General features: G+C 40.5%; 60 protein-coding genes and 1 pseudogene (2 of these 61 cut by a window edge). 19 read left to right on the plus strand and 42 right to left on the minus strand.

The features are described from left to right. The 8 genes from spoVAD to mgtE form a co-directional block, all read right to left on the minus strand. Window positions 1-827, minus strand: partial view of a stage V sporulation protein AD gene (spoVAD, locus tag Q8G36_RS08995; RefSeq protein WP_305159792.1) — the 5' portion only. Its footprint begins 199 nt before the window's first position; the window shows 827 of its 1026 coding nt (coding positions 1-827); the start codon lies at window positions 825-827; the stop codon falls past the left edge of the window. A 3-nt stretch (window positions 828-830) separates the two neighbouring features. After that, the gene (gene spoVAC / locus Q8G36_RS09000) at window positions 831-1301 is read right to left on the minus strand and encodes a stage V sporulation protein AC (protein WP_305159791.1); all 471 of its coding nucleotides are present in this window, start codon (window positions 1299-1301) and stop codon (window positions 831-833) included. Window positions 1302-1318: 17 nt separating this feature from the next. Further along, the gene (locus Q8G36_RS09005) at window positions 1319-1816 is read right to left on the minus strand and encodes a YhcN/YlaJ family sporulation lipoprotein (protein WP_305159790.1); all 498 of its coding nucleotides are present in this window, start codon (window positions 1814-1816) and stop codon (window positions 1319-1321) included. A 289-nt stretch (window positions 1817-2105) separates the two neighbouring features. Further along, a complete protein-coding gene (locus tag Q8G36_RS09010; protein WP_305159789.1) occupies window positions 2106-2471 on the minus strand; it encodes a DUF1360 domain-containing protein in 366 nt (121 codons plus the stop codon). A 14-nt stretch (window positions 2472-2485) separates the two neighbouring features. Next, the gene (locus Q8G36_RS09015) at window positions 2486-3064 is read right to left on the minus strand and encodes a hypothetical protein (RefSeq protein WP_305159788.1); all 579 of its coding nucleotides are present in this window, start codon (window positions 3062-3064) and stop codon (window positions 2486-2488) included. An 11-nt stretch (window positions 3065-3075) separates the two neighbouring features. After that, the gene (locus tag Q8G36_RS09020; protein WP_305159787.1) at window positions 3076-3390 is read right to left on the minus strand and encodes a hypothetical protein; all 315 of its coding nucleotides are present in this window, start codon (window positions 3388-3390) and stop codon (window positions 3076-3078) included. 299 nt (window positions 3391-3689) lie between these two features. Further along, window positions 3690-4463 (minus strand): enoyl-ACP reductase FabI, encoded by a 774-nt coding sequence (gene fabI, locus Q8G36_RS09025; protein WP_305159786.1) that lies wholly within the window; start codon window positions 4461-4463, stop codon window positions 3690-3692. Between the two features lie 132 nt (window positions 4464-4595). Next, window positions 4596-5969: a magnesium transporter gene (gene mgtE / locus Q8G36_RS09030; protein WP_305159785.1), complete on the minus strand. Its 1374-nt coding sequence runs from the start codon at window positions 5967-5969 to the stop codon at window positions 4596-4598. Between the two features lie 113 nt (window positions 5970-6082). On the opposite strand from mgtE, the gene prpE reads away from it, so the two are divergent. Further along, window positions 6083-6826 (plus strand): bis(5'-nucleosyl)-tetraphosphatase PrpE, encoded by a 744-nt coding sequence (gene prpE / locus Q8G36_RS09035; protein ID WP_305159784.1) that lies wholly within the window; start codon window positions 6083-6085, stop codon window positions 6824-6826. 90 nt (window positions 6827-6916) lie between these two features. On the opposite strand, the gene Q8G36_RS09040 is transcribed toward prpE, so the two are convergent. The 3 genes from Q8G36_RS09040 to Q8G36_RS09050 are packed head-to-tail and all read right to left on the minus strand — an operon-like array spanning window position 6917 to window position 9313. Then, window positions 6917-7831 (minus strand): RluA family pseudouridine synthase, encoded by a 915-nt coding sequence (locus tag Q8G36_RS09040; protein WP_305159783.1) that lies wholly within the window; start codon window positions 7829-7831, stop codon window positions 6917-6919. A gap of 17 nt (window positions 7832-7848) precedes the next feature. After that, window positions 7849-8643 (minus strand): NAD kinase, encoded by a 795-nt coding sequence (locus Q8G36_RS09045; protein ID WP_053534153.1) that lies wholly within the window; start codon window positions 8641-8643, stop codon window positions 7849-7851. A 49-nt stretch (window positions 8644-8692) separates the two neighbouring features. Further along, on the minus strand, window positions 8693-9313 hold the full coding sequence (locus tag Q8G36_RS09050) for a GTP pyrophosphokinase (protein ID WP_034314484.1): 621 nt from the start codon (window positions 9311-9313) through the stop codon (window positions 8693-8695). A 319-nt stretch (window positions 9314-9632) separates the two neighbouring features. Between Q8G36_RS09050 and Q8G36_RS09055 the strand changes: the two genes are divergently transcribed. From Q8G36_RS09055 to Q8G36_RS09070, 4 genes are all read left to right on the plus strand, one after another. Then, window positions 9633-10211, plus strand: a complete 579-nt coding sequence (locus Q8G36_RS09055; protein WP_305159782.1) for a CYTH domain-containing protein — start codon at window positions 9633-9635, stop codon at window positions 10209-10211. Between the two features lie 31 nt (window positions 10212-10242). After that, a complete protein-coding gene (locus tag Q8G36_RS09060) occupies window positions 10243-10884 on the plus strand; it encodes a lytic transglycosylase domain-containing protein (protein ID WP_305159781.1) in 642 nt (213 codons plus the stop codon). Window positions 10885-11117: 233 nt separating this feature from the next. After that, window positions 11118-11522 (plus strand): globin, encoded by a 405-nt coding sequence (locus Q8G36_RS09065; RefSeq protein WP_260284005.1) that lies wholly within the window; start codon window positions 11118-11120, stop codon window positions 11520-11522. Continuing rightward, entirely contained in the window at window positions 11519-12412 is an 894-nt protein-coding gene (locus Q8G36_RS09070; RefSeq protein ID WP_370694030.1) for a ClpXP adapter SpxH family protein, read from the plus strand. The genes Q8G36_RS09065 and Q8G36_RS09070 overlap by 4 nt, the downstream gene beginning before the upstream one ends. A 922-nt stretch (window positions 12413-13334) precedes the next feature. Here the strand turns inward: Q8G36_RS09070 and pepF are convergent. From pepF to spxA, 5 genes are all read right to left on the minus strand, one after another. Beyond that, window positions 13335-15152 (minus strand): oligoendopeptidase F, encoded by a 1818-nt coding sequence (gene pepF / locus Q8G36_RS09075; RefSeq protein WP_305159780.1) that lies wholly within the window; start codon window positions 15150-15152, stop codon window positions 13335-13337. A 189-nt stretch (window positions 15153-15341) separates the two neighbouring features. Further along, on the minus strand, window positions 15342-16550 hold the full coding sequence (locus tag Q8G36_RS09080) for a competence protein CoiA (protein ID WP_305159779.1): 1209 nt from the start codon (window positions 16548-16550) through the stop codon (window positions 15342-15344). A gap of 97 nt (window positions 16551-16647) precedes the next feature. Continuing rightward, a complete protein-coding gene (gene cls, locus Q8G36_RS09085; RefSeq protein ID WP_305159778.1) occupies window positions 16648-18156 on the minus strand; it encodes a cardiolipin synthase in 1509 nt (502 codons plus the stop codon). A 114-nt stretch (window positions 18157-18270) separates the two neighbouring features. Then, window positions 18271-18939 carry an adaptor protein MecA gene (gene mecA, locus Q8G36_RS09090; RefSeq protein ID WP_034314498.1) on the minus strand — a complete coding sequence of 223 codons (669 nt, stop codon included), beginning with the start codon at window positions 18937-18939 and terminating at the stop codon, window positions 18271-18273. 494 nt (window positions 18940-19433) lie between these two features. Beyond that, window positions 19434-19829 (minus strand): transcriptional regulator SpxA, encoded by a 396-nt coding sequence (gene spxA, locus Q8G36_RS09095; RefSeq protein ID WP_034314502.1) that lies wholly within the window; start codon window positions 19827-19829, stop codon window positions 19434-19436. Between the two features lie 1044 nt (window positions 19830-20873). On the opposite strand from spxA, the pseudogene Q8G36_RS09100 reads away from it, so the two are divergent. After that, window positions 20874-21215, plus strand: a pseudogene (locus tag Q8G36_RS09100) (transposase); the annotation flags it as partial. Between the two features lie 54 nt (window positions 21216-21269). Here Q8G36_RS09100 and Q8G36_RS09105 read toward each other — a convergent pair. After that, entirely contained in the window at window positions 21270-21851 is a 582-nt protein-coding gene (locus tag Q8G36_RS09105; RefSeq protein ID WP_305159777.1) for a GNAT family N-acetyltransferase, read from the minus strand. Between the two features lie 96 nt (window positions 21852-21947). Between Q8G36_RS09105 and Q8G36_RS09110 the strand changes: the two genes are divergently transcribed. Further along, window positions 21948-22136, plus strand: coding sequence for a hypothetical protein (locus tag Q8G36_RS09110; RefSeq protein WP_207441052.1), 189 nt, complete (start codon window positions 21948-21950; stop codon window positions 22134-22136). A 51-nt stretch (window positions 22137-22187) separates the two neighbouring features. Here Q8G36_RS09110 and Q8G36_RS09115 read toward each other — a convergent pair whose 3' ends face one another. Further along, a complete protein-coding gene (locus Q8G36_RS09115) occupies window positions 22188-23333 on the minus strand; it encodes a putative glycoside hydrolase (protein ID WP_305159836.1) in 1146 nt (381 codons plus the stop codon). A gap of 576 nt (window positions 23334-23909) precedes the next feature. Between Q8G36_RS09115 and trpS the strand changes: the two genes are divergently transcribed. After that, window positions 23910-24896, plus strand: coding sequence for a tryptophan--tRNA ligase (trpS, locus tag Q8G36_RS09120; protein ID WP_214743689.1), 987 nt, complete (start codon window positions 23910-23912; stop codon window positions 24894-24896). 34 nt (window positions 24897-24930) lie between these two features. On the opposite strand, the gene Q8G36_RS09125 is transcribed toward trpS, so the two are convergent. The 4 genes from Q8G36_RS09125 to Q8G36_RS09140 all read right to left on the minus strand — a co-directional run bounded on the left by Q8G36_RS09125 (window position 24931) and on the right by Q8G36_RS09140 (window position 28929). Next, on the minus strand, window positions 24931-25686 hold the full coding sequence (locus tag Q8G36_RS09125; RefSeq protein ID WP_034314514.1) for a YjbA family protein: 756 nt from the start codon (window positions 25684-25686) through the stop codon (window positions 24931-24933). Between the two features lie 108 nt (window positions 25687-25794). Further along, window positions 25795-26625, minus strand: a complete 831-nt coding sequence (locus Q8G36_RS09130) for a DUF2268 domain-containing protein (protein WP_305159776.1) — start codon at window positions 26623-26625, stop codon at window positions 25795-25797. A gap of 79 nt (window positions 26626-26704) precedes the next feature. Continuing rightward, the gene (gene fabF / locus Q8G36_RS09135; RefSeq protein ID WP_305159775.1) at window positions 26705-27943 is read right to left on the minus strand and encodes a beta-ketoacyl-ACP synthase II; all 1239 of its coding nucleotides are present in this window, start codon (window positions 27941-27943) and stop codon (window positions 26705-26707) included. 50 nt (window positions 27944-27993) lie between these two features. Further along, window positions 27994-28929, minus strand: coding sequence for a beta-ketoacyl-ACP synthase III (locus Q8G36_RS09140; RefSeq protein WP_305159774.1), 936 nt, complete (start codon window positions 28927-28929; stop codon window positions 27994-27996). Between the two features lie 202 nt (window positions 28930-29131). On the opposite strand from Q8G36_RS09140, the gene Q8G36_RS09145 reads away from it, so the two are divergent. Next, entirely contained in the window at window positions 29132-29356 is a 225-nt protein-coding gene (locus tag Q8G36_RS09145; protein ID WP_305159773.1) for a hypothetical protein, read from the plus strand. A 42-nt stretch (window positions 29357-29398) separates the two neighbouring features. On the opposite strand, the gene Q8G36_RS09150 is transcribed toward Q8G36_RS09145, so the two are convergent. The 3 genes from Q8G36_RS09150 to Q8G36_RS09160 form a co-directional block, all read right to left on the minus strand. After that, the gene (locus Q8G36_RS09150) at window positions 29399-29581 is read right to left on the minus strand and encodes a ComZ family protein (RefSeq protein ID WP_034314525.1); all 183 of its coding nucleotides are present in this window, start codon (window positions 29579-29581) and stop codon (window positions 29399-29401) included. Window positions 29582-29862: 281 nt separating this feature from the next. Further along, entirely contained in the window at window positions 29863-30693 is an 831-nt protein-coding gene (locus tag Q8G36_RS09155) for a hypothetical protein (protein ID WP_305159772.1), read from the minus strand. A 102-nt stretch (window positions 30694-30795) separates the two neighbouring features. Continuing rightward, complete coding sequence (locus Q8G36_RS09160) at window positions 30796-31518, minus strand: hydrolase (protein ID WP_305159771.1); 723 nt, start codon at window positions 31516-31518, stop codon at window positions 30796-30798. Window positions 31519-31816: 298 nt separating this feature from the next. On the opposite strand from Q8G36_RS09160, the gene Q8G36_RS09165 reads away from it, so the two are divergent. Next, window positions 31817-32008, plus strand: a complete 192-nt coding sequence (locus tag Q8G36_RS09165; RefSeq protein WP_048686917.1) for a YjzD family protein — start codon at window positions 31817-31819, stop codon at window positions 32006-32008. Window positions 32009-32090: 82 nt separating this feature from the next. Here Q8G36_RS09165 and clpB read toward each other — a convergent pair whose 3' ends face one another. From clpB to Q8G36_RS09190, 5 genes are all read right to left on the minus strand, one after another. Beyond that, the gene (gene clpB / locus Q8G36_RS09170; protein ID WP_305159770.1) at window positions 32091-34685 is read right to left on the minus strand and encodes an ATP-dependent chaperone ClpB; all 2595 of its coding nucleotides are present in this window, start codon (window positions 34683-34685) and stop codon (window positions 32091-32093) included. 224 nt (window positions 34686-34909) lie between these two features. Further along, entirely contained in the window at window positions 34910-36109 is a 1200-nt protein-coding gene (locus Q8G36_RS09175) for an FAD-dependent monooxygenase (protein WP_305159769.1), read from the minus strand. A 125-nt stretch (window positions 36110-36234) separates the two neighbouring features. After that, window positions 36235-37347: a cupin domain-containing protein gene (locus tag Q8G36_RS09180; RefSeq protein WP_305159768.1), complete on the minus strand. Its 1113-nt coding sequence runs from the start codon at window positions 37345-37347 to the stop codon at window positions 36235-36237. A gap of 30 nt (window positions 37348-37377) precedes the next feature. Beyond that, on the minus strand, window positions 37378-37869 hold the full coding sequence (locus Q8G36_RS09185; protein ID WP_305159767.1) for a DinB family protein: 492 nt from the start codon (window positions 37867-37869) through the stop codon (window positions 37378-37380). 1 nt (window position 37870) lies between these two features. After that, the gene (locus tag Q8G36_RS09190; protein ID WP_305159766.1) at window positions 37871-38818 is read right to left on the minus strand and encodes a fumarylacetoacetate hydrolase family protein; all 948 of its coding nucleotides are present in this window, start codon (window positions 38816-38818) and stop codon (window positions 37871-37873) included. A gap of 393 nt (window positions 38819-39211) precedes the next feature. Between Q8G36_RS09190 and Q8G36_RS09195 the strand changes: the two genes are divergently transcribed. Then, window positions 39212-39970, plus strand: coding sequence for an IclR family transcriptional regulator (locus tag Q8G36_RS09195; protein WP_305159765.1), 759 nt, complete (start codon window positions 39212-39214; stop codon window positions 39968-39970). A 51-nt stretch (window positions 39971-40021) separates the two neighbouring features. On the opposite strand, the gene Q8G36_RS09200 is transcribed toward Q8G36_RS09195, so the two are convergent. Then, complete coding sequence (locus tag Q8G36_RS09200) at window positions 40022-40201, minus strand: YjzC family protein (protein ID WP_061143036.1); 180 nt, start codon at window positions 40199-40201, stop codon at window positions 40022-40024. Window positions 40202-40429: 228 nt separating this feature from the next. On the opposite strand from Q8G36_RS09200, the gene Q8G36_RS09205 reads away from it, so the two are divergent. After that, the gene (locus tag Q8G36_RS09205; RefSeq protein ID WP_305159764.1) at window positions 40430-40570 is read left to right on the plus strand and encodes a hypothetical protein; all 141 of its coding nucleotides are present in this window, start codon (window positions 40430-40432) and stop codon (window positions 40568-40570) included. 122 nt (window positions 40571-40692) lie between these two features. On the opposite strand, the gene argF is transcribed toward Q8G36_RS09205, so the two are convergent. The 7 genes from argF to argC form a co-directional block, all read right to left on the minus strand. Further along, the gene (argF, locus tag Q8G36_RS09210) at window positions 40693-41652 is read right to left on the minus strand and encodes an ornithine carbamoyltransferase (protein ID WP_305159763.1); all 960 of its coding nucleotides are present in this window, start codon (window positions 41650-41652) and stop codon (window positions 40693-40695) included. Beyond that, window positions 41649-44768 carry a carbamoyl phosphate synthase large subunit gene (locus Q8G36_RS09215; protein ID WP_305159762.1) on the minus strand — a complete coding sequence of 1040 codons (3120 nt, stop codon included), beginning with the start codon at window positions 44766-44768 and terminating at the stop codon, window positions 41649-41651. Before Q8G36_RS09215 ends, argF begins: the two co-directional genes overlap by 4 nt. Beyond that, window positions 44761-45843 carry a carbamoyl phosphate synthase small subunit gene (locus tag Q8G36_RS09220; protein ID WP_305159761.1) on the minus strand — a complete coding sequence of 361 codons (1083 nt, stop codon included), beginning with the start codon at window positions 45841-45843 and terminating at the stop codon, window positions 44761-44763. Before Q8G36_RS09220 ends, Q8G36_RS09215 begins: the two co-directional genes overlap by 8 nt. An 81-nt stretch (window positions 45844-45924) precedes the next feature. After that, window positions 45925-47076, minus strand: coding sequence for an acetylornithine transaminase (locus tag Q8G36_RS09225; RefSeq protein WP_305159760.1), 1152 nt, complete (start codon window positions 47074-47076; stop codon window positions 45925-45927). Beyond that, on the minus strand, window positions 47073-47846 hold the full coding sequence (gene argB, locus Q8G36_RS09230) for an acetylglutamate kinase (protein WP_305159759.1): 774 nt from the start codon (window positions 47844-47846) through the stop codon (window positions 47073-47075). The genes Q8G36_RS09225 and argB overlap by 4 nt, the downstream gene beginning before the upstream one ends. A 12-nt stretch (window positions 47847-47858) precedes the next feature. Continuing rightward, entirely contained in the window at window positions 47859-49091 is a 1233-nt protein-coding gene (argJ, locus tag Q8G36_RS09235) for a bifunctional ornithine acetyltransferase/N-acetylglutamate synthase (RefSeq protein WP_305159758.1), read from the minus strand. Between the two features lie 16 nt (window positions 49092-49107). Beyond that, complete coding sequence (gene argC, locus Q8G36_RS09240; RefSeq protein ID WP_305159757.1) at window positions 49108-50145, minus strand: N-acetyl-gamma-glutamyl-phosphate reductase; 1038 nt, start codon at window positions 50143-50145, stop codon at window positions 49108-49110. Between the two features lie 231 nt (window positions 50146-50376). Between argC and Q8G36_RS09245 the strand changes: the two genes are divergently transcribed. Beyond that, window positions 50377-51066, plus strand: coding sequence for a Crp/Fnr family transcriptional regulator (locus Q8G36_RS09245; RefSeq protein WP_305159756.1), 690 nt, complete (start codon window positions 50377-50379; stop codon window positions 51064-51066). A 258-nt stretch (window positions 51067-51324) separates the two neighbouring features. On the opposite strand, the gene moaA is transcribed toward Q8G36_RS09245, so the two are convergent. The 3 genes from moaA to Q8G36_RS09260 form a co-directional block, all read right to left on the minus strand. Next, window positions 51325-52338: a GTP 3',8-cyclase MoaA gene (gene moaA, locus Q8G36_RS09250; protein ID WP_305159755.1), complete on the minus strand. Its 1014-nt coding sequence runs from the start codon at window positions 52336-52338 to the stop codon at window positions 51325-51327. A 109-nt stretch (window positions 52339-52447) separates the two neighbouring features. Next, a complete protein-coding gene (locus tag Q8G36_RS09255) occupies window positions 52448-52756 on the minus strand; it encodes a metal-sulfur cluster assembly factor (RefSeq protein WP_133348747.1) in 309 nt (102 codons plus the stop codon). Between the two features lie 100 nt (window positions 52757-52856). Beyond that, the gene (locus tag Q8G36_RS09260; protein WP_305159754.1) at window positions 52857-53645 is read right to left on the minus strand and encodes an alpha/beta fold hydrolase; all 789 of its coding nucleotides are present in this window, start codon (window positions 53643-53645) and stop codon (window positions 52857-52859) included. Window positions 53646-53875: 230 nt separating this feature from the next. Between Q8G36_RS09260 and Q8G36_RS09265 the strand changes: the two genes are divergently transcribed. From Q8G36_RS09265 to Q8G36_RS09275, 3 genes are all read left to right on the plus strand, one after another. Continuing rightward, the gene (locus tag Q8G36_RS09265) at window positions 53876-54691 is read left to right on the plus strand and encodes a Cof-type HAD-IIB family hydrolase (protein ID WP_305159753.1); all 816 of its coding nucleotides are present in this window, start codon (window positions 53876-53878) and stop codon (window positions 54689-54691) included. A gap of 104 nt (window positions 54692-54795) precedes the next feature. Beyond that, window positions 54796-54948 (plus strand): hypothetical protein, encoded by a 153-nt coding sequence (locus tag Q8G36_RS09270; protein ID WP_164468789.1) that lies wholly within the window; start codon window positions 54796-54798, stop codon window positions 54946-54948. Next, entirely contained in the window at window positions 54948-55139 is a 192-nt protein-coding gene (locus Q8G36_RS09275) for a DUF3813 domain-containing protein (protein WP_137017169.1), read from the plus strand. Before Q8G36_RS09270 ends, Q8G36_RS09275 begins: the two co-directional genes overlap by 1 nt. A 136-nt stretch (window positions 55140-55275) precedes the next feature. Here Q8G36_RS09275 and Q8G36_RS09280 read toward each other — a convergent pair whose 3' ends face one another. Further along, window positions 55276-56118: a YitT family protein gene (locus Q8G36_RS09280; protein ID WP_251437055.1), complete on the minus strand. Its 843-nt coding sequence runs from the start codon at window positions 56116-56118 to the stop codon at window positions 55276-55278. Window positions 56119-56273: 155 nt separating this feature from the next. Here Q8G36_RS09280 and Q8G36_RS09285 point away from each other — a divergent pair, with 155 nt between their 5' ends. From Q8G36_RS09285 to Q8G36_RS09295, 3 genes are all read left to right on the plus strand, one after another. Beyond that, window positions 56274-57140 carry a DegV family protein gene (locus Q8G36_RS09285; RefSeq protein WP_305159752.1) on the plus strand — a complete coding sequence of 289 codons (867 nt, stop codon included), beginning with the start codon at window positions 56274-56276 and terminating at the stop codon, window positions 57138-57140. A gap of 68 nt (window positions 57141-57208) precedes the next feature. Next, window positions 57209-57340 (plus strand): DUF3941 domain-containing protein, encoded by a 132-nt coding sequence (locus Q8G36_RS09290; protein WP_072272565.1) that lies wholly within the window; start codon window positions 57209-57211, stop codon window positions 57338-57340. A 103-nt stretch (window positions 57341-57443) separates the two neighbouring features. After that, window positions 57444-57671, plus strand: the beginning of a protein-coding gene (locus tag Q8G36_RS09295; RefSeq protein ID WP_063232211.1) for a YajQ family cyclic di-GMP-binding protein. It continues 264 nt past the right edge of the window; only the first 228 of its 492 coding nucleotides appear in the window; its start codon is at window positions 57444-57446; its stop codon lies beyond the right edge, outside the window.

Raw genomic sequence — 57671 nt, forward strand, 5'->3', positions numbered from 1 at the left:
ACAGGCTGGTCCTTTTTAAAAATCATCAATCCGCAATCCTTGAATTTTTCCTGGTTGATATCACAGCCCTTTTGCTTTAATAAGTCAATGGCTGTCTCCCTCCCTATTTGACCTAAATCACCTGTAATGATGAAATCGTAATCATCCGGGGTCAAACCAGTATCTTTAAAATGGGACAGAATCGTATCGGCGGCCGCCGGGGCCATCGCTCCCCCCATATTGAAAGGATCTTTCAATCCCATGTCAATGACCTTTCCGATAGTGGCCGAGACAATATGGGGAAATTCCCCTTGCTTGCTGCCATTAGGAGCAACCAGCGCCACCCCCGCTCCTGTTATCGTCCATTGGGCTGTAGGTGGTTTTTGCCCTCCATATTCAGTTGGATAGCGAAATTGTTTTTCAACAGCTGCATTGTGGCTTGATGCACCTGTCAACACATAGTTAGCCCCGCCATAATTGGTGATGAAGGCAGCTAGAGCAAGCCCCTCCATCGATGTGGAACAGGCTCCAAACAAGCCGAAATATGGAATTCCATTGGTTCTGGCTGCAAAGCTTGTCGGTGTAACCTGATTGATTAAATCACCCGCCAAGAAAAATTGTACCTGCTCCTTGTCGATCTTTCCTTTCTCCAATGCAAGCTCAACCGCTTTCTCCATCAAATGTCGATGAGCCTTCTCATATGAATCCTGCTCCATCCACAAATCATCGTATAGAATATCGAAGTCACCCGCGATTTCCCCATTTGCTTCAAATGGCCCTCCTGTTACCCCTGTTTCCAAGATGATCGGTTTATTGGTGAACATCCATGTTTGTTTTCCCTTTAACACCGCTTAGCCCCCAATCATTAGATAAATCGTTTTTATCAACGCCACGACAAAGGCTGAAAATACTCCAAATAAAATAACCGATCCGGCCAATTTAAACATATTGGATCCAACACCAAGTACAAAACCTTCCGTCCGATGTTCGATTGCTGCCGAAATGACTGCGTTACCGAATCCAGTAACAGGGACGGCACTACCTGCTCCGCCAAACTGGCCAATGCGGTCGTAAAACCCGAAACCGGTCATCAAAAGGGCAAGAAACACCATGGTAGCCGTTGTCGGACCTCCGGCTGTCTGTTCCGTAAAGTTGAAAAAATAAATATAAAAGTAGGAAATGGCTTGTCCCACTATGCAGAAAATCCCACCTACTAAGAAGGCTTTCAAACAATTCTTCATTATTGGTCTTTTAATTTCATGCTTTCCTTGGAGCTCTTGATACGCATCCTGCTGTGGGGTCGTTTTTTCCTTGCCACTCATAGTGCTGAACCTCTCTTCTAAATTAATTCTTTTTGAAGTTCTTCAATTTCCTTGAATTTCTTCCTTGCCTTTTTCTCGGGTACATCTTTTTCCTTGAGTAACTCGTTCAATCTTACAGATTCCAAAAAGATTTTATAATCGCTTGATACGATGAAATCATTTTTGGGAAACTTCTCTTCCAGATTTTCAGTCACCGTCTTTTCAATTTTCTTCATATGAAAACGTTGTAAGTGCTTAACTTTATAAGCGACGATAATCTTTTTCCCATTTTTCACCACGATCACGTCATAGATGGTGTCTTCATTAGCAACTGTTTCCTTGACCTTTGAGATCAGTCCCTTCTCATCCTTCTCATCCATTCCATTAATGATATCCATCGGTTCAGGATTCGTACGTTTAATCATTGCTAAATTCTCCGTTTTTCCATCATTCTGATTGTTGCATGCAGTAAGCACACACAAAACAACTATAAAAACCAGCCAGCTGCCCTTAAAATATCTTCCTTGTCTGAACATAGAATCACATCCTAATTTATCGTTCTATTGTTATTTTCTTGTTTATCTGTTTTTTTATGAATGGTAGGATTAGGAAATGAAAAAACCTTTCCAAATGGAAAGGTTTATTTACTCAATAGCCTTTATTTTTATTGTTATTATTACAGCCACAGTCTTTCTTGATTTTGATTGGCTGATCTTTTTTCATCGGTTTAGCATATGCCCATGGATTCTGTTTCTGATTCAATTTATGACTCCTCCTTTAAGATCTATATCATACTATATGAACGAAGAGACAAGTTGTTTCCAATCAGATGTCCATAATTTTGCTGATTATGACCTCAATAATTGCTCCTACTGCTGCTACGGCAAGGATTAATATCAGTACGTCGCTTATAAACCAATGTTGGATATAAAGGAAAACCAGAAAAAGGCTGACCCAGACACCCACGCACCAAAAACAGCTTAGCAATTGTCCAAACCAGCCAAGCAAGCCCTTTTCCTTGGGCATTAAAAATATTTCCACATCTCCTTCTTCATTTTTTTCTTCTATCTCTCTAAAAAAGGGGCGGCGTAGCGGCTCCATGATTTTATCGAAAACGATCAAGCGTGTCAGCCTGAATGAAGCCAAGCCTAATATTATAAATAAGGTGAATTCATTTTGTGGGAGAAACATCTAATATTGCTCCTTCACTTGGATTCTTCAATTATTTTGGCATCGATAATATCCGGCAGACCCACGAAACGGGTATGGTTCCCTCTTTTAATCTTCACTGATTCCCCCTTCATTCCCAACACATGAAATTGAAGTGTTTCTCCGTTTATAACAGCCTCACATAATGGCTTTGGAAAACCTTGATGATTGGAAAGGCGGGAAATGATATCGCGAGAAGATTCTTTCTTCTCCACCTTTTTCCTTTTTCTCTTAACCGGCTTTGCGTTTTCCTGTTCTGTTTTTCCAGGGTGTTCAGGGTGTTCCATTTGTTCAACCGGAGTTTGCTCAGGAACATACTGTTCGGTGATTTTCCTTAATCCCGTTATCTCTTTTTCAATTTCCTTCATGGCATCATAAACACCAAATTCACGTTTCACTTTTTCGATTTTTTCTTCTTTAAGCTCATCTTCCTGAAGTTCCGGCTCAACGCTGTCTTGAGGTGTATCTTTTTTCGTTCGAAAATCACTTTGCATATTCCCATGCTGATCTGATATTTTTGCTTGATCGACATATAAAAGTGGTTTGGATTCCTTATTGCCATTTTTCTCTGACATGAAAACACTCCTTAATATTTCAGAATATCCACAGATTGCAGCTGCTCCAACTGATATTGGACAACTTTTTTCCCGAATTTATGCCTTATGAACAAACTGGATTCTTTTTTTTGTTCCAATTTCCCGAACAGTGTACGGTTATTGATGATGAACTTACAAACAGGCTTAGGTGCAAATGCTGGAAGTCGGGACAATAGCTCCACCAATTCCTCGGCAGTATATGAAGTGCTGATATTTTTTTGATTCAAATTAATATGTCTCTTCAGCGGATTGTGTAAGGTTTGTTTTCCAACAGCACAAGGCAGACCAACTTTCTTCACGTCCATGATGCCCCTCCTTCTTTTTCACGAATAGGGTTGAAAGCAGGTTTATGCTGACTCTCCCAAACAATGAATATCAGCTCTATGTATCATTTATATGAAATTTACCCTTCATTATGCTGGAGATGTGCCACTCCTTAAAAAAAGACATCAATCTTGGGTTTGTTGGCGATTAGTGGAGAAAACTAAAACATTTGAAGTTGAAAAAGGTGAAAAGATTACAATTGGGGATGTAGCAATTGAAGATACTGCAGAGTGGACAATCAACAAAAAAGGGGACCGATATCGGTCCCCTTCTTTTACTGTCATCCGATTATATGGTAACCAGAATCCACATGGATATTTTCCCCGGTAATTCCGCGGGACATGTCACTTAATAAAAATACTGCCGTATCCCCTACTTCTTCAGGAGTGGTTGTGCGACGGAGCGGTGCTTCTTCCTCAATCTTCTTTAAAATTGTGTTGAAGTCACGTACACCTTTAGCGGATAAGGTACGGATTGGTCCGGCTGAAATTGCATTCACTCGGATGTTATCTTTGCCAAGATCACTTGACAGGTAACGGACATTGGCTTCAAGTGAAGCCTTCGCCACTCCCATTACATTATAATTTGGCATGACCCGTTCACCGCCAAGATACGTCATTGTGACAATGCTGCCACCTTCCGGCATGATTTCCTTCGCCGCTTTAGCTACAGCCGTTAAGGAGAATGAACTAATATTATGGGCAAGCAAGAACCCTTCACGGCTCGTGTTGACGAACTCACCGTCCAGCTCTTCCTTATTAGCAAATGCGATACTGTGTGCCACGCCATGAATGATACCCGTTTCTTCCTTAATCGTCGCAAAACATTTTTCAATGCTTTCATCCTTCGTTACATCACATTGTAAAATGATGGAAGGCTCCCCATCCAATGTAGAAGATAGTTCCCTAACGCTTTTTTCCGTACGGTCTTTTCCGTAAGTGAATATCAGCTTTGCACCTGCTTTATGTAAGGAACGGGCAACTCCCCATGCAATACTTCTTTTATTCGCTACACCCATTATGACAAACGTTTTTCCTTCTAATGAAAAAGTCATCGTATGTGACCTCCTATTTTAATACAAGTTATTAGTACCTGCTACTAATGACAGTATATCAAAATTCCTTTGATAAAAACACCGTTTTCTAAAGTCCTCAGGGAATAACCCTCCAAGAGGGCCTTCTTTGACCTATAGTAAATAGCCCATTAATAATGTTGCTAATCCGAAATAAATCAAAATACTGATAAGGTCGTTTATAGTTGTAATGAAAGGACCTGAAGCTACTGCTGGGTCGATTTTCATTTTATGCATGAGAAGCGGGACAATTGAACCGGCAAGTGTGGCAACGATTAGAGTTATGAAAATCGAAATACCGACCAATAAACCCAGCATTAAATCGTTTTGCCAAAAATAGACGATAAAAATGATGGCAATTCCGCATGTCAGGCCAATAATAAGGCCAGTTCCAGCCTCTCGAAGGACTAGTTTCCACTTGCTTTCCTGTTCTAATTCACCTGTTGCGATTCCTCTGACCGCTACTGCCAATGCTTGTGTTCCTGTATTTCCAGCCATGCCGCCAATCAATGGAATAAATACAGCCAGAATCGCTTTTTGGCTTAGTGTCTCTTCGAATCGGCCAATCAAGCTCGCAGTCAGCAAGCCTAAAAACAAGAGGATGACCAACCATGGCAGCCGTTTTTTTGCAGCTGAAAATGGACTCTTATCAACATGATCAAGATCAGATATACCTGCCAATTTAGAATAATCATCGGATGCCTCTTCATCCATGACATCGATGATATCATCAACCGTAATAATCCCTAACAAATGGTTTTGGAAATCGACGACCGGCACGGCAAGGAAGTTATAGTCCCTTATTTTTCGTGCCACCTCTTCCTGGTCTTCAGATACAGGTACGGAAACTACCCTGTCATCCATTAAATCACCGATTAAAGCATCTTCATTAGCTATGATCAATGTCCTGAGCGATAAAACACCAAGCAGCTTCTTATCCTGATCGGTAACGAACACATAATATATCGTTTCCGCTTCCGGAGCTTCCCTTTTTAAGATCTGCATGGCTGATCGAGCCGTTTCGTTTGCTTCAATGGCAATGAACTCTGTCGTCATGATACTTCCTGCCGTAGATTCCTCATAGTTCAGAAGCTCCTGGATTTCACTTGCAGCTTCATCATCCATGATGGTCAAATAGCTGACGGCCTGCTCATCATTGATTTCATTCAGGACATCAGCCGCATCATCCGCATACATATGGGAAAGCATATTGGCTGCGTAAGAAGGATTCATTTCAGCCAACAGGCTTTCGTAATCCTCTTCATCTATTTCTATATTTTCAAAAAGGTCCGCCATTTCTTCCGGTGACAAATATGTGTAAACGACGGATCTGAATTCATCTGACAAGCTTGTATAAAATTGAGCCTGATCATATGGATGCATTTCAAGGAACTCCGTACGGAACTGATCTAGATTTTCCGTTTTAAGCGCTTCAAGCAAAAGCTCGTTATTCACTTGACTACTCTCCCTCTCCTTCATCTCCTCCATAACCATACACCTCCTAAAACATATTTTTTCATTTCCTCGTTTATATTTTATTTATTTAAATAATACTATACTAATACCATAAACATATACAAAACAAACAAAGGGTGTGTCAAATGAACATCGATATCATAGGGGACATTCATGGATGTTTCGCTGAATTCAGGCAGCTGACCGAAAAAATGGGCTATACATGGGAGACTGGGTTCCCTGTACATCCCTCTGGAAGGATTCTCGGCTTTGTAGGGGATTTAACCGATCGCGGCCCAAATTCCCTTCAAGTAATCGAGGTTGTCCATGAATTAGTCATTAACCAAAATATAGCAAGGTATGCCCCAGGTAACCACTGCAATAAATTGTATCGTTATTTTTCAGGCAATAAAGTTCAAATATCACACGGTTTAGAAACTACTGTAGCTGAATATGAATCACTGAACATTCGGGAGCAGAAGAAGATCCGAAAAAAATTCATGGATCTGTATGAACGTTCCCCACTTTATCAACTTATTGATGAAGGGCGATTGATCATTGCCCATGCTGGAATTCGCAGTGACTATATTGGTCAATATGGCAGTAAGGTAAAAACCTTTGTCCTCTATGGTGATATCAATGGCTCCAAACATCCCGATGGGTCTCCGGTCAGGAAAGACTGGGCCCAATCATACAAAGGGGAAACTTGGATCGTATATGGACACACACCAGTCCCTGAAGCTAGACGAGTCAATCATACATACAATATTGATACAGGCTGCGTCTTCGGTGGAAAACTGACGGCTGTCCGTTATCCCGAAATGGATCTTCAAGAGGTGCCTTCAACCATGCCATATATAGCGGAAAAATTCAGGACCTCTTTTGATTAACCAAAAAAACTCGCCATCTTGGTGAGTTTTTTTGGCGTCTATGGATTTTTTCATAACCTTGAATTCGTTTTAATGCGCCCCGTTATAAAGTCAGGAATCGCATCCTTTACTTCCCTCGAGCAAACGGGTCATATCTTCTGGTAACTCTTCTTGAAACAACATCATCTTCTTGGTGAAAGGGTGTAAAAATTTCAATTCAAAACAATGAAGGGCTTGGCGAGGGATACCTCTCCTGTTCCCTCCATATAAATCATCACCAGCCAGCGGGTGACCAATATGCGCCATATGGACCCTGATTTGATGTGTACGCCCTGTTTGGAGTTCCAACTTAAGGAATGTATGGGACTCTGTGTGTGCCAATACCTTAAATAGGGTACAGGCATACCGGCCATCCTCCCTGACTTCCCGTTCAATGATGCTGGTCGATTTTCGTCCGATTGGCGCCACTATCTCTCCTACAGGTCCTTCAACGATTCCTTCAGCTATGGCTTGGTATCTCCGTTTAACCAGTCCTGATTTTTGCTGTTCACTTAAAAGGTGATGGATATGCCGGTGCTTGGCAATTAAAACCAGACCTGATGTGTCCCTGTCAAGACGTGTAACTATATGGATCGTCGCCTGTATTCCCGTCTTCCTATAATAACCCGCCAAGCCATTCGCCAGACTGCCGTTGGGATGCTCGCGGGAAGGAATGGTATTCATGGAAGGGGGCTTGGCCACCACCAATACAAACTCATCTTCATACCTGACATTCAGGGGGATGGGTTCCGGCAAAAGGCCTTCGCTTGCCTGCTCCGGCGGAAATATGACGGTGACGATGTCACCTGTTTCAATCCGTTCCCTTACGGTTACTTCTTCGCCGTTCAACTGGATATATCCACCTTTAAACTTAATATCCGTTAATGCTCGTTTTGAAATATCGCATTTGCTGAGAAACTCTCGCAATAAAGAGCCAGAATCCTCCTCAAAAACCGACCAGGTCAAAGAAAAGTTTTGATTTGACATGAGGTGAGTCTATCTCCTTAATTAGCAATAAATGAATCATGCACTCTCTTCCAGAAAGGAAAAGGGCGGAATCTGGCAAACCGGATCTTTTCATCTGCCACTCGGCACTGTATCGACTTTACATTTTCCTGAAGCAAGGACAAATGGTCGACCGTAATTTGGAAGTTGACCGCATTGACCGGCCTGAACATGCATGTATGATGTGCCGGCAGCAGAAGTGGAGATCCTACCGTTCTAAACACCCGGTTATTGATGGATGCCAATTCGGTAATCTGGATGGCATCGATCGATGGATGGACAATGGCCCCGCCAAGCGCCTTATTATACGCCGTGCTTCCAGATGGCGTCGCAATGCATAAACCATCTCCACGGAACGTCTCGAAATGCTGGCCGCGTATTTCAACGTCCATGACGAGCGTTCCTTCTACACTTTTGACTGTCGATTCATTCAAAGCCAAAAATCTGGCTTCCCGTCCTCCATGCTGATAACGGACGATCGTTTCGAGCAGTGGATATTCCACTATTTGAAATGGGGTTTTCGCTAAAGCTATCACCAATTTTTCAATTTCATCAGGGGTCCAATCTGCATAAAACCCAAGATGTCCTGTATGTACACCAACAAAGGCGGTTTTATCCAATCGATTCTTATAACGGTGAAAAGCATATAATAAAGTGCCATCTCCACCGACAGAAATGACAATATCCGGCTGATCTTCGTCATATTCCAAATGAAAGTCCTGAAGATACGTTCGCATCCTTTGCATTAAAGTATTCGATTTCGCATCTCCTTTTGACGTAATCGCAAATTTCATGTAATCCCACCTTCAATTTAGCTTTTTTCTCGTTTACCCTTTTATGCGTTCAAGAATCTTTCTTCCTGGAAAAAAGACGCTGTGCTTCCTGGATTTCCGTACGGATTTGCGACATCTCTGCATCAAGCAGGAAGGCCGCTTCAGCTGCACGTTTGAGTCGCAATTGAATATCTTCCGGGAAAATGCCTTTATATTTATAATTTAAAGAATGTTCAATCGTCGCCCAAAAATTCATCGCAAGAGTCCTGATTTGAATTTCGGCAAGGATATTTTTTTCGCCATGGATCGTCTGGACCGGATAGCGGATTACAACATGATAAGAACGATAGCCGCTTGCTTTTTTGTGAGAAATATAATTCCTCTCCTCGACTATCTCGAAGTCATTGCGACCTCGTAATAGTTCAACTACCTGTTCTATATCATCCACGAACTGGCACATCATGCGAAGCCCTGCAATATCCTGAATTTCAGTTCCCAATTTATCAATGGGAATATCCTTCAGGCTCGCCTTATCCAAAATGCTGACAATCGGCTTTACCCTGCCTGTTACAAATTCGATCGGTGAGTGAATATTCTCTCTCTCAAACTGTTTCCTTAATCCCTTTAGCTTAACCTTTAATTCTTCGACAGCCTGAGTATAAGGCGCCAAGAAATCGTCCCAACTCTCCATTGCCACACCACCTATATCTATCTAAAAAGCGCCTGTTCAACTCTGGTATGGGCAGAGCGCTCTCCTAAATCCAGCAGTCACATGACTTTATGCCAATTCACCACTGGATCCTATTAAATCTTTCTCTAGCAAAAAGTATGTATTAAATTTCTATATATACGATAATCCATTTCTCGTGCTCAACGTTTATATTTTATCATATCCTGCAATTGATTCCTAAATATTCAAGTACAATAGCAAAAAATTATTGAATTCAATTTGACAGCTGGAATGTTTCTTATATGATTAACCTAAGAATCAGACAGAAAGGATGGAACACATGAACCAGCATATTGAAATTGAATTTAAAAACCTCTTAAGCGAAAAAGAATTTCGTCAACTGATCGAATACTTTCATGTCGGGGCATCGAACTTTAAAACACAGAAAAACCATTACTTCGATACACTCGGATTCACTTTGAAAAATCAAGAATCTGCGCTTAGGATCCGAGAGAAAAACGGGCGTTACGAGCTGACTTTGAAACAGCCCGCTACAGAAGGACTATTGGAAACGAATCAAGATATTCCTGAAGAGACCGCATATGCGTTTCTGAATCATAACACATTCCCTGATGGCGAGATCCAACATCTTATCCTCGAATGCGGAATTGATCCAAAAGACTTTACCTGCTTTGGGACACTAAAGACAGACCGTTTTGAATTTCCTTACAAAGAGGGTTTACTTGTTTTAGATCATAGTTCGTATTTGAATCAGGAAGACTTTGAACTTGAATATGAAGTGACGGAAGCAAAATCTGGAAAAAAAAACTTCCTGTCCCTCCTCGAAACCCTTCAAATTCCGGTCAGGGAAACCGAAAATAAGGTTAAGAGGTTTTATCGTGCCAAATTCCAGGAATAATCCTGTTTGAACCCATTCGGAGGTAGAGAGTTTGAAAATCCAAGATTTCAAAACGTTTATGGAATTGCAGGCAATTCAGCAATTCACAAATACAAATTCATCTCGATCCGTTTTCCAGGACATGCTCTCGGAACTGGTTTCGGGTGATGCTCTTGAAGGCACTTCGCAGACATTGGGTTCCTTATTATCCAATGTGGAAGCGGAAACGAAGTCCTTTCTCCAACCCGGCGGCCTGACATCCATGAACATCAACCCGATATCCACTGCCCATGCTAACAATCAGAGCAGCGGAACCGCAACAAACTATGATCATATCATCAGCCAGGCAGCCAGTTTATATAATCTCCCGGAAAAACTGATTAAGTCTGTCATTAAACAAGAATCAAACTTTAACCCTGAAGCCACCAGTTATGCGGGTGCAACTGGACTTATGCAGTTAATGCCCGCAACTGCAAAAAGTCTTGGGGTGCATGATGCAACCGATCCAGAACAAAACATCATGGGCGGGAGTAAATATTTAAGTCAAATGATGACACGTTATGACGGGGACATCCAGGTTGCCCTTGCTGCTTATAATGCTGGGCCAGGAAACGTCGATAAATATAACGGCATCCCGCCCTTTAAAGAAACTCAGAACTATGTTCAAAAAGTTTATGGCACATTTTTAAGCTAAAACAAGCTGACCCTGTTTATTTGTGACGGGTCAGTTTTTTCATGTCTATATATGCTTCTTCCACGAACCTAGAACAAATGGTAAAGTTCCCCAGAAGCTGTCGTTTCCGATCATTCCCCTGTGTCATACTACAGTTGTAAAATTTTCTCTAAGCTATATATTTGTTATATCAGTACGTCATTGATAAAATATGAATAAATATCAACCATCTTTCTTTAAAAGGAGTAATCAACATGATGCAAGGGAACCCTACACCATATGAATTAATTGGAGAAGGGCAATTACACAAATTAATTGATGTGTTTTACTCCAACGTTAGTCAACACCCGGATCTGCAGCCAATATTCCCTGACGATTTAACTGAAACGGTCCGTAAGCAAAAACAATTTATGACTCAATATTTAGGCGGTCCCTCTTTATATACCGAAGAGCATGGCCATCCTATGTTGCGGGCTCGACATATACCTTTTGAAATTACACCAGAACGTGCGAAAGCATGGCTCTCATGCATGTATCAAGCTATGGACGAAATTGGCCTTGAGGGTGAGATTAGGGAGTTTTTCTATCACCGCCTCTATTTGACGGCACAGCATATGATCAATACATCCGGAACTGACGGGAAAGGAGAAGACAGTTGAGCGCACAAAAACCAGTTTTCAATATTTCCGATTGGATCAAGACGCAGCATTGCTATGATATAGGAAAAAAGCCAATTGAAATTTATGTTTTTGTTGATCCGCTTTGTCCCGAATGCTGGGGCTTAGAACCAATTATTAGGAAATTACAGATAGAATATGGCCAATTGTTCAGTTTACGCCATGTTTTAAGCGGTAAAATCGATTCTCTTAATATGGGGAAAAATAAAAATTATGAAAACATTGCTCAAGTTTGGGAAAAGACAGCCAGCCGCTCGGGAATGTCCTGCGACGGGAGCCTTTGGTCTGAAAACCCAATCTCTTCTCCATATACAGCTTCCATCGCAATAAAAGCAGCGGAATTGCAGGGCCGTAAATTGGCCATTCGCTTTTTAAGGCAGCTTCAAGAATATGTATTCATAGGAAAAAAGGATATATCCAATATCGAAATCTTGACCGAATGTGCCAAAATGGTTGGATTGGATGTGGAGGAATTCCTTTATGACATCCATTCTTCCAGTGCAGCCAAAGGCTTTCAATGTGACATGAAAATCACAAGCGAAATGGAAGTGACTGAAATACCTTCCCTTGTCTTTTTCAATCAAAATATTGAAGAAGAGGGAATAAAAGTTTCAGGTGTCTATTCTTACGAGGTATATGTTCAAATTTTAGAAGATATGCTGAATGGTCTTCCAGCCCCTGCAAACCCTCCCTCTCTCGAAGAATTTTTAAGCTGTTTCAAACTAGTGGCCACAAAGGAAATTGAAACGGTTTATAATATGAATAAGAATAACGTCGAGTTGGAAATGAAAAAGCTTGTTTTAAAACAGTTGGCAGAGAAAATTCCTGCTAAATACGGAACGTTTTGGAGATATACAAAGAAGCAGTCATGAATTTGACTGCTTTTTTGTTATATTAAAAAAGGAAAAACCATGCAAATCAAAAAATTGCATGGTTTTTTTTATAAGAAATAAGGGGATGGGAGAAATTTTTCACGATCAAACAAAGGGGTATAAGTTTGTTTGTGATTCACTTCACAATAAATAATATAACAGATAATCCGTTTATGCTTCAACTATATGTGCAACTTTTCACAAATTGTTCACAATATATTTTTTTCATCTTTTCTTTTCCCTTCTGGTATATATAGCTAAATAAGAGCCCATTTTATTTAAAGCTAAGTGTTTTTGATATATGATATAGCTTGGGTATGTGAAATATATCACAATAATAATCCACCATTTCTTTTTATTACTTAATCTTTTGTCCAACTTTTATTACAACCGGTACTATTTTAATCTTTTTACTTTTAAACAAATGAAAAACCCCAGCAAATCGCGAAATCTGCTGGGGTTTCATCTATTTATACGAATAAGGGGATAGGAGAAATTTCACGACGAACAAACAAAGGGGTATATGTTTGGGATGTGATAACTTCTATATCTGTACTATAGCAGATAACACACCTTATTTGCAAGAACTTTGTGCGCAACTTCACATTATTGTCATATTCTTAGAATACTGCTTATTCTTAAACATACTATCTAATAAAGAGCAGATGAGCTTATACTGCTGCCAGGTTGGGGGTGACCACATTGAAAGGCTTTATTCTACTCATACTCTTGATAGGGTCGCTATTTGTCCAGCTACTCGGTTTCATGAACCTCATTCCTCTGTATTTTACCTCCCCTATTTTATTTTTTGTTTTCTTCATAATTCTTCATAGCTTAAATCAGAGAAATCGTTTTAAAGGATTATGACGGACATCCATATAAAGATGGAAAGGACCCGAAGTGCTCGGGTCCTTTCCACATCCTATTTATTCAAAAGTTCTTCCAACTCATTTAATTTTTCTTCGAATACATTCATGGCTTCTTGTACAGGCTCAGCTTTTGTCATATCGACGCCAGCCTTTTTAAGTACTTCAATCGGATAATCGGAACTTCCTGACTTCAAGAACTCCAGATACCTTTTGACAGCAGGCTCTCCTTCTTCAAGGATTTGCTTGCTCAATGCTGTTGCTGCACTGATTCCAGTTGCATATTGATAAACATAGTAATTATAGTAGAAGTGTGGAATACGAGCCCACTCCAAACCGATTTCTTCATCAATGGTCACGTTCTCGCCAAAGTATTTCTTGTTGAGCTCATAATATTCCTTAGTAAGCATATCCGCTGTCAACGCTTCCCCATTTTGAGCCTTTAAATGAATGGTATGTTCAAACTCTGCAAACATCGTTTGTCGGAACAATGTGCCACGGAAACCTTCCAGGTAATGGTTCAGTAAATAGATGCGTTTCTTTTCATCTTCGATTGAATTCAATAAATAATCATTCAACAGGTTTTCATTACAAGTCGAGGCAACTTCCGCTACAAATATTGAATAATTCCCGTATGGATATGGCTGATGTTTACGTGTATAGTAGCTATGGACCGAATGCCCAAACTCATGAACGAGCGTAAATAAGTTATTGACGTTATTTTGCCAGTTCATTAAAATATAAGGGTTCGTCCCGTATGTACCAGAAGAATAGGCACCGCTTCGTTTCCCTTTGTTTTCACGCACATCGACCCAACGGTTTTCAAATCCCTCTTTCAAAACGTTCAAATAGTCCTCCCCAAGCGGAGCAAGTCCTTTAAGGACATAATCTTTGGCCTCGTCATATGTCACTTCCATCTTCACTTCTTTAACAAGAGGAGTGAATAGATCATACATATGAAGTTCATCTAATTGCAGTACTTTTTTACGTAAATCAAGATAACGGTGCAGCAATGGCAAGTTATCATTGACCGTTTTAACGAGATTATCGTATACGGTCTCCGGAATGTTATTATTACTTAACGCCGCTTGGCGTGCTGAATCATATTTTCGAACCGTGGCATTGAAGTTGTGGTTTTTCACCTCACCTGACAGGGTTGAAGCAAATGTATTACGGAACTCCCCATACTTGCTGTATACCCCTTTAAATGCCTCCTCACGTACACGGCGATCTTCACTCTCAAGAAAACTGATATACCTTCCGTGAGTAATTTCCACTTCATTTCCCTCTTCATCCTTGATGGTCGGGAATTTCAAATCGGCATTGTTAAGCATACCGAAAGTATTGCCCGATGCATCGAGCACTTCTGATGCTTGCGCCAATAATTCTTCCTGCTCTGCAGATAAGATATGGGGTCTCTGAAGATTAATTTCCTCTAAAGAATGTTTATATAATTGCAATTCTTCTTTTTCTTCCAAGAACCCTTCCACTTTGTTTTCGTCAATACTCAATAGTTCAGGAACCATATATGAAAACGCAGCCGCTGCCTGGGCGTATAAAGCTTTTGCCCGATCCTCCATCCCTTGATAAAAAGGATTGGTTGTATCTTGATCATTGCGCATATGTGAATAAGAATAAACTTTACCTAGCTTCTCGAATACCTCATCTTGGAGTTGAAGGGCCGCAAATAATTTTTCTGCGCTTTCTCCCAACGTCCCTTTATGTGCCTCCGCTTTCTTGAGGTCTTCCTTTACCGCCTTGAAGGCAGCTTCCCAATCTTCCTCGGTTGCGAAGATATCTTCCAGTCTCCAAGTATCTTCAGGAGCTATTTCACTTCTTGAAGGTAATGTATTCGCTTTTGTTTCCTGTGCCATAAAAAATTCCTCCCCATTCTATAGAAACTTGCCATTGGGCTAACTCGTTAAACCGGATTGAACGCTGCAATGCATCATTCGGCGTTCATTCTTTCTTAAAGTTTTTAATTCCCAGCTCTTATTACTATTTCTCCATTAACAAAAATAATCCTGCCATTTCATCTGAATTCAAGATAAATAGAGATGTCATCACTGATTATACTGGATATTCCCCTTTTCCATCATCAATTTATGCTTATTATAGAAAAATTTTTCCAAAATTTGAGCTTGATCACTGGTGAAGGGAAGGGTAAATTCCCTTTCAACTTTAAAAACCCCTTCTTCCAGCTTTGATAGATAACCCAATTGCTCCAAAAGCATGATATATTGACCTACAGGATACTCGATAGGTTTTTCATTAAGCAATGGAAACGGTCTGAACTTTATTTCCCCTTTTTTTGAACGCTTTCTAAAAATGCGGATAATATCAGCCATAGAAATCTTTTCCCCTGTTTTTTTCTCTTGAAACACATCCATGTATAACCATGCCTGCCATTCAATCGAGGCAGTTTCGATCAACAGCATCCCTATGACGGGAACACCCATTTCAATTGGAAGTGTCGCAGGTGAAATATGATGTAAATAAAGCTCTTCGAAAAAAGGATCGCAACTGCGTGCTGTTTTCACTCGATGGAGGGACCAGCCATTTCGTTTATATCTCCACACAGGCAGAAAAGGGAAACGATAGCAGTTTTGGGGCAATGCCCGACTAGGGGGAAGGAGCTTTAAAGAAGCTGTTGTCAATTCGGCAAAGACGGTTCTAGGGGTAAAAGGAGTGAGGTTCTTCAATACTGATAAATGATCAGTTTCCGGGCAATACATCCAAAGAAACGGATGATGGAAGCTGCCGGTGACGAAGAGCCATTGAAAGCGGGATAAACTGAATTCATACAAGCTTTTCTTCTTTAAGAGTTTTGCAGCGAGGATCCAGATTGGCTTGATGCCTATGCTTTGATAGGCTCTTGTCCTTTCCATGAATTCAATCTCGGGGATAACTGAGCATTGAAATTCTATTGCATAGCGATTACCTCCTATCCTAACTAAAATATCAGCCCTTTTCTTAATTTCGGGAAGGTAGGCTTCTAGATCCACTTGATAACCATGTGATAATAACCACTGAAACAATTTTCTTTTTCCCATTAAATGATAGGCGGATTCCGGTTCTGAAGAAGCACGGCATGAAGAACTATTTTTATGGGCAAAATGCGGGACCCTGACGTTTCCCGCTTTGATGGTCAATTCCATCTTGCAGCATGGACAGTAATAATCTGCTGACTTTCTCCATTCTTCAATCACGTTTGCCGGTATCTTTTCAGGGAGGGTAATCCAAGTCCCATCCTTCTTTATCGCAGTTAGCATACATCTCCTCCTCATCCACTACATTCGCCTGCTTTGATAAGGATTCCTTTTAATCCGCAAAAAAAAATGCCTGATCGGCATAAAGGAAAGTTACTATCTAAAGAAGGGGTGAAAGCAATCGGCAAGTGGACTCCAATACTTTCAAACCGAAATTCCGTTTGGAAAACACATCAATCTCCACTTCTTGGGATACCTTTATATCTTCCAAAAAATCATTCACCAGCTGCTGAGTACTTTCCGTCCGGTAGAGAAAAGCATTGACTTCGAAATTCAGGTGAAAGCTTCTCATATCGATATTGGTTGTCCCAATTGATGCCAGTTGGTCATCAACGATGATGATTTTACTATGCATGAAGCCTTCATTATATTGGAATATACGAACTCCAGAAGCAAGCAATTCGGGAAAATAAGTTCTCGAAGCATGAAATACGATACGTTTATCGGGGTTCTTCGGGACGAGCAGCCTGACATCCAAACCACTTAAAGCAGCCACCTTCAATGCTTGTAAGATATCGTCATCAGGAACGAAATACGGGGAGGCAATCCAGACGGACTTTTCTGCTGAAGTGATCATCTTAAAAAAAATGCTTTTAATGATCGTCCACTCACTATCCGGCCCGCCGCCAATCAATTGAACTCCGCCATGTCCGTGATGATTCGGCAGTCCGGCCATGAGGTATTCATCACTTAAAAAACTATTATTGGTGCTATAATACCAATCCTGCAGAAATATGAGCTGTAAAGTCCTGACCGCTTCCCCCTTTATGATAAGATGCGTATCCCGCCAAGAACCGAATTTCTGATTTTGTCCCAAATACTCATCCCCAATATTGAGGCCACCGATGAAACCGACAGAGCCATCAATCACAATTATTTTACGATGGTTACGAAAGTTGAATTTATTATTTAATAAAGGGAGATGCAACGGACCAAAGGCCACCATTTCGGCTCCCGCACTCCTCAGTTCATCGATATAAGAGCGAGCTAACTTCCAAGAACCAACCGCATCATAGAGAAATCGGACCTCTACCCCTTCTTTTACTTTTTGTATCAAGATGTCCTTTAGCAGACCGCCAATGCGGTCATCCCTAACAATATAATATTCTAAATGAATATGATGTCTGGCTTTTTTTAATTCTTCGATGATATTGGAAAATGTCTCCTCACCATTCCTTAAGACCCGGGTTTCAGTCGTAAATGAAATAGGGCTATTCCCCAGCCTATTTGCAAGATTGATTAACTGCTGAGGGTTCCCCCCCATTTCCTTAATTCGTTCAATATATTCCGCTTCGCCGCTTATTTTCACGAAGCTCTGTTTATCCAAAAAGTACTTCTTGCGAAATATCCTTTCTTTCCGAAAATTACGTCCAAACAAAAAGTAAAAAATGAAACCGATGAATGGGAAAGCGACAAAAATAATAAGCCATGTTATGGTCTGGACGGGATCTCGGTTTTCCAGGAAAATGTTGAATCCAATTATCACCAAGAAAAAGGACAATATAAGGCTAGAATAAAAAATCAGCCCGCCATGGACGCCATTTATTAGAAAATACCAAGTGCTGACCAACAAGAGAATAAGCAGACCGATGCCAACTATATTCTTCACCTAGACTCCCTCCAATTAATAAACACAGGCACATTTAAAAACCTCCCTGCTAAGGTAAAAAACATTTAGTCTTGGACGAAAAGGCCGATTTCTACTGAAATCGGCCTCAACAGTCTATGCGAAATATTTATCGACCGTTGTGAAAACATCATTTTCGATAACAATCTTCCCGTACTCTTCAAGCATGTGCACCGTTATAGGTGACTCCTGACTATATTCCAATAAAAGACTTAGAACATTATCGATTTCTTCCTCATCAATCTCCGCTTCGGAAAATTCAATATAAAGATAATATTTATTCTGATAAACATAAAGTTTTGTCGTCCAGTCATCCAAGCCATGACGTTTGCTTAATGAAATGACATCTTCAAAATCCTCGAAAGTCGTGATGAATTCAATCATACCATCTTCGAATGTCATGCCGCTTTCTTCATCTTTACCATGAAAATGTTGATCAAGAAGCGTATCCATCTTGTCTGATACATTCAAATCCCTTAACTTATCATCTGAAAGAGGCAGCTCGAGTTTCTGACCATCTTTGGCAAGCTGGGCTTTTGTGACCAAAACTTCCAAGCCTTTTTCAAGGGCTTGAACTTGAATCCATAAAGGTCCTTCAATCATGAATTCTTCTTCTTGATGCACTTCATCCATCATTTCCCAAAAAAGTTCCTCACTTCGCTCGCGGCTGTACCAAATTTCTTCGCGATCAAAGCCTCTTTCCTCAATATCTATATAGGAAATATAAAATTTAACTGTATCGTCATTAATGCGTTCGATTTCCATGATTCCCCTCTCCCTTCCTTTCTCATTTTGAAGGGATAATAACCCCCAAGCGAAAATTGCTCTTAAAAGCTCTTTACCCGTAAGTGAATACTGTAAATCATGATAGTCATTAAAACAGACTATTTTACATCATTTTATGACAAAACCTTGAAGAAGGGAAATAAAAAACATTACTTATCTAAAAAACAATTGTTTGCCTAATATTCCATTCATTCTATAAAAAAATTCATCCGCATGCAACTATCCTAATGCTTTATTTAATTTTTATCCTACTGCCGTTAATGCCTTATTATATACATGGCATGATGAGCTGCATTCTTATTTTTTCTTTAAATGATGACAGGTTCAAGGGACCTGCTGCAGCTCAGAAACGTCTGCTGTTACCTATGAATCCTGTTATGTTCCCCGTCATTAAGTTAAAAAAATCAGCGAAAAATCGGTTATGTATAAAGAAAAAGCCCTGCACATTTCCTGGCAGAGCTTGAAAGACCTTATTAGTTGACCATACGTTGTGCTTCCCGTAACTGGAAGGTACGAACTTTACGTGGTAAAAATCGTCTTATCTCATCTTCGTTATAACCAACTTGAAGCCGTTTCTCGTCAAGGATAATTGGACGTCTCAACAGACCTGGATTTTCCTTGATCAATTTATATAATTCTTGAAGAGGCAGGCTCTCTAAATTTACGTTTAGCTTTTGGAAAGTTTTTGACCGTGTTGAAATGATTTCATCGGTTCCATCTTCTGTCATTCGAAGAATTTCTTTAATCTCATCAATCGTTAACGGTTCTGAAAAAATGTTTCTTTCTTTATATCCAATCTCATGTTCCTCTAACCATGCTTTTGCTTTTCTGCATGAAGTACAACTAGGTGATGTATATAATGTTACCATGTTTACTCACACTCCCTAAATATAGAATCGGTGATCTATGAGGGGAAATCTACTATTAGTATTCATAAGTACCACTCTAATTTGAAATAATTTTAAATAAGTATTTCATTTTCTTTATTATACACTAATTTATTTAAAATGAATACCCTTTTTGATATTTGGAAAAATCCTTTTAAACTTCTAGTTTAGCCTGTACTATAGCTATTTCTGTTTTTTATGTAATACATTAAAACCGCTTTTTCTAATTGAAAATACCTACCCACCATTCTCATTTAACTCTCCATACGGCCCTCATGATTTTTTAATTAACTCGTTACTTTTATTTACCCCCAATCTTTGTCAATAAACAAGATCATGTTAATATATTTTCTTTAATAAAAAGCAAATTCCTCCTTTTACATTAAAAACCATTCTTTTAGCACATATATTTCCAAAAGCAAAAAAGGTAATTCGAAAGAATAAGCGATAAGGGAGCAATCTACCATCCAAGAAGTTATAGATATTCATTTTCCTGCAAAATATGCACAATAAGATAAGACAGTTTGCCTACAGTCTAAAAAACGATCTAGTTTTTTTCAGAAATCCGCTCTCTTTCCGCCAGCTGTCTGCCAACCTTCCTCGCCGCGTCTGTGGGGTCTTGGCTAGCCAGTTTCTCGGCAGGAGTGTCGTAAATTTTCTTCAATCCAGTGTGGGTTTCATCCCATATTAAACATGAGGGGTAACCACCCTTCTTATAAAATTATGGTTCGTGGTGAGATCATTCGGAACCTCCAGACTGTAGACAAATTGAAAAGACAGTTTGCATGAATTTTTCTTTGAAAATGTTCGGGTTGTTTTCTGCTGGAGCACTTTTTTCAGCCGTCCACGTAATTTTTCGTCCTTTACCGTACTTTTTTCAACAAACTAAAAAGGGCCGGTGAACTGAACTGCCCCCCAATTGTTAGACAACATCTAACAATTGGAGGTGCAGTTTTTTTGACTAAATATACAATAGAAGAAAAATCAAATGCTGTTTTAGAGTACTAAGAAGGGTTCTCCGATTGATTGCTGGATATAGCCTTTGATCGCTTGGAATCGAAAGATTCACCCATTCTCCATTCAGATCAGGGCTGGCATTATCAGATGAAACAATCCTCGCATGATTTGAATAAACATAACATTACACAAAGCATGTCCCGCATAGGAAATTGTCTCGATAATGCGGTCATTGAAAACTTCTTTGGCTTATTAAAATCCGAATTACTCTATCTTCAAGAATTTGAAAGCATGCATTTCAAACAAGAACTAGAAGAATATATCCATTATTACAATCATCAACGAATCAAGGTAAAATTAAAAGGCATGAGCCCGGTAGATTACCGGGTTCATGCCCTCAAGGCTGCCTAAGTAAATAAAGTGTCTAACTTTTTGGGTTCACTTCAAACAACCGGCCCTTTTTTCTCACACTTCCATCTCTTTAAAAATATCCGTTTCCTGACTTGCATTCAATCTTAGTACATCCTCTACATCTTGATAAGATTTCCCATAAAGATCATCATCTTTGTAAGTATGGATTTCAGAATAAATTTCTCTCATGAATTCAAATACGTCTTCTTCATCAACAGATGGATTTGCCGGCCAATATAAGATTTCCATAGGCGTATTCTCCTTGGTGGCAAGCGATTTTCTGCTGTAGGAAATCGAAGAGGCGTGCTTGAATCCTTCCCTTTTATAAAATTTCAGCCTTTTAAATGTATCATCATCATTTTCTTGTACTGGTTCTACTTCCAGCAAGATCGTTTTCTGCTTTTTTTGCAATTTTTGAATCAATTTCCTCCCTAGTCCCTGCCCCCTTGATTTCTTTGATACAAAAAGGTAATCAACGAATATAAACTCGTCCCCTTCCACATATAATAAAACATGGTCGGGACCTTCATCCTTTTTATATATTTCCTGCTTATCTTCTAAAAGAACTTCTATATGTTCTTTGGACTTCATTTCTTCAATAGGGAAATACTGATTTAATTTTTCATACCAATTCATAATTTAATCTCCTCATTTGCTAGTTTATACTTTCCAGATTTTTTCTTATACACTACAATGGAACTTGAATAGCTTGAAAATATTAGGAGGGTTTTGATGATCAGCTACTTTTTGGACTTTTTTTTAGTCGCTGCTTGCGTTATTGGCATTACGGCTGTGAATGGCATTGTGACGAATGGCATCGGCGAAAAATGGTTTGGCGGGAAACGTCACTCTCATATTTTCGATCAATCGAAACGAATTCAGTCAGGGTGGAGTCAAGTTGGCGGGAATAAAAAGCGGTAATTCAGAGAGAATTTGGATGACCGGAAGGAACTTCCTGGGTCATCCCTTTTTTCATGGGGTATAGTCTACTCCCTTTGTATATCGATTTGCTGCATTCCACAATAAGTATTCATCAATACCATTATCATTCAATGCTTTTATTTGGGCTTCCACTTCTTCCTTACCATACCTTTGGTAATTACCATCGCCTAAATATGAGGCAGTAAAATCTTGTAGCCAAGGTCTTGAAGTAGGTGGTGTTTTTAATTCCTTCAGCTTCCCGTTCTCCAATTTTGCATATTCCTTAACGAGATTATAAGGCTCCAAATCAGGCTTATCGATACCAAAATAAGATGTCCAGTGACTTGGATAGATCATCGAGGAAATTACATCAACATTCTCAGAGATTTTTGTGAAGTTTTGCCCAATTCCGGGAGCTTCAGGCAATGTAGCCGCATATCCAAAAATATCCACTGATACTTCGACATCGTATGGCTCCAGTTGTTTCCTCGCATAACTTACGAAATCCGTCACTGCCTGAACCCTTTTGGCTGTATGACTCATTTTCGCTTCATCATATTCACCGACATCATATTTCAAATCATCTTCTTTATTTTCGAACCCTTCGGGAAAACGGACATAGTCAAATTGAATTTCTTTAAAACCCATCTTTGCCGCTTCAATGGCAATACCGACATTATAATCCCACACTTCTTTTAGGAATGGGTTAACGAATGCTTCCCCTCGACCATTCTTCCATACCTTTTCGCCATCTAAAAAAGACAATTCAGGTTTCTCTTTGGCTAAAAGTGAGTCTTTAAAGACGACAACCCTTGCAATCGGATAAATCTGTTTATCCTCGAATTTTTTCAGCATTGCCTTTGGGTTTTTTATGTAGTCTTTACCAATCCCAGCATATGGAGAGTCGTGATCTTCGGTTTTAAACGTTACGTTCCCCTTGTCATCCTTAATGTCAATGACCATCGCATTCAAATCGGTTTCATCTACATATTTAATAAGTTCATTCAACTTATTGCCTCCCGCTGCAGGCCCTGTCACATATATCCCGCGTACAGCATCCGGATAGTCGAATTTCAACCCCGAATCAAAAACAAAACGCGGTACACTCACAGGCAATTCTTTATTTTCTAATGCTACCTGCCTGGTTTCGTTCATGCCTTGCGCATGAACTGGCTGTTGAATCAGGAATATGCACATCCCTGTCATCAACCATTTACACATTGGTTTCATTTTCTCCACCTCATTCGCCATCAGTCATCAATATTCAACAAATATAATAAACCCCTTTCTTTAATACCACAAACAATTAACTTTACTCCTATATTTGATAAATAATTAAAAAAACTGTCTTTTTAGCTTTAAAACCCGATGCGAATACGTTCAACAATCCCGTATTCCCTTGTGAGTATCCTTCCCTAAAATGGTCTGCTCATTGTGAAATATGTTAAACGGTTTGATTTTCCTTGAACCCTTCATTTCTTCCATAATCAAAAAAAAGAAACGGAAAATCCGTTCTATTGGCTTGATTGCCGTTTCGATTATACATTTAATATGAATAAATGCTAAAATACAGTATAGTGGACATTTCGTATTCTCAGAATGGCATCGATACAGGACAAAACGGCCCTCCACAAGATTTAAATGAGCACCTCCCCCTCATAGGAGTATGCACATTTCTTTCAAAGAAAGTGGATTCATTTTCTATTTATCCTTACAATAATGAAGAGCGAATATCCATTTATCAATAAACGCATTTAGAGGAGTGACTAGCAGTTGAAAAGGATTTTCTCCGGCATTCAGCCATCCGGTTCCGTTACTTTAGGAAATTACATCGGAGCCATGAAACAATTCGTTAACTTACAAAATGAATATGAATGTTTCTTTTGTATTGTTGACCAGCATGCAATTACAGTTCCACAAGATCGCATTAAGTTAAGGAAAAACATTAAAACATTGGCCGCTTTATATTTGGCCATTGGCCTGGATCCTGAAAAGAATACCATCTTCATTCAATCAGAGGTACCTGCGCATGCTCAGGCAGGCTGGATTTTACAGAGTATCTCCTATATTGGGGAACTTGAGAGAATGACGCAATTTAAGGACAAATCCGCTGGCAAGGAAGGGGTATCCGCAGCACTGCTTACTTACCCCCCGTTGATGGCTGCCGATATTCTCCTTTATAGTACAGATGTGGTTCCTGTCGGGGAAGATCAAAGACAGCATCTTGAATTGACACGCGATTTGGCTGAACGGTTCAATAAAAAGCATAATGACATATTTAAAATCCCGGAAATCAGCCTTCCTACAGAAGGGGCCCGTATCATGTCCCTTCAAGAACCAACCAAGAAAATGAGCAAATCTGATCCTAATAAAAAGGCAACGATTGCCTTATTGGATGATCCCAAGCAAATCGAAAAAAACATCAAGAGCGCAGTTACCGATTCGGAAGGAATTGTCCGTTACGATAAGGAAAACAAAGCGGGTGTTTCCAACCTGATGTCCATATATTCCATCTTCAGCGGAAAATCCTATTCAGAAATTGAAGAGATGTATGAGGGCAAAGGTTATGGTGACTTTAAAAGTGATTTGGCTGAGGTGGTTCTTGGAGAAATCCTACCAATCCAAGAACGCTATAATGAATTGATCGATTCCCCTGAATTGGATGAAATTCTGGACCGCGGTGCAGAAAAGGCGAACATTGAAGCCAATAAAATGATCAGAAAAATGTATAATGGCATGGGACTTGGCAGAAAGAGATAAAAAAAGACGATCCTCGACGGATCGTCTTTTTTGCTCATAATATCGATGGGCTATCGCCAGCCTCCACTTGCCAAAGCTTTTCAAAAAATGGCTGCCCCTTCACAAGGTTTTCACAAAGTTGTAGGTGCTTCTCTGACCAGCCTTCCTTCATTTCTTCATATAACTCAAGCCAAGCTATCTGAAAATCCATTTCTTGAATGCTTTCATATTTCTCTGGGGCCCATTCTGTATACCAATAGCGGATTTCAGCGGTGTTTTTTGCCGTGAATAATTGGTCCATGGCCATGAATAGCAATTGCTTAAGTTGTCTTTCTTTTCTTGTCAAACCGTTCATGAATAAGGGAGACGGCGACAAAATATGATATTCTTTCTCAGATGTAGGTTTTTCAGTAAAGGTGTAATCCATCTCATCATGGTTTTCTATCATGTCATAAACAATTTGTTCCTGCCGGGGAATTATTCTGCTTTTCCTAATCGGAATATGATAACCTATTGTATCAACAGCTAAAATTCCATTTCCATCAGTCACGATAAAACAATAGTCAAGCTGAATTCGTTCATGATTTTTCCTTGCATATGCTTTTTGATAAACATCATTCAGCAATGGCTTAGGTAATTCTGACAAGTCGTTTTCTATGTAGTGGAACAATGTTGATGACACTTTTAACAAAGGAACTTGATCTAGTAGTTCGATCCCGTCATCCTTCCTCCATTCATGAAAATGACAAATATTATAGCCGTTTTCTTCTCCTTCAAACCAGTTAACCCATACATCATGAAGATATAGCATCATTCATCCCTCACTTAAACAAATTTCTGTTTGTCAATCAGTATAGGCAGGAACCATACAATTTATTCCTATTCTAGAAAACAGATTAAGAAAAAAAGAACGTATATATTAACTCTTTTTTGATAAGAATTCTTCAGATTGAATAATGAATGATTTTTTCACAGAGAGTTTTTCAAAATTTTTCACCAGATAATAGCCACTACAGTATCCAAGCATATATGGATATCCTTTCCTCCCCAGCAGAAGTACATCATGAAGAGGATCTGTACGTTTTATCGTGTGCTTTTCCTCTAAATGCTTGCTCCAAAATTCCCGTAATTTATCTTCCTGATATAACTTAGTCCATTTCGCTAAAAATTTTGTTCCTAAATATTTTCCCACCGTTCTTTCTGCCAGTCCTTCCATGATCATCGTATCCAGGAGAGTGAATTCTTTTTGGTCCTTTTTCAAATGATGCAGACGGCAAACATGATGATATTCATGAATCAACAGGGCCTCCATTTCCTTTTCGGCTATCCCCTTGCCCAAAAACAGGAATAGTTTATCTTTAAATGCCAACCCTGACTTCGTTTCAACCTTTTTATTCCATATCCCCGAAGACATGAGCGGAAAAATATATATGGGAACATCAGGCCCTCCCCATAGCTTCTTATATGCTGTAAACAAGCTTTGTGTTTTTTCCCATACATTATTTTCTTTTAAGTCTTCCCATGTAAGTTTTGTTTTTTGATTCGGCGAATACATGCCATGCTTCAATAAATGATGATAAATCATGTCCGCATCAAGGGTATTGTTGAATGTGCTTTTAAGTCTTTCCATCATCTGGACCGGGCGGTTGAAATCCTTCCTCATCCATTCATTGGTTGAAATGACTCCCATTTCCCATACACCTCCGCTTCTATTGACTATCGTATGATTTAAAGAAGGCGGTTGACACATTTTTTATATCCCTTACATTTGCATTTTCCCTTCAAAATAAAAAGAGCAGATCCCAAAAGATCTGCCCTTCCTTTAAAACTTATTGATATTTCTTGAAAAGAATCGTTGCGTTATGTCCACCGAATCCAAGTGAATTGCTGATGGCTGCATTGATTTCGCCCTTCCTTGCTTGATTCGGAACATAGTCCAAATCGCACTCAGGGTCTGGTGTTTCAATATTGATGGTTGGAGGCAAAATGCTGTCCCTGATTGCCTGAATCGTGAATATTGCTTCCACACCGCCTGCTGCCCCTAACATATGGCCTGTCATTGATTTAGTGGAACTTATTGCAAGTTTATTAGCATGGTCGCCAAAGACTTCTTTGACTGCCATCGTTTCGTATTTGTCATTGTATGGCGTACTCGTTCCGTGGGCATTCACATATTGAATGTCTTCCGGATTCAAGCCTGCATCCTCAATTGCAATTTTCATCGCTCTTGCCCCGCCTTCTCCACCTGGTGCCGGAGCGGTAATATGGAAGGCATCTCCAGTTGAGCCATAACCAGCTATTTCAGCATAAATCTTGGCTCCTCTATTCAATGCATGTTCAAGATCTTCCAGAACGATAATTCCAGCTCCTTCCCCTATTACGAAACCATCACGATTAAGATCAAAAGGACGGCTAGCCGTTTGTGGATCAGGGTTGGTCGATAAAGCCGTATTTGCACAGAAGCCTGCAACCGACATTTTTGTGATTGGCGCTTCAGCACCGCCAGTGATCATGACATCGGCATCGCCCCGTTGAATGGCTTTAAACGCATCACCAATTGAATTTGTTCCTGTTGCACAGGCTGTTACCGTACATGAATTGATTCCTTTAGCACCCAGTAAGATAGAAACCTGGCCGGCTGCCATGTCCGGAATCATCATTGGAACGAAGAATGGGCTCACCCGTTTATATCCTCTGTTCAAAAAGTTTTCATGCTGTGTTTCAAGTGTCTCCAGCCCGCCGATTCCCGAACCGATCCAGACCCCGACACGTGCAGCATTTTCATCGGTTATTTCCAGCTTGCTATCATTATATGCCATAACGGAAGCTGCAATTGCATAATGGGTAAAACGGTCCATTTTGCGTGCTTCTTTACGATTTATATATGTCTCTATATCAAATTCCTTGATTTCAGCTGCCACTTTAACGGGGAATTCTTCAGCATTCAAACGAGTTAAAGGTCCTATTCCCGATTTCCCCTCGATTATATTCTTCCATCCAGTTTCTGCATCATTACCAACTGGAGAGATTGCTCCTATACCTGTTACAACTACACGGCGATTAGTCATTAAAAATGGCTCCTTCCTATTTTTAAAGCTCTTACGTTTTGCTTCTTCTTTTATTTACCCCACCTAAGAGCGATAGCTCCCCAGGTAAGGCCACCACCAAAACCGACCATGACGATTAAGTCATTGTCCTTGATTCTTCCCGCTTCCATTTCTTCCACAAGGGCCATTGGAATGGACGCTGATGAAGTATTTCCATATTTATGAACCGTTTTTGTCATTTTTTCAAGCGGGAGACCCAAGCGTTCCCTTGAGGCTTCCATAATGCGAATGTTTGCTTGATGCGGGACAAGCAGATCCACATCTTCCTTTGTCAAACCAGCTTTTTCCAATACACCCAGGCTGGATTCCCCCATCTGACGGACAGCAAATTTAAATACTTCACGTCCATTCATATGAATGAAATCTCCTTCCTGTAATAAGTGCTTCCCGCCAGTTCCATCTGCGCCTAATTCAAAGGAAAGGACTCCTTTGCCTTCAGATACAGGTCCAAGTACTGCTGCACCCGCTCCGTCACCAAAAAGTACAGCAGTGTTGCGGTCTTCCCAATTGGTTACTTTCGAAAGTTTTTCAACACCGACGATCAACACGTGCTTATATGCACCTGTCTTAATAAATTGCTGTGCCGTGATCATTGCATACATAAAACCCGCACATGCAGCACTCACATCCATTGCAGCTGCCTTCATCGCTCCCAATTTCTCTTGAATCATGCAAGCGACAGAAGGAAACGACTGATCAGGCGTAACAGTAGCTACAAGAATTAAATCTATCTCTTCAGCAGAAATTTCCGCATTTTTCAATGCAGCTTTTGCGGCCTCATAAGCCATATCTGATGTATCAATATCATCATTTGCAATTCTTCTTTCCTCAATACCCGTCCTAGTCCGGATCCACTCGTCGGAAGTGTCCATAATTTTTTCTAAATCCGCATTCGTAACGATTTTGTCGGGTAAGTAGCGGCCAAGCCCAAGTATTCCAGCATTCATCTTGCCATCCCCTTATATTTTAATGAGTTATTATAAGCATCTATTATTACCTGGTACTAATTTTATATAAAAAAAGACTTCCTTGCAAGAGTTAACAGTTTGAAAAGCTAAAGAAATCGCTTTCGGAAGTCGGACAAGCGCCTATGCCAGGGGAAATTAGGGACATAGATTATAAATAAAAGGAGTATAGGAGGAATTCATTGTGGACATCTTCAATCGCAACCGCGAGAGAAACCCGGATGATCATTTTTCGAATTTGATGTTTGGCAGGAAAGCTGAACCGGAGCAAGAGGAATCCAAGGAGGTTGATTATATGCAATTATTGGCGAGCGTTGAAACATTGATGGGCTTATACAGTCAATACAAACCGACCATTGATAAAATTAATCTGAACCCATTGATCGCCAAGTTCTTGAAAAAAGAATAAAAAAAATTAAGGCTGCCCTTTAACCGGACAGCCTGCCTTTAATTAACGCTGAGCATCTTGTTTACCAAGCTCATAAGCTTCTTGCATTACGCTTTTAAAGAGCTCCATGAATGGCTCTGCCATCTCCATTGAGAATGGAATCCCGCTTGCTTCAAGCTTCGCTTTAGCCTCTGGGAAGTATTTCATGGCAATTCCCATAAATTCAAGAGTTTTATCTGAACTCATTCGCGTTTCCCCCCATCTTTTGAATAATCATCAATTGATCATTGTGATGCCCAAATAAAGCTCAATATTATCATAATTCCACAAGACCCTTTCGTAAAGGGCGCACATATAAAATCATGAATATCTTTTGATGTTAATTCCTATCCTTGAACATTATAGTACAAGACATATAGATTAGAGGCAAATATACAGTTTTGTCATTCCCTAATATCGAAAGCTATCGATACCATATTTTACCGACCAGGCGCTTCGCCTTCATATTTGATTATTGCTCTCTCGCGTTAATCAGGCTTTCTCCACTTTTTAAGTAAGTTTAATCGTTTATTATGTTTTCTTTGTAAAGCAACGCCTTCTTCTGGTTCCATTTTACATTGCACTTCAAATCTAGTTCCTTTATTGATTTTAGTTGTCGATTGGGGAGTGAATGAATCCATACTTTCACCAAATATTAACTTGGCACATTTATTCCAATGATCATCAATACTGCTGCACAAATGGATGTCCTTATCGGAAGAGGAGGTAAGCACTACTTCCAAAGCATTAACAAAATCAGTGATATAGAGAGCATCTCCGGTATATTCGGCAGCAATTGCCGCTTTGATATCAGACTGTCCAAGCTGATTGATTCCAGCTTCAAAGCTCATGCCTTCCGATTGCCAAGGTCCATAAATCGTCGGTAAAAATATGATTTTTGCAGAATCTATTCCACGAATCAAGCTTAAAATGGACTGAAATATACTGACATCTTTTTCAATGGGCATGAAAAGAACGAAATTCGGCGTTTCATTCTTGCCATTTTTGAATTTCTCAATGAAGGAAACGATTTCGCCTATTAGAAAATCGATTTTGTCCATTTTTCCGCTTTGAATATCGTAACAAGATATGAATACCGTGTCCTGCTGTGAAATATCCAATAATTTAAGTTTATTTATCGGAAAGTAAATATAATTTGAATTCCTGCCTATTTCAAGTTCCTTTTCTTCCATAATATATTGACTTGCTTCGGAATCAGCCCAATCGATTCCGATTACTTCTTTACCTTGGTTCAAAAGATATTGAGTCACATAGAATCCCACAAATCGATAAGTGCCAATGACAATGTTTGTTTGCATAAATACAGCCTCCTCGTATGCCATCAAGCCCACTTCACCCGGCACGTCTAGTTTTTTTAGATGCTGTATCGTATGCAAACTATTGTAAAAATATATCTCTTCTCATAAAATCTCTTCATTCTCATTGAAAAACTTTTGTATTTGATAGGGGATTTTATAACGTTTTTCGGGCAATATATACGTCAGCTGCAAGTCTGCTTTTCTAGCCAGCTGGATTTGCCGATAAAGGGAGGCTTGCTCTTTCCGTAAGCTTCCAAAAACCTGAATCACTTTCATGGGGATATTCTCTGCGATTACTGAATCTTCAGTGCCCAGGATATGCTGTTCACATTCTGCCGGATCGAGCTCATATGCAGCAGCAACCTCGGACAGCCACTTTTTATAGAAGAACTTATTTTCCTTTTCTTTCTCCAGTTGTGCTTTCAAGGAAAAAACCGGATCAATCAATACGACAGACCGAATTTTATTTCCAAGTTCATTCATTAGCTTTAGGGCAAGTAGTGCGCCTGTCCCCTCTGCCAATATATGAACCCTTTGATTGACTATTTCTTTTTTCATAAAAAGAATATATAGGTTAAGGGAAAGGTCCAGTGCTTTAGGACTGCCCCAGTTGGCTCCATGAAAATTGGATGAAAATAGCGTGTATCCGTATTCCTTTAAATATTCCAATATCTGCAGCCTGCCAGGATGCTGCAGCCAAAAGCTGCTGTCTTTTTCGACAAAATGACTACGGTCTCCAATTACCATTACGGAAAAACCACTGGGCTGCTCTGGATAATAGATGATATTCCATTGATCATCAATTTGAAAAGTTCGTTGTTCCATCGTTCAAACTCCTTTAAGGAATATTACTACTACTATATTAATTTATGACGAAAAATAGAAAGGGTCAGTGAAAACGCCTAACTTCTTATCCTAAATTAACCAAGCAGGGACGATTTTTGTTTTTATTTTTTCCCTATGATTTCCCATTTGAAGTTTGAAACCAACTTATCTGCCCAAAAAAATTCCTCTTATGATTTAATGGATTGAATTATTTAAAGGTTATTATTAAAAACACGTTTTAACTGTATATTAATTATGGTAAGATAAAAATGAATGTAGTGGAATGAGGTGAAATTCGATGCGTTATGCTTGGACAATTTTTTGGACATTCTTATTAGTGCATATGACTGTATATGTTGTTTCTTCCATGATCGGAGTTTCATACGATGCTGCGCAGGGAACGATTTTAGGATTAGCTGCTGCTATCCTGATTTGTATCATCCCAGCTATCATGCCTGCCGGGCCAGCTAAAGACTCTCATCAACATTAAGAAGCAAAAGAGGACATCCTTTTAAGGATGTCCTTTTTGTTATACCGTACTTTGCTTACGGGTAAACTACATTTCAACGTTTTTATATGAGGACCCATTCATCATGATCATGATCATAATCAATCGTGATTCCTTCTTTAAGCTCAACAGTCCCAGCTATGATTTGACGGGCGATTTTCGTTTCCAGATGCTTTTGGATGAATCGCTTCAGCGGTCTTGCTCCATATACCGGATCATATCCCTGGTCCGCAATGAATTCCTTAGCCGCTTCAGAGACATTCAGGACTATATTTTGTTCAGTTAACCTTACTTGTAATTGATGAACCATTTTATCTACGATTTCAACGATTTCTTGTTTCGTCAGAGGTTTGAATAAAACAATATCATCAACGCGATTCAAAAATTCCGGACGGAAATGTCCTCTTAGTTCTTTAAAGACCTGATCTTTTATTTCTTCTTCAATGCCACCATCCACCCGATTGGACTGCAATAAGAAATGGGAACCGATATTGGAAGTCATGATGATCACCGTATTTTTACAGTTGATTGTTCTGCCTTGGGAGTCAGTTATCCTTCCATCATCCAACATTTGCAGCAAAATATTGAAGACTTCCGGATGCGCCTTTTCAATTTCGTCTAATAATATGACCGAGTATGGGTTTCTCCTAACAGCCTCCGTAAGTTGGCCGCCTTCCTCAAATCCAATATATCCAGGAGGTGCACCAACAAGGCGTGACACGGAATGTTTCTCCATATATTCCGACATATCGATTCGAATCATATGTTCCTCACTATCGAATAACGTTTCTGCCAAAGCTTTTACCAATTCGGTTTTACCGACACCAGTCGGCCCCAGAAAAATGAATGAACCGATCGGTCTGTTTGGATCTTTAATTCCAGCCCTTGCTCTTAAAACAGCATCGGATACGAGTTCCACCGCTTCTCCTTGACCTATTACGCGTTCATGCAGGATATCAGATAGGCGAAGCAGCTTCTCCCTTTCACTTTCCACCAGCTTGCTTATAGGAATCCCCGTCCACCTTGCTACAATCGAGGCAATTTCCTCCTCCGTCACTTCCTGGCGAAGCAATCGTGATTCCTGTTTTTCCTTTTCCAATTCGTCTTCCATTGCTTCCAATTCTTTTTGAAGCTGCGGAATCCTTCCATGCCGAAGTTCAGCTGCCCGGTTAAGGTCATAGTCATTCTCTGCCTGTTCCAATTCATGACGCAGTTTCTCAAGCTCTTCACGTTTATCCTGCACCTTTTGAAGCGCTGATTTCTCCATTTGCCACTTGGATTTCATGCTGTTGGCTTGATCCTGAAGTTCTGATAGTTCTTTTTGAAGCACTTCCAGCCTTGCTTTGCTTTGAGGGTCCTCCTCATTTTTCAGCGCAGCCTCTTCAATTTCAAGTTGCATGACTTTTCTCGTGATTTCATCCAACTCGGATGGCATTGAGTCGATTTCCATTCGGATCATCGCACATGCTTCATCCACAAGATCTATCGCTTTATCCGGTAAAAATCGCTCCGTTATATATCGGTTCGAAAGGACAGAGGCTGCAACGATTGCCCGATCATGTATCCTGACGCCATGGTGAATTTCAAACCGTTCCTTTAATCCCCGCAAAATTGAAATGGTATCTTCCACATCCGGTTCAGGAACCAGAACCTGTTGGAAACGGCGTTCCAAAGCCGGATCCTTTTCAATATATTGCCGATATTCATCAAGGGTCGTGGCACCGATACAATGCAGCTCACCGCGCGCAAGCATGGGCTTTAACATATTTCCGGCATCAAGTGCGCCATCCGTTCTTCCGGCACCGACAATTGTATGCAATTCATCAATGAATAAGAGAATTTTACCGTCACTCTTCTTGATCTCATTCAACACCGCTTTTAGGCGTTCCTCAAATTCACCGCGGAATTTGGCCCCTGCGACAAGTGCACTCATATCTAGTGAAAAAACGGTCTTATCCTTTAAACCTTCCGGCACATCCTTCCTGACGATCCTTTGTGCCAACCCCTCGACAATTGCTGTTTTACCTACTCCAGGTTCTCCTATTAATACCGGATTATTTTTCGTTTTACGTGAAAGGATCCTGATGACGTTACGGATTTCCGTATCTCGACCGATTACGGGATCGACCTTGCCCGATTTAACCTCAGCAACGAGATCTCTCCCGTATTTTTTCAGTACTTCATAAGTGCTTTCAGGATTTTGACTAGTCACTCGCTGATTCCCCCTTATATCGCTTATAACCCGTTTTGCTTTATCATAATCAATTCCATATGATGAAAATAGCCTGTTTACATTCGTTTTATTGACTTGCAACGACGCAAGCAGTATATGTTCGACAGATAAGTATTCATCCTGCCACATCTGCATTTCCTTTTCGGCAGCCGTCAAAATTTGCTGTAGGGAGGATGACATGTAAACCTGGGAAACACTTCCGCTCATTTCCGGTAATCGATCCAGTTCCTTATTTAGTTCTATATCAAATTGATTCATCGGTTTACCAGATTCCGATAAAATCCTGATTAATAAACTTTCTTCCTGTTCCATTAAGGCCTTTAATAAATGAAGCTCCGTCAACTCGGGATTCCCTCTATCTTTGGCTAGTTCCTGGCCGCCAATGAATGCCTGTTGGGTTCTCTCCGTCATTTTATTAATATCCATCTTATAACCTCCCATTCACCTATATCATGAACGAATTCCCACTCAGTTTGACCAACTTTGACCTTTATATTTTCATTATACTTCTAATTTTCCCCATGTAAAGGAAAGTTATAAAAAATGCAGGAGTATGGAGGATAAACGAAAAAAACCTTTCTTCATATAGAAGAAAGGCAGACCTATTTGTAAAATGCATTAAATTCCTAATTCAGATGAAACAAAACGGATTATGCTTTCACGGCCGTTTTATTGTAACCATGAAATTCATCGACGAATTGGAAATCCATATCCGTCCGACCTGCAAAGATCGTATCTCGGAGCAGAATGCCTGCAACGGTCGTATTGTGGATGATTTCCCCCCACATTCTTGCACTCGTTTGAACATTAGCTGTACGCGGAATGCGTTCCTCTTGATATTCCAAAAATGCCTGTTCAATGTCATTCCCATGCTTATGAAGCATATCCGACAAATAAGCTGCATCTTCTAAAGCCTGACAAGCCCCTTGTGCCAAGTATTGAAGCATCGGATGTGCAGCATCGCCCGTAAGCGTAATTCTTCCTTTTGTCCAATTATCGATTGGTAAACGGTCATACATCGGCCAGCGGCGTTGCCTTTGAATGAATGAAATCGCATTCTGAACAAGCTCACAAGTTCCGGCAAATACACTGTCCATTTCTTCCGGGGTTCCCCATTGATCTGTTTTTTCGTTTTCTTCCGTGTATTGAGAACTTTTGAACACCACTACTTGGTTGTATAGTTCTCCCCTTCTAACAGGGTATTGAACAAGATGAAGGTTTGGCCCAATCCACATATATACATCATCTAAATCTCCATGGCTCGTAACCTCTTCCATCGGGATCGCTCCCCTGTATGCAACATATTGAGAGCAGACCGGTTGATCTTCCACAAAAAGTTTCCGTGCCTTGGACCATAATCCATCGGCTCCAATGACAGCAGTTCCTGAATGTTTAGACCCGTTGGCAGAAGTAACCGTCACTGCCCCTTCATTTTCTACTGTTTCAATAATGGTTTGGTTCGTAACCAGTTCAATATACGGGTTCTTTTCACAGGCTTCAGCCAGTACTTTATGCAAATCGGAACGATGCAAAACAACATACGGCGCTCCATATCTTTCTTTATAAACATCACCTAAATCCAAAGCGGAAAGCTCTTTGCCGGAAAAGGCATCCATCAGCACCAATCTTTTTGGAAATACTGCAATTTCATTGATTTTATCCATGACGCCTAAACGCTGCAATACGTTGGTGGCATTTGCTGCAAGCTGAATCCCTGCACCAATTTCACCAAATTCGGGAGCTTGTTCAAGGACCTTTACATACTGTTTAGTTTCTGCGATTCCTAAAGCAGTTGCCAATCCGCCAATTCCCCCACCGATAACGATGAATGGTTTTTTTTCTGTGTTCATCATCAATTCCCCCTATATTAGTTGTTTTTAGCCAATGTTGCGGACCAATGCCACAGTAAGCATTTTCATTCGACTGGCATTCCATATATTGCAGGATCAAGCTAAAAGTTCCAAACAGATTATTTTTAAATCAAAACAGGCTTGAATTCACTTTCAACCTTTTGGTAACCATTGTTTGCGTCTAATGCCTGTTGCTGTTCCAAATCGAATCTCTCCATTATTGGTAGGTCGTTCACAGAGAATAAGTAAGAATCCGCTTCTGCAACGTGCTCATGCCATGCCCAATTCGGAACGACGAAATAATCTCCCTTGGACCAGTCAAAACGCACTCCATTAATAACCGTATAGCCTGATCCTTGGTGCACTTGATAAATTGTGGAATGGGTATGGCGATGTGCTTTCGTATGGAAACCTTTAGGAAGTTTCTGCATCCATGCCCCCATCGTCGGATTGGCCGTTTGGCCATTTGATGGATTGATATATTCCACGGCGAAACCTTCATATGGGTCCGGTTCGAAATTCATTAATCCTTCTATCGCTGCTTTAGTGCCTTTCCACTTGTAATTGGCAAGCGGTGCCACTTGTGAATAACGGTCGGATACTGGACGGACCATTCCGCCTTGATAACGGAGCTCTGAAAAGTTATCCGGCCGTTTAGGCGTTTCAATCCGATCTGGATATGGTTCAAAGAAAGTGCCACCTATGGAATAGATGGTTGGGATATCAAGGGCATCCATCCAAATCATTGGTTTTTCGCCAACATGTCCATGACCATGCCATAGGTTTTTAGGCGTGATCAAGAAATCTCCTTCTTCCATGAAGATCCTTTCTCCCTGCACGATGGAGTAGGCACCTTCACCATTCGTAATGAAACGAAGTGCACTTTGGGAGTGACGGTGGGAAGGGGCCACTTCACCTGGCAACAATAGCTGAACCGCTGCATAAAGCGTTTGTGTTGTCGAAGCCCATCCCCAAGGCTGGCGATAAGTAAGGCCAGGGTTTTGAAAATAAATGGCCCTGCGCTCCCCTCCTCGGTCAGGTGTGAAGATTTCAGCTGCTTCCATCAATTTTTTCGTCAAAAGCTCTTCTTTCCATAAATAAGCATGGGCATGAGGTTTAGGTTCATGGTCCATCAAAGCGGGAATGGCTTCCCACAGTGGCCCAAGGTTATACTGCTGAATATCCTTTGTAAAATCTTTTACGATTGTACTATTCATGTATTCCGATTTTTCAGCCATATTAATCCCTACTTTCTTTATTATCTTTCCTCACTGGATTTTAGAAAGATTTCGCTTAATTTGATCATAGTGTCCTGAAACATGCTCATCGATGAAGTGATCGACTATATAAGAAACTGGTTTGTTTCCGAATTTAGCGAAATTCCGGTGTGGCGATTCTTTTGACAGTGTTTCCTCATCTAATTTCCCGAGTCTGCTCTCCACTTTATATTTAAGCTCCTCCACTTGCTTCATGACATCATCAACAGCAAGCTTGTCAGTATCGGTAACTGCTGCCAATCGGGCTGGATCTTGCAATCCACGCCCCCATTTGGCTCCAGGCTTCGCTATTACAGTTTCCACTTCACCTAACCAATAAGGAATGGCCTCAGCTAAATGGGAAAGTATCTGCATGATTGACCATTCATCATCTGTAGGCTTAAATCTGATCGTTTCTTCCGGGAGGTTTGCCGCTGTCTCAAGAATGTGGTCGATTGATTGTTGAACCGATTGGATTGATGTCCCGATTTCCTGATATGCCATTTTATTTTCCCTCCCCGACACGTCTCACACGGTTTTCAAGATAACCTATTTTGTCGATTTCGATTTTGACAACGTCACCATCTTTTAAGAACACTTGTGGATCACGGGCTACTCCTACCCCACCAGGTGTTCCTGTGAGTACGATGTCACCTGGTTCAAGAGTCATTAAATTCGATAAGAATTCAACTAGATACTTCACATCGAATACGAAGTTGGATGTATTCGTTTTTTGGCGTTCTTCGCCATTTACCGTTAATCGGACATTTAAGCCAGATGGATCGGATAGTTCATCGGAAGTGACTAACCAAGGCCCCATCGGAGCACTTCCTTCAACCGTTTTCCCTTGAAGCCACTCAAGTGTACGCCGTTGGATATCACGGTACGTGACATCATTCGCAATTGTATAACCAGCTACATAATCAAGAGCATCTTCTCTTGACACATTACGTGCCCTTTGTCCGACTACAAAAGCGAATTCCGCTTCATAATCTAGTTGTTCAGAGATTGGGAAAAACGGTATATCATCCTGGGGACCGATTACTGTATTGGCGAACTTTGCGAATACCACAGGGAATGGAGGCAGTTCACGACCCATTTCAGCAATGTGCTCACGGTAGTTATGTCCGACACAAATAATTTTGCCTGGCTTTTGGACAGGGGCCTCAAGCTTTATGTTTTCAATTTGATGTACCAATTTATGTCTGAAGGAATCACGATTGTCCAATGCGTAGTCCGCAGCCTTTTTCGCGATGGAAAGGCTTTCATTCCCTCCCTGTAAAAACGCCTCCATAGTTGCAGGGACATACGCTTCAGCGATTTGTTCACTGCGGAGTTTCCCTTCGCTTTCAAGAAGCGCTTGAAAGGCATAGTTCAAGTCGACTATTACATCATTCGGATAAATTGCACCAATACGTTTAAATCCTTGACTGCTGAAAGTTACTAATTTCATATTTCATTCTCCTTTATTAATCTGATTTTTTTTAAAGCCTCTTTTGAGGCCACCATCCTAATTCTGCTGGATTCGCTTTACAAACCAGAATTTGAATGACTGTACACCTTATAGAATCCACTTATAGATAACTTTGTTCACTATTTATATAAATAATAACTCAATTTTCGGAATATTGTCAAGAAAGTATTGAATATTTTTGTGCAAATGTTATCATCTACACCATTATCAGTACTTCGGAATCCATTATAAATTCCGCTAAGTTTATTTATTTAAAAGGAAAGTATATTGATAGCTTCAAGCAGCCAGCGGTTTTTCTTGCTAAATTTCATTTATATTTTACAGATTCTGATATACTAGACCTAAATTAAAACAGATTAGGGAGATTGACTTATGGAAATCGTAAAATCCGGTTCGACGATTCAATCATTACAAATAGGGATGAGCATCATAGATTTACTTGCTTCCCAAAGAACTCCTTTAAGATTCTCTGATATTCAAGAATCAACGGAAATAACGAAAAGTAACCTCTATAAGTATTTGAATACTTTGACTCAACTGGAGTTACTATATCGCGATAAGACAACCGGTATGTATCACCTTGGGAGCAAACTGATCCAATACGGCATGGCAGCGATAGGAAATGAGGATGTCACGAGCAGAATAACTCCTTATTTACAGGAAATCAGTCACCATACTTCTTGCACAGTCCTTTTTTCCGTTTGGACATATGATGGGCCAATTACCGCGAAAATATGGAATTCCAACCAAAACTTAAACATCGGGGCACAGTTAGGTACGCGTCTTCCGCCATCATCCTCTTCCGGAAAGGTATTCACTGTATTTCAGGATCCTTCCTTGACCGAGGACTGGATTGAAAAAGATCGTAATGTTACAGGCTCGTTCCTTAAAGAAACAATTGAATATCATGAAATTCGGAAATACAAAATAGCTTTTGCCAAAGAGCCGCTTGTACCTTCTGTTTCATCCATGTCCATTCCGGTTTTTAATTATAATTCAGAATTGTTGGGAGCGATCACTGCCGTTGGGTTCACCGAAAGCATTCCAGATCATTACGAAGATCCCTTAAGCGACTATTTAAGAAAGTGCTGTTTGGAAATCTCGAAAATATTCGGTTATTCCGGTGAATAGAAAAAGCAGGAAAAAGGATGGCGAACATCCTTTTTCCTGCTTTTAGATGTTTCATGGCTTCCGCTGATATGTCCAAATCCGGTTATGATTGGATGTTTCAGGAAAAGAATCCCCTGCATCAAGCTTTACCATTTTCGGATTCACTACCGTGCTTCCCGTTTCACCGATTTCTACGTAGGTCCCATTATTAGGTGCCTTCTGACCTGGCTTAAATTGGCGATTTTGCCCCATAGATTTCACCCCTTTACATGCTTTCCCTGTTATTATTACCAGGTTCCTTCCTTTCATGTCAGAAAAATTAATGACACACAGGAAATTCGGCAGAATTAAAAAAACGTCTGTTCTCTGAGCAGACGCTTAGACTGTAGACAAACTCGATAATAATTGAGTTTGTCTGCAGTCTTTTTTGTTTTCAAATAGTTGGATTAAAACTTGAGGTGAAAAGGATGCTTTCTAAACATGATTCCATTCAGCGGGATTAACTTGAAAAGATTTACTTTAGATCAACTGGCGCCATCGAACCATTTGGTTCGAAAAATGGAGGCATCAATTGATTTCTCTTTCATTTATGACTCGATGGAAGATATGTTTCAGCGGTAGGACGCCCAAGTATGATCCAGTTATTATTCTCTATAACTGCTACAAATCCAATTCAAAAAGGTTTCAGAATGAGACCATTCCGAAACCCTTTTTTCTACAAACTGAGCAGACGCCTTTTATGGTTAAGACATTAAATCCACCAGGACCGCTTTTTGGGCATGAAGACGATTTCCGGCTTGGTGGAAAACGACGGAATTAGGTCCATCGATGACTTCAGCCGTTACCTCTTCTTCCCTGTGGGCAGGCAGGCAATGCATGAATAAATAATCTTCTTTAGCAAGTTTTACAAGTTCACTATTGATTTGATAATCTTTAAAAGCTTCTAAGCGGAGACTATTCTCGATTTCCTGCCCCATGGAGGTCCATACATCGGAATAGACGATATCCGCATCTTTTATGGCTTCCGAAGCTGAGGTTGTCACCACAATTTCACTGCCAGTCTCTTCTGCCACTTTTTGAGCATAGGCGACGACCTTTTCATCAGGTTTGTAGGCCTCTGGACACCCAATGGAAAAATCCATTCCCATTTTTGCACAGCCTACCATCAATGAATTGGCAACATTATTGCCATCACCGATATAACTCATCTTCAAGCCTTTTAACTGCCCTTTTAACTCGATGATCGTCAAGAAGTCAGCAAGCACCTGACAAGGATGTGCAAGATCTGTTAACCCATTGATGACTGGGATAGAAGCATTTTCTGACAATTCCAGGATTTTTTCATGCTCGAAGGTACGAATCATGATGCCATCAATGTATTCAGAAAGGACTTTTGCAGTATCGGAAATAGTTTCACCACGTCCAATTTGCAAGTCATTGCCACTTAGGAACAAAGCGTGTCCGCCAAGCTGCATCATGCCTACTTCAAAAGAAACACGGGTACGGGTAGACGATTTTTCAAAGATCATCCCCAGCGTTTTCCCTTTTAAAGGCGTATATTCTTCACCAGCTTGCAATTTGCCTTTAATGGTCTGCGCCAGCTTTAACAAATCTGCAATTGCCGTTGGTGTAGACTCTTTCATGGTCAAGAAATCTTTTCCATTTAAAATTTTCACTTGTGTCGGTGCCGTCATTGAACTCATACGTGTGACACTCCTTTCGAATATGATACAAGCCATTCCTGAAGCGAGGTAACCCCTGGATCAGCATTTTCTACCGATTGTAGATAGGCCTTGAAAGTTTCTTCTTCCGTAAATGCAAGCAGTCGGTATTTCGCTGCAAGTAACCTTAGCTTCTTATCTTCTTCCGTTGTTCCATATGCCAAAACGACCGCTGCATTTCCTTCATTTAACCATTTATCAAAATCTGAATTCCCCAATGTCAAACCTGCTTCTTTGATTTGCACTAACAAATCTTCACTTAATTGGACTGACCCTGATTGATAAACACCTGAAGTATGTTTAGCTTTTTGAGCATGGAATACTTTTGTTAACGCTTCATTTACCGATTCTCCGATGGCGATTCCTTCACCTGTTGATTTCATTTCCGGACCTACCTTCGAATCAAGTCCGCTTAGTGCAAATGTAGAGAATACCGGATATTTGACGACAGCATATGGAATTTCTTCCATTAAGCCCGTTTTTTCGAACGCATTCGACAATGAATATTTCCCGAGCAATATTTTTGTCGCTATTTGCACCAAGGATACATCGGTCACTTTACTGATGATCGGAATTGTCCGACTGGCACGAGGATTCACTTCCAATACATATACACTATTTCCCTCAATCACGAATTGGATGTTCATAAGTCCTTTATAACCAAGTTCCCTAACTAATTTTTCAGCATAAAGGGTCATTTTATCTTTGATATCATCCGTTAAGGACTGAGCTGGCAATAATGCCATGCTATCCCCTGAATGGACGCCTGCTTTCTCTATATGTTCGGCAATGATGGGAATGTATACTTCATTTCCATCCGCAATCAAATCGATTTCGGCTTCCTTCCCTGGAATATAGGAATCGATCAACACGGGATATACAAGTGCCGTTCCATTTGCCATTCTATTCAATAAGCTTTCCTTGGAGCGGATGATTTCCATTCCCTGGCCGCCTATTACATAGGATGGGCGTAAGAGCACTGGAAAACCGATTGCCTCTGCACGGGCAATTAATTGTTCTTCACCATTGGCCATTGAACCCGGTACATGGGGGATATCCAGTTTTTGAAGAAGCTGATAAAAACGATCACGATCTTCTAATTGATCAAGTGTATCGAATGAAGTCCCCAACAAATTGACACCGTATTCTTCCAGGCCTTTTGCCAGGTTTATCGCAGTCTGCCCACCAAATTGGACGATAACATCTTTTATATCTTCCGCTTCTATTACATTAAGAACATATTCAAGAGTTAAAGGTTCAAAATAAAGACGATCTGCCGTCGCAAAATCCGTGCTTACCGTTTCCGGGTTATTATTGATCATGATCGTTTCAACATTTTCATCCTGAAGTGCATAAACACCGTGAACCGAACAGTAATCAAATTCTATTCCCTGTCCGATGCGAATCGGACCGCTGCCAATCATCAAGACTTTCTTTTTATCAGTTTTTTGCTGTTCGTTCTCACCAAAATATGTTGAATAGTGATAGTTCGTATGTGATGCGAACTCGGCTGCACATGTATCAACCGTTTTGTAGACCGCCGTAAGGCCTAGTGATTTGCGGAGTGCTCTCACTTGCATCTCACTTACTTTCCATACGGATGCAAGATAGCGGTCTGAAAAGCCCTTTTCCTTGTATGTCTGCAGTTCTTCCCTTGTTACCTGATCGATTGCCTTAGCTTCAATCTCCATTTCGTTTTGAATCAATGATGCAAAGGATTTAAGGAAGAAATAATCTATGGCTGTCGCTTCATGGATTTCTTCAATCGTCACACCTTTTCTAAGCATTTCAAAAATGACAAATATTCGTTCATCAGATTTTTCTGCAAGCTTTCCCCAAAGGTCAGGAACCGTTTTATTTTTCAGCGATGATAGCTGCAGCCCAATCGTTTTCAATTCCAAAGAATCGACGGCCTTTTGGACTCCCCCTTCAAAGCTGCGGTGTAATGCCATCACTTCACCAGTCGCCTTCATCTGTGTTCCCAATTTGCGGTTGGCGGTCGTGAATTTATCGAATGGCCACCTCGGGAACTTAACCGCTACATAGTCAAGAGCAGGTTCGAAGCTTGAATAAGTGCTATTCGTTACAGGATTAATGAGCTCCGATAAATCGTAGCCGACAGCTAGCTTTGCGGCTATGCGTGCTATGGGATAACCTGTTGCTTTGGAAGCTAGTGCCGATGAACGGCTGACGCGCGGGTTTACTTCTATTAAATAATATTGCTTGCTATTCGGATCAAGTGCAAATTGAATGTTACAGCCGCCTATGATACCTAAAGCAGAAATGATTTTAATGGAAGCGGCACGCAGCATCTGAAACTCATCATCCGATAAAGTCTGTGATGGTGCCACGACGATTGAATCACCTGTATGAATCCCTACCGGGTCGATATTTTCCATATTACAGATGGTGATGCACGTATTGTTGCCATCTCGCATAACTTCATATTCGACTTCCTTATAACCAGCTATGCTTCTTTCAATCAAGCATTGTGTAATCGGGCTTTCTTGAAGTCCGCCCCGTACAAGTTCCTTAAAGGTGTCCAGTGAATCAGCAATTCCACCGCCAGTTCCGCCGAGTGTATAAGCGGGACGAACGATGATGGGGAAACCGATTTTGTCGGCAAATGCCAACGCTTCTTCAAGTGTATGGACAATTGTACTGTCGGGAACGGGTTCACCTATTTCAAACATCAACTCACGGAACAGTTCACGATCCTCCCCTTTTTTGATGGAATCGATCGGAGTTCCCAATAATTTGACTTTATATTTTTCAAGTATTCCAGCATCATCCAATTGATAAGCAAGATTCAATCCTGTTTGACCGCCTAATGTAGCGAGCAGGCCATCCGGCTTTTCTTTGGAAATGATCTTTTCCAGTACATCAACCGTTAAAGGTTCGAAATAGACGGCATCCGCATTCATATCATCAGTCATGATCGTTGCAGGATTGTTGTTGACCAGTATGACTTTATATCCTTCTTCCTTTAAAGCAAGGCAGGCCTGTGTACCTGCATAATCGAATTCGGCGGCCTGCCCGATGACAATCGGCCCCGAACCAATCACTAGAATGGTCTGTATCGTGTCGTCCTTAGGCATAAGCTTTTTCTCTCCCGCTATAATCATTTATCATTTGTAAAAAGTCATTGAATAGTAATGAACTCTCGATAGGTCCTGGATTTGCTTCTGGGTGGTACTGGGTAGTGAAGATTGGCAAGTCTTCATGCATGAGCCCCTCAACCGTGTTATCATTCACGTTTCTGAATCTCACTTGAAGCGATGTTCCTTGTAAGCTCGGTTCATCAACCTCATAACTATGATTCTGCGAACTCATATACACCTTTTTCGTTTTCAAATCGACCACGGGCTGATTCGCACCGCGATGTCCAAACAGCATTTTTTTAGTATTTCCACCTAAGGCAAGGGCCGTTAATTGATGACCGAGGCAGATGCCCATCGTTGGAAAATTCGTAATGATCTTTTTTATGTTTCCTAAAAGGTATTCAAGCTGTTTTGGATCCCCAGGTCCATTTGAAAGCAAAATACCATCTGGCTTCAAGTCCTTGATTTGTTCGAATTCAGTATCAAATGGTACGACAGAGACTCGGCAGCCTTGCTCGACCAATGAATCCAATATGGATTTTTTATAGCCGAAATCCATCATTACCACGTGCTTGTCGCCTTCCCCAAAACTCTCGACAACCTTTGTGGATACCTCAGCAACGTGGGCTGACAAACCATTCAGGCCAGGTACGACAGTGTATTTTTCTTCCGCTGTGATGACTGCCTGCATGGAACCTTCCTGTCTTATATTCTTAACGACCGCTCTTGTGTCAACATGGCTTAAAAGAGGTATGTTCCACTTGTCTAAATATTCACCCAGTGAATATTTAGCTTGATAATGGGAATGGCTCATATTTCCTTCGTATACAATCACACCGGCAACATGCGGCTTCTTACTTTCAAAGTCATGTTCATTGATTCCATAATTCCCGATTAGTGGGTATGTGAAGATGACAATCTGGTCCTTATAGGAAGGATCTGTCAACACTTCTTGATATCCGGTCATTCCTGTAAAAAAGACAATCTCTCCAGTGATTGTTTTTTCAGTCGATTTAGTCAGCAGTTCCCCTTCAAAGACGGAACCATTCTCTAAATATAGATAGCTTTTCATGATCTTCACCTCTTTAGATGATGTATATTTATATATACAATAGCATAATTATTCATTTTGTTCTATAAAAATTCAATAAATTTAGACAATTTGTTTAATTGCCAATACTTTTTTAATCTTGTTTATAGCCCTATCGATCTCCGATTCGGTAACTGTCAGAGATGGGAGTAAACGAAGTACTTTAGGACCTGCACTCAATACAAGTAAGCCCTCTTCTTGCAGTTCCATTAAAAACACCTGAACATCTTGTCTACATTCAATTCCGACCATCATTCCCAGTCCGCGAATCTCTTTCACTTCTTCCATGTCCTTCAATGCTTTTGCCAATTCGCTCTCAAGGTATTCAGCCTTTTTAACGGTTTCTTTTAAAAACCCTGATTGGAAAATTTCCTTTAACACGGCTTCGGCCGCTGAGACACTAACGGGATTACCTCCAAAAGTGGATCCATGACTTCCAGGGTTAAAGAATTCAGACAGTGCTTCCTTTCCAATCATCGCCCCGATTGGCAGGCCATTTCCCAGCCCCTTTGCTGAAGTGATGATGTCCGGTTGGATATTAAAATGCTGGAATGCAAATGGTTTCCCTGTACGCCCTATCCCAGTCTGAATTTCATCAATGATAAGGAGAGCTCCGTGTTCTTGGCATTTAGTTTGAATCGCGTCCAGATATGGTTGCTGTACAACATGGATGCCGCCCTCTCCTTGAACAATTTCAATCATTACAGCTGCCGTATTTTCATCGATTGCTGCTGTCATGGCATCATTATCATTAAATGGAACATATTCGAACGAAGCTAGCATCGGTCCGAAACCAGTCTTGATTTTTTCCTGACCCGTTGCAGCCATCGTTGCAAACGTACGGCCGTGGAAAGACTGCTGACATGTGACAATTTTGCTTTTCCCAGTAGCTTTACGTGCTAGTTTGATAGCTGCCTCATTCGCCTCGGCACCGCTGTTGGCAAAGAACACCTGACTTAAACCAGAGGCATCAGCCAGCATTTTTGCTGTCCGCTCCTGTATGGAACTTTGAAACATGTTCGATACATGCCAATATTTATTAAGCTGTTCCGTAACGGCCATTTTTACCTTCTCATGACAATGTCCAAGATTCAAAACCCCGATTCCGGATGTGAAATCCAGATACTCTTTACCTGTTACACTCGTAATCTTCAATCCTGACGCTTTTCTTGGCTCAATGTTCCACCTTGCATATGTTGGAAATAAAGAACTCATTGAAATACCCCTTCTTCCTGAAGAAATTTCGTACCGATGAATTGTCCGCCTTGATAAAAATGATCTTTCCCACTAACGATCATCACTTCTTCAATCCCTTTATTCAGCACCGACAACGCTGTATTGACTTTCGGGATCATTCCCCCATGGATACTTCCATCCATGATCATATTCTTCGTTTCCGTTTCATTCAATCTCTCAATGATCTGCCCATTCTTCAGGACCCCTTTAACATCGGTCACAAATAAACACATATCGGCCGATAATGCCTTAGCTACAGACCCAGCAGCCATATCGGCATTGACATTTAATTTTGTGCCTTCTTCGGTAGTTGAAATGGGCGTCAATACCGGACAATAACCTTTTTCGAATAAAAGTCCGAATAATTCCGTATTGACCTGTTGTATCTCACCAACAGCTCCAAGTTTCTTTTCATCGATATAATCACCTGTGAGAATTCCACCGTCAGAGCCATTTATACCGATTGCCTTGATGCCATGAGATTCCAATTTATGAACGAGGCTGCGATTCGATTTGCCTGCCAGCATAAGTTCCACAATTTCCAACACTTCAGTGGTCGTTTTTCTTAAACCATCTTCAAATACTGGTTCAATTTCAAATTTTTCTAGCATTGAATTTATATCAGGGCCGCCTCCATGCACAAACACAATATGGTAGCCGCGGTTTTGTAACTCTTTAACACTATTGAAAAAAGACTCCGATAACTCATTAATGATGCTGCCGCCGCACTTTATGACTAATATGTCCATACTTTTCACCTCTTACGAACGATAGCTTCCGTTTATTTTCACATAATCATAGGTTAAATCGCAGCCCCATGCCGTGCCTGATTCATTACCATCTTTCAAATAAACATGAATGATGATACTTTCGTTCTCCAAGTATGCTTTGGCTTCTTCCTCAGAAAACATGATTGGCTCACCATCTTTAAGTACGACGATATCACCAAAAACGATCGTTGTTTGATCCGGATTGAATCCCACTCCGCTTCTTCCCATTGCAGCAATGATTCGTCCCCAGTTTGCATCCGCTCCAAAAGCTGCCGTTTTCACTAGATTTGACCCAACGATCGTCTTCGCCATCATCTGTGAATCCTGCTTCGTATTCATGCCATGAACATTCACTTCTATCAGTTTTGTGGCACCTTCTCCGTCTTTCGCAATTTGTTTGGCGAGATTTTCGGAAGTTTGCTTTAATAATTCCAGGAAGATGGACCATTCCGGATGGTTAGGTGTCAACGGTTCATTGTTCGCTTCCCCATTCGCCAGCACCAATACCATGTCGTTCGTTGAACAGTCGCCATCAACCGTGATTTGATTGAATGTATCATTTGTAATGGAGGATAATGCTTGCTGTAAATCATCCGGTTCAATGACAGCATCCGTCGTAATGAAACCGAGCATTGTGGCCATGTTTGGATGAATCATTCCCGAACCCTTTGCAGCACCGCCCATTTTCACGGTTTTACCGTCAATAATTGTTTCATAACCACAGCTCTTCGTTACAATATCCGTTGTTAAAATGGCGGTACCAAAATCTTCAGCAGCTTCAGGTGTATTTTCTGGATGCAATGACTCTATGCCTTTTCTTACTTTTTCCATTTCCATGAATTCCCCTATGACTCCCGTTGAAGCCACTGCAAATGAATGGTCCTCCAAACCGAACTTTTGAGCCGCAAGCTTCCTCATTTCATTTGCATCTTTTAAACCCTGTTCACCTGTACAAGCATTCGCACAAGCACTATTCACTACAATGCCGTGAAGTTTTCCAGTAACGGCAATACTATCTTTCGTTACATTGATTGGAGCGGCTTGAACTACATTTTGTGTATAAACCGCCGCGGCTGATGCTGGGACATCGGTAAAAATGATGCCAACGTCCTTTTTGGAATAACGTAATCCCGCATGGACACCTGACGCTTTGAACCCTTGGGGCATTAAAATGTTTCCTTCTTGAATTTGTTTGATTTCTTCAACTGGCTGTAGTGTATTCATTGTTTCCCTCCAAAGTTTACGGATATAGCGGACTGTTCCATAGTCCTGCCGTTTCTTTTAGTCCCATTAATATATTTGCATTTTGAATGGCCTGCCCTGCAGCACCCTTCACTAAATTATCAATAACTGAAACCACCGTTACCTTACCTGTCCTTTCATCATAATCGACGCCAATGTCGCAAAAGTTCGATCCATATACCTGTTTCGTGGATGGAAAGCGATCAAGGGGCTGTACCCGGACAAATGGGTGGTTCTCGTATACGGTTTCGTATAAATCCTTTAATTCAACATTTGAGGTTTCCCGATCTACCTTTATATACATCGTTGCCATAATCCCTCTTGTCATTGGCACAAGATGAGTATTAAAGGTAATAGGCTGTAAACCTGATGACCATCGCCCAAGCTGTTGTTCGATTTCCGGTATGTGTTGATGTTGATTTACCTTATATATCTTAAAGTTCTCATTCATTTCACTATAATGGGTGACTGCCGAAGGTGATTTACCTGCCCCTGAAACCCCGGATTTTGCATCGATGATCACTTCGGCAGCTGCTCCGGCCAATCCTTCAGTGAATAAAGGGGCAAGCCCTAATAGTGAAGCGGTTGGGTAACACCCAGGATTTGCAATAATCGTTGCTTTTTTTATTGCTTCAGCATTCCATTCAGCCAATCCGTAAACGGCTTCTTCAATAATATGCTGTGGCGCGGCTGGTTTTTTATACCAGTGTTCGTATTCACCTGGAGTTTGAAGTCTTAGGTCTCCCGATAGGTCGATTACTTTTATGTCAAGGTCAGAAAATTCCGAAATCAATTGCGAGGAAACACCGGAAGGAGTTGCAAGAAATACAATATCTGATTTTTTTGCAATCGCTTCCGGATCAATTTCTTCTAATGTATCTTTCATATGCATTAAATGTGCATTTTCTTCATATAAACTTCGACCAAATTGGGATGAAGTATGCAATGATTTTATTTTAAATTGCGGATGATTATTCAAAAATCTTATTAGTTCCACTCCTCCATAACCCGTTGCACCTACTATTGATACGTTCATAAAACCATCTCCTATAATTTCAGGTCCCTGTCATTCTTTGATTCTATTATTATAAGACTGAATAAAAATAAAATCAAATGTATTTTTATAAATTTTCAAACAAAAATTTAAAATGAAAAATTATCCACCAAAAATCCTATATTATCCAAATATGTTGACTGCTAGGGTTTTTTCCGTTTAAATCAAAGGTAGTAATTGAGTAATGACGGTATCTGAAAGGTGGTCATATGCATGAATGAATTATCGTTATCTAATCGGATGCATGCAATTTTAGATAATAAACAACAAGTTAAACATATGGAAAAAGGGCACTACCTTTTTCAGGAGAGCACCCCAGCAAGTGATTTGTATTACATTATAAAAGGGAAAGTGGAAGTGAGTAAGGTTGTTCCCGACGGTCGGGAATTAACTATACGCATTAGTGCGGAGAATGATTTAGTTGGGGAAACAGTCCTATTTTCTCAAAATCCTAAATATATGATGAATGCAAAAATGATGGAAGATGGAACTGTTGCAGTTATTTCCAAACAAGCATTAGAAGAAAAAATCGCCTTCGATAGCCATCTTGCAGTTGAGATGATGACATGGTTATCCGCTCAAAACCGTAAAAATCAGGCTAAATTCCGTGATATGCTCCTACACGGTAAGAAAGGTGCATTTTACTCCACCCTGATCCGTTTATCAAATAGCTATGGCTCTGAAGCAGAAGACGGTAAAATTATCAATCTTCCCTTTACAAACCAAGAACTCGCCAATTTTTGCGGCACATCCCGCGAGGTAGTCAATCGAATGCTCGCTCAATTAAGGAAAAACAATGTCATCTCCATCAAAAAGGGACGCATTACGATTCTTGACTTTGACTATTTAAAACAGGAAATCGACTGCGAAAACTGTCCAATAGAAATCTGTACCATCGATTAATCCCACCCATAAAGCAGCCGTACATAATGCCTTACTGATCTTAAAATGATTGGCGTTTATTACAGGCTAATCCATCCCTAGGACCATTGAATTATTTTCATTACCATATGTCCTATATAAAAATGCATAAAAAAAGTATAAAAATCGATTTCGTCCATTGACTGGCATCAGAGGTTTCTAACAACTATACAAAAAAAGGGATGGCATAGCTGCCATCCCTTAATTTTCCATTCATTCGGAAAGGAGTACTTATGTATATTACCCGCCAATGAATGACATTTCGATTTTTTCCTGTTTCTTCACTGTTCCCGCTGCCCGCTCATCCGAATAGCGGTCGTCCCTACGATTCCAAAGAGAAATGATGAACCCCGTCAATTCTTCATCTGTCATGTCGGAACGGAGCAATGACTTCAAGTCATGTCCCTTTCCATTAAACAGGCATGTATATAAACTTCCATTAGCAGAAAGACGTGCACGTGTACAACTCGAACAAAAAGACTCGGATACCGAGGTTATGAAGCCCACTTCTGCAGTAGCGCCCTTATAACGGAAGCGTTTTGCCACCTCTCCAAAATAATCTTCTTCAACCGGTTCAAGTTCGAATTCGGTTTGGAGCATCGCAAGCAGTTCTTTTTTCGTAATGACATTCTTCAACTGCCAGCCATTTGTATGCCCGACATCCATGAACTCAATATAGCGTAATTGAATGCCCTCATTTTTACAAAATCGGGCCATCGGCAGGATTTGAGATTCATTGGTTTCTTTTTTCACTACCATATTCACTTTAACGCCAAGCCCGGCTTCTTTGGCAGCAGCGATGCCTTCAATAACAGGCTTTATGCCGATGTCCCTGCCGTTCATCTTCTTGAAAAGTTCATCATCGAGGCTGTCTAAGCTGATATTCACCCTCTGCAAACCAGCTGCCCTCAAATTTGCGGCATGTCTTTTCAAGAAGACACCATTCGTAGTCAATCCAATATCTTCAATACCATCAATTTTAACGAGATTTGAAATCAGAGTGGTAAGATCTCTCCGAAGTAATGGTTCCCCGCCCGTCAACCTTAGTTTTTTTACCCCTAAGCTTGCAAATATTTTAGAAAGCCTTACAATTTCCTCATAAGATAATAGCTCACTTTTAGGCAGGAACTGAAAATTCTCATGAAAGATTTCAGCAGGCATGCAATACTGGCAGCGAAAGTTACAGCGATCTATGACTGAAATCCTTAAATCCCTTAGCGGCCTGTCCAATGAATCTTTAATATGACTGCTCAATTAACCACTCCTAGCCAAAAGTATAAGAAAAAAACCAGACCATAAAAAGTGGTTCCATTGAATGGTTTCACCGTTTTTTGACTGGCTTTACATTTCTATTACAGAGTTATTATTTGATTCCTAATGCAATTTTAGCATATCTGGACATTTTGTCTTTAGTCCATGGCGGACTCCAGACAATCTTCACATCCGTTTCCTTGACCTCGGGGATATCTTCCAGAACCAATTTAACTTGATCGACGATCGTCCCAGCCATCGGACAGCCCATTGCTGTCAATGTCATCGTTACCGTAGTCAAACCTTCCTCATCCATATCCACATCATATACCAAACCTAAATTAACGATATCTATACCAAGCTCTGGGTCAATGACCTGCTCCAAAGCTCCAAAAATAATGTCTTTTGTATCTTGATCCACTTCGATCACTCCTTTTATGGAAAATCTCTTCGTTTTAGATTGTCGGGTTCATCATTATATTATGTCCGTATTAGAATCATAACAGATTTTGAGTAAGTACTTAAGCATTTTGCACAGTTGACAGCAAATGTTTCGCGAACCAGTCTGCAGTCATAAGCACGCCTTCTCTACTCACCTTATGTCCAGCCTTAGGGTCAAGGATAAAATCAATTTTTTCATCTGCCTCATTATACCCTGCTTTGACCCCTTCATAAAAACGATATGCATGTTGATAAGGAACAACCGGATCTTTGGCACCATGCCAAAAAAGAAGCGGACGGTTGGAAAGCTTATCCTGATTAAGACTCAAATCAAATGGCTTGAGCTGTTCAATCACCTTGGCAACTTCCTCATCAGCAGCTGGGAAATTAACTTTCCTTTTCTTAATCTCCGCCATTTGGAGCTCTGCATACGCGACATATGATGGGTTTCCCATTAAACTGACTCCGGCAGATATCCATTCATAAGCAGCCAAAGCCCCATTAGTCACTATCCCCCCCATGGAGGTACCTGCTACGCCAATTCTGTCAGGATCAATTAATTTTCGGGATAATAAATCATCCTTCAACAAAGATAACTCCTGGATTGTCTGTAAAACCATTTCCCAAAAACGGGGCATCATTTGAGAATCACTTAAACCAGCTTCCCTTTCCCCATGATGAATCACATCGGGAAGAAGCACACGAAAACCCTTTTCAGCCAATAAATAAGCATAGTGAAGATTGTGTTCTTTTGCACTTTGAAAACCATGTATAAAAAGAATAATCGGCAATTCCTGATTGAAAGTGGTTTCTTCACCTAGGTGCAATACAGGAATATGTCCAATTAGTTCTTTTTCAATTATTATCAAGTTAACCCCTCCGAATAATTTGTTCCGGTCTTTTCAATACCATTATCAAAATGGCATTGGCTTTCATCATTCCATTCCTTTAAACCTGAGCATCGCTTTAATTATCATAATCCTGGATATAGTAATATCATACAGGAATGCATAAAGAATGAAAAAGATTTACATTTACTTTAAAATAGGCTTAACAATATTTGCCTATAATGAAATCAAAAAGAACAGAAGGTGTGTACATGGCTGAGAAACATTTAATCGTATTGGATCTTGATGGTACTCTACTTACAGATAACAAAACAATTTCTTCAAGGACTAAAAAAACACTCCTAAAACTAAAAGAAGATGGACACGAAGTTATGATCGCTACCGGGCGTCCCTTTCGCTCAAGTGAACTTTATTACCGGGAATTGGGGTTGACTACACCAATCGTTAATTTCAATGGCGCTTTCGTCCATCACCCATTACATACAAGCTGGGGGGTATACCACTCTCCCCTGGATATAAGTGTTGCGAAAGATATTGTTGAAGCGTGTGATCAGTTTAAATATCACAACATCATTGCAGAAGTCCGGGATGAAGTTTATGTTCATTATCATGATGAAAAGTTGATGAACATGTTCAATGTAGGAAATCCGATCATGAAGACAGGTGACTTGCGCAATTACCTTCAGGATTCCCCAACTTCGATGCTAATTCACACAGATAGTGAATTCGTAGGACAGATTCGCCAGCATTTATCCGATGTCCATGCAGAATTGGTCGACCATCGCCGCTGGGCAGAGCCTTTTCATATTATCGAAATAATAAAAAGCGGGTTAAGTAAAGCCGTAGGTCTAAAGCGCGTATCCAACTATCTGGAAATTCCTCAAAACAGGATAATCGCTTTCGGTGATGAAGATAATGATTTGGAAATGCTCGATTACGCGGGAACCGGGGTGGCCATGGGAAATGCGATCTCACCAGTAAAAACGGTAGCAAATATGACTACATTGACGAATGAAGAAGATGGTATAGCCGTCTTCCTCGAAGAAAAATTCAATATAAAAGCCTAATACGTCAATTTTTACCTTCATAAGATCTATCTTTCAAGCCAAACTAATAAGGACAACAGCTTCCATTCCGTTGTCGACTACGCTCAGAATCGGAGGAGATAAGAATGGGTAAAAGCAGTAAATCTAAACGATTTGTACAGCAAGGCAAAGAAAGTGTTGCCAGGCATGCCGAAAAAATCCCTTATCACACTACGTTTGAAGAGGCTGAAAAAGACAGGTTAAGAATTATGTCTGAACAAAGCTATGGTGGCTTCTAATGGGAAACAAATTATTCCAGAAGGCTAGGGAATTTGTTGAAGAAGCTCTCCACTCTGAGCATGACGGTGACCAGCAAAAGACAGAGGAAATCGCTAAAAACGCTCTTTCATCAGCCTTTGCCAATACGACCGAGGCCGAAAAAGAACAACTGCGAGAACTTCAGGAAGAGCTGGAAAACCACTCTAAATAACGTGAAAGCCTCCAGGAATAATCCTGGAGGCTTTCGCTTTGTTTTCATCAATTGTTATTTCGTGCTCCTTTTTCACCGATCTCTTTATAAAAATTTTTAACCATGGGGATCAGGTGGCCTTGATTTTTTGTTAATATCATTCCCTGCGGAAAGTTCCAACAATGCCTGAAGTTTCAATGATGTTTGTGAAAGCGTGTGGATCCACTTCCTTGATGATCCGTTCAAGGTCATATAGTTCATACCTTGTAATGACAATCAATAACATTTCCTTAGTTTCGTTAGTGAACGCCCCTTTTGCGGGAACCCTTGTAATTCCGCGAACTAACTTAGCATGGATTGCCTGTTTAAGCTCTTCGCTTTTCTTTGTAATGATCATGGCCGTAAGCTTTTCATGACGCGTATGTATCGCGTCAACGACACGGGTCGATGTGTAAAGGGTAACAAGTGTGTACAAAGCTTTTTCCGGTCCATAAACAGCACCTGCCGTTACTATGATCACGCCATTCAGCAGAAATAAATAAGTACCCACAGGTTTATCTTTCTTTCGTGACAGAAGCATGGCGATAATATCCATTCCGCCAGTCGATGCACCGTATTTCAAGGTGATCCCCACACCTACTGCAGCTATGACTCCGCCAAATACCGCATTTAATAATATGTCAGGTGACCAGCGTGTAATCGGAATGATTTCCATAAAGAAGGACATCAAGACAACGCTGAGGAAACTATAAAAAGTGAAAGACTTTCCAACCTTTCGCCAAGCAATGATCGTTACTGGAATGTTCAATAAAAGCAATAGAATACCTGTCGATACATTAAAAGGAGCAAAAGAACCAATCATCCTCGATAGAAGCTGGGCCACTCCTGTAAAGCCGCTTGCATATACGTTTGCCGGTATTAGAAAAAAGTTCATTGCGATAGCATTCAGTAATGCTCCGACCACAACTATGATAATTTTCTTCATTTCACCACTGTACATCCTAAAACCTCCATTTCACCCTTATTCTATTATCTTTTTACCCTTAATTATTTATTCTATTTACGAAGAGATTGAATTTTTACCGGTACGTGCTACACTAAAAAGTAGAGTGACCACTCATTTTCTAAAAATTGTAAAAAGAAAGCAGGTGTATTATGGCTATCACAATTCTTGCAGATAGTGCATGTGATTTGCCGTTGTCTTTCTATAAGGAAAACAATGTTTCATTAATCCCTTTACAAGTCCATCTTGACGGGAAAAATTATGAAGATTTACTTACCATTAATTCTCACGAAGTCTATCAGGCGATGATTGAGGGAAAAGCCCCGAAAACATCGCAAGCTTCTCCAGAATACTTTATAGAACTTTTCACACAGTTTGCCAAGGAGAAAAAACAAGGGATTTATATAGCCTTTTCCTCTGAGTTATCAGGAACATATCAAACGGCAGTAATGATCCTTAATCAGGTGAAGGAAGAGTACCCTGACCTTGATATTGAAATCGTCAATACGAAATGCGCTTCGATGGGCGTCGGTTTAATTGTAAAGAAAGCAGCCGATCTGGCAGCAAACGGTGCAACTAAAGAAGAAATCCTGGCTGACATCGAATTCCAAACCCGGCATATGGAGCATCTATTCACTGTAGATAACCTTGAATATTTGGCCCGTGGCGGCCGCATCTCCAAGACATCTGCCCTTGTTGGCGGTTTATTAAACATTAAACCGTTATTGCATGTTGAAGAGGGGAAGCTTGTTCCGCTTGAAAAAATACGCGGCAAAAAGAAATTGATTAAACGTGTAATCGAATTAATGCACGAAAGAGGCAAAAATTTAACAACCCAAACGATTGCCATCAGTCACGGTGATGATGAAGCAACGGCCCTGGAATGGAAGGAAGCCATCCAAAATGAATTTGGGACGACAGATTTCATGATCCATACAATTGGCTCCGTCATCGGTGCACATGCCGGTCCTGGTACAATTGCCCTCTTCTTCTTAAACGATACCCCTGAGAAATCATAAACATACATACTCCCTTCCATAATTGTGAACAATATATATTGATCAGATAATGGAAGGGAGTTTTCTCTATGTCAAAAACAACCGATGACAATAAAAGGCCAAAAGATAACCAAGCGAGAAATGCTGAAAAAAATATCGCCTATCAGGAAAACCTTGCTGCAGGTAAGCACTCCTATTCGAAGAAAACGGACCATAAATGAAGCGCGGGGCTTGTCCCCTCGCTTTTTTAATATGGTTTAGATAGTTGTCTTCCTAACACACTTTCTCTATAATAAAGGAAATAAACCCTGCTGGAGGTAAGTGATGGCAAAGGAAAATTCATTTGATATTGTTTCGAAAGTAGACTTTTCAGAGGTAACGAATGCAGTTACCATGGCTATGAAGGAAATACAGACTCGCTATGATTTTAAAGGGAGCATAAGCAGCATCACCATTGAAAAAGAAGACCTGGTTCTAGTATCCGACGATGAATATAAGCTTGAACAGCTGAAGGATGTTCTCATCAGTAAGCTCATTAAACGTGACGTACCC

The sequence above is a fragment of the Peribacillus frigoritolerans genome, assembly GCF_030676415.1.
In the GTDB taxonomy this organism is placed as follows: domain Bacteria; phylum Bacillota; class Bacilli; order Bacillales; family DSM-1321; genus Peribacillus; species Peribacillus frigoritolerans_A.

Coding starts and splice junctions, on each gene's coding strand:
- spoVAC (WP_305159791.1), bottom strand. CDS start 1,301: ATGAGTGGCAAGGAAAAAACGACCCCACAGCAGGATGCGTATCAAGAG.
- Q8G36_RS09005 (WP_305159790.1), bottom strand. CDS start 1,816: ATGTTCAGACAAGGAAGATATTTTAAGGGCAGCTGGCTGGTTTTTATA.
- Q8G36_RS09010 (WP_305159789.1), bottom strand. CDS start 2,471: ATGTTTCTCCCACAAAATGAATTCACCTTATTTATAATATTAGGCTTG.
- Q8G36_RS09015 (WP_305159788.1), bottom strand. CDS start 3,064: ATGTCAGAGAAAAATGGCAATAAGGAATCCAAACCACTTTTATATGTC.
- Q8G36_RS09020 (WP_305159787.1), bottom strand. CDS start 3,390: ATGGACGTGAAGAAAGTTGGTCTGCCTTGTGCTGTTGGAAAACAAACC.
- fabI (WP_305159786.1), bottom strand. CDS start 4,463: ATGACTTTTTCATTAGAAGGAAAAACGTTTGTCATAATGGGTGTAGCG.
- mgtE (WP_305159785.1), bottom strand. CDS start 5,969: ATGGAGGAGATGAAGGAGAGGGAGAGTAGTCAAGTGAATAACGAGCTT.
- prpE (WP_305159784.1), top strand. CDS start 6,083: ATGAACATCGATATCATAGGGGACATTCATGGATGTTTCGCTGAATTC.
- Q8G36_RS09040 (WP_305159783.1), bottom strand. CDS start 7,831: ATGTCAAATCAAAACTTTTCTTTGACCTGGTCGGTTTTTGAGGAGGAT.
- Q8G36_RS09045 (WP_053534153.1), bottom strand. CDS start 8,643: ATGAAATTTGCGATTACGTCAAAAGGAGATGCGAAATCGAATACTTTA.
- Q8G36_RS09050 (WP_034314484.1), bottom strand. CDS start 9,313: ATGGAGAGTTGGGACGATTTCTTGGCGCCTTATACTCAGGCTGTCGAA.
- Q8G36_RS09055 (WP_305159782.1), top strand. CDS start 9,633: ATGAACCAGCATATTGAAATTGAATTTAAAAACCTCTTAAGCGAAAAA.
- Q8G36_RS09065 (WP_260284005.1), top strand. CDS start 11,118: ATGATGCAAGGGAACCCTACACCATATGAATTAATTGGAGAAGGGCAA.
- pepF (WP_305159780.1), bottom strand. CDS start 15,152: ATGGCACAGGAAACAAAAGCGAATACATTACCTTCAAGAAGTGAAATA.
- Q8G36_RS09080 (WP_305159779.1), bottom strand. CDS start 16,550: ATGCTAACTGCGATAAAGAAGGATGGGACTTGGATTACCCTCCCTGAA.
- mecA (WP_034314498.1), bottom strand. CDS start 18,939: ATGGAAATCGAACGCATTAATGACGATACAGTTAAATTTTATATTTCC.
- spxA (WP_034314502.1), bottom strand. CDS start 19,829: ATGGTAACATTATATACATCACCTAGTTGTACTTCATGCAGAAAAGCA.
- Q8G36_RS09105 (WP_305159777.1), bottom strand. CDS start 21,851: ATGAATTGGTATGAAAAATTAAATCAGTATTTCCCTATTGAAGAAATG.
- Q8G36_RS09110 (WP_207441052.1), top strand. CDS start 21,948: ATGATCAGCTACTTTTTGGACTTTTTTTTAGTCGCTGCTTGCGTTATT.
- Q8G36_RS09115 (WP_305159836.1), bottom strand. CDS start 23,333: ATGTGCATATTCCTGATTCAACAGCCAGTTCATGCGCAAGGCATGAAC.
- Q8G36_RS09125 (WP_034314514.1), bottom strand. CDS start 25,686: ATGCTATATCTTCATGATGTATGGGTTAACTGGTTTGAAGGAGAAGAA.
- Q8G36_RS09130 (WP_305159776.1), bottom strand. CDS start 26,625: ATGTGTCAACCGCCTTCTTTAAATCATACGATAGTCAATAGAAGCGGA.
- fabF (WP_305159775.1), bottom strand. CDS start 27,943: ATGACTAATCGCCGTGTAGTTGTAACAGGTATAGGAGCAATCTCTCCA.
- Q8G36_RS09140 (WP_305159774.1), bottom strand. CDS start 28,929: ATGAATGCTGGAATACTTGGGCTTGGCCGCTACTTACCCGACAAAATC.
- Q8G36_RS09150 (WP_034314525.1), bottom strand. CDS start 29,581: ATGAGTTCAGATAAAACTCTTGAATTTATGGGAATTGCCATGAAATAC.
- Q8G36_RS09155 (WP_305159772.1), bottom strand. CDS start 30,693: ATGCAAACAAACATTGTCATTGGCACTTATCGATTTGTGGGATTCTAT.
- Q8G36_RS09160 (WP_305159771.1), bottom strand. CDS start 31,518: ATGGAACAACGAACTTTTCAAATTGATGATCAATGGAATATCATCTAT.
- Q8G36_RS09165 (WP_048686917.1), top strand. CDS start 31,817: ATGCGTTATGCTTGGACAATTTTTTGGACATTCTTATTAGTGCATATG.
- clpB (WP_305159770.1), bottom strand. CDS start 34,685: ATGGATATTAATAAAATGACGGAGAGAACCCAACAGGCATTCATTGGC.
- Q8G36_RS09175 (WP_305159769.1), bottom strand. CDS start 36,109: ATGAACACAGAAAAAAAACCATTCATCGTTATCGGTGGGGGAATTGGC.
- Q8G36_RS09180 (WP_305159768.1), bottom strand. CDS start 37,347: ATGGCTGAAAAATCGGAATACATGAATAGTACAATCGTAAAAGATTTT.
- Q8G36_RS09185 (WP_305159767.1), bottom strand. CDS start 37,869: ATGGCATATCAGGAAATCGGGACATCAATCCAATCGGTTCAACAATCA.
- Q8G36_RS09190 (WP_305159766.1), bottom strand. CDS start 38,818: ATGAAATTAGTAACTTTCAGCAGTCAAGGATTTAAACGTATTGGTGCA.
- Q8G36_RS09195 (WP_305159765.1), top strand. CDS start 39,212: ATGGAAATCGTAAAATCCGGTTCGACGATTCAATCATTACAAATAGGG.
- Q8G36_RS09200 (WP_061143036.1), bottom strand. CDS start 40,201: ATGGGGCAAAATCGCCAATTTAAGCCAGGTCAGAAGGCACCTAATAAT.
- Q8G36_RS09205 (WP_305159764.1), top strand. CDS start 40,430: ATGATTCCATTCAGCGGGATTAACTTGAAAAGATTTACTTTAGATCAA.
- argF (WP_305159763.1), bottom strand. CDS start 41,652: ATGAGTTCAATGACGGCACCGACACAAGTGAAAATTTTAAATGGAAAA.
- Q8G36_RS09215 (WP_305159762.1), bottom strand. CDS start 44,768: ATGCCTAAGGACGACACGATACAGACCATTCTAGTGATTGGTTCGGGG.
- Q8G36_RS09220 (WP_305159761.1), bottom strand. CDS start 45,843: ATGAAAAGCTATCTATATTTAGAGAATGGTTCCGTCTTTGAAGGGGAA.
- Q8G36_RS09225 (WP_305159760.1), bottom strand. CDS start 47,076: ATGAGTTCTTTATTTCCAACATATGCAAGGTGGAACATTGAGCCAAGA.
- argB (WP_305159759.1), bottom strand. CDS start 47,846: ATGGACATATTAGTCATAAAGTGCGGCGGCAGCATCATTAATGAGTTA.
- argJ (WP_305159758.1), bottom strand. CDS start 49,091: ATGAATACACTACAGCCAGTTGAAGAAATCAAACAAATTCAAGAAGGA.
- argC (WP_305159757.1), bottom strand. CDS start 50,145: ATGAACGTATCAATAGTAGGTGCAACGGGTTATGGAGGAGTGGAACTA.
- Q8G36_RS09245 (WP_305159756.1), top strand. CDS start 50,377: ATGAATGAATTATCGTTATCTAATCGGATGCATGCAATTTTAGATAAT.
- Q8G36_RS09265 (WP_305159753.1), top strand. CDS start 53,876: ATGGCTGAGAAACATTTAATCGTATTGGATCTTGATGGTACTCTACTT.
- Q8G36_RS09270 (WP_164468789.1), top strand. CDS start 54,796: ATGGGTAAAAGCAGTAAATCTAAACGATTTGTACAGCAAGGCAAAGAA.
- Q8G36_RS09275 (WP_137017169.1), top strand. CDS start 54,948: ATGGGAAACAAATTATTCCAGAAGGCTAGGGAATTTGTTGAAGAAGCT.
- Q8G36_RS09280 (WP_251437055.1), bottom strand. CDS start 56,118: ATGTACAGTGGTGAAATGAAGAAAATTATCATAGTTGTGGTCGGAGCA.
- Q8G36_RS09285 (WP_305159752.1), top strand. CDS start 56,274: ATGGCTATCACAATTCTTGCAGATAGTGCATGTGATTTGCCGTTGTCT.
- Q8G36_RS09290 (WP_072272565.1), top strand. CDS start 57,209: ATGTCAAAAACAACCGATGACAATAAAAGGCCAAAAGATAACCAAGCG.